Source organism: Patulibacter sp., assembly GCF_030655195.1.
GTDB lineage: Bacteria > Actinomycetota > Thermoleophilia > Solirubrobacterales > Solirubrobacteraceae > Patulibacter.
Map to the genome: position 1 here is coordinate 1 of NZ_JAURWA010000149.1, position 57,671 is coordinate 57,671.

Below are 57,671 nucleotides of genomic sequence, written 5' to 3' on the forward strand. Positions count from 1 at the left end.
CGGCGGCGCGGCCGACAACGGCACGGCCGGCGATGGTGCGGTGCAGAGCGGCGTGGCGCCCGGCCGGTCGGGCGCGCTGCCGAGCCTGCCGACGGTCCCGCCCGGCATCGCCGGCAAGGGCTTCGCGCCGAAGTCCCTCGAGGCCGCGCTGTGGGCCGTGTGGTCGACCCGGACGTTCGAGGACGCCGTCCTCGCCGCGGTCAACCTGGGCGACGACGCCGACACCACCGGCGCGATCGCGGGGCAACTGGCCGGTGCGCTCTACGGCGCAGAGGCGATCCCCGCGCACTGGCGCGAGCGGGTCCTGTGGGGCGACGAGATCGCGGGCCTCGCCGACGGTCTGCGCGACCTGTCGGACGAGCTCGCCGTCGAGCACCGGAAGCTGCCGCAGCCGCACGGCGCCCCCGATGTCGACCCGCAGCTGCCCAACGACGCGTTCTGGTTCCTCGAGGACGCCGTGCTGGCCGGGCCCTATCCCGGCAAGCCGACGAAGGACGCCGCGACGGAGAGCCTCGAGGCGCTGCTCGACCTGGGCGTGACGTGCTTCGTCGACCTGACCGAGGAGGGTGAGGGCCCCGGCCCGCGCGGCCTGCACCCGTACGAGGCGCTGCTCCGTCGGAGGGCCGAGGCCCGTGGGATCGACGCGTGGCACGTGCGCCTGCCGATCCGCGACGTCTCCGTGCCCGAGCCGTGGCGGATGCGCGCAATCCTCGACGTGATCGACGGGGCGCTCGCCGTCGGCACGAAGGTCTACGTCCACTGCTGGGGCGGGGTCGGACGCACCGGCACCGTGCTGGCGTGCCTGCGGGTGGACCACGGCTGGCCGGCGGACGACGCGTTGGAGCGGGTGGCGCACGCCCGCCGCCACACGGCGCGGGCGAAGCAGGGGCGCGTCGCCCCGGAGACCGACCAGCAGGTCGCGTTCGTCCGGGCGTGGCGACCGCCGTACGCGCCGCGGGCGATCCGGGTCGACGACGTCGAGACGAACCAGATCCCGAGCGACGCCCTCCGCATCACGGACGTCCCGGCCCCGTGGGACCCGTACGACGCGGTCGCCCGCTTCGCGTCGACCCTGAACGGCTACGAGGTCCTCGGTGCGCCGGACGCCGGCGAACCGGACGACCCGGAGAACGACCGCACCGTCTCGCGGACGGCGAAGAAGGCCCACCCCGTCGAGGCCGCCTGGACGAAGACGGGCGAGCTGCCCGACGACCTGGACCTGCTGCGGGGCACGCTCTTCTTCGGCTTCCGCGCGGACCGCTTCGGCTGGGGCGACGACGTCGCGATGAGCGCTCCGGACGACGACGGCGTCACCCACGTCGTGAACGCGCGGAACTTCGAGTCGAGCCCGACGGCGAGGTTCCGGCGGGCGCTGGTGGCGAAGATCGCGGAGGTCGTACAGGCGCGGGACGCGGCGGCGGGCGGCTGACGTCGGCGGTGATCGGTCGGCGGGCGGCTGCGCCGGCGAGGGGCGCCGGCGACACGAGGGGCGCCGGCGACACGATGGGCGCCGGCGGGCCGATAGGCGCCCGGCAAGGCTCCGGGCGTCGGCGAGGAGACGTGGGCTGGTAGGGCGCCGCGCGCGGGCGGGCGACGTGCGCCGGCAGGCCGCCGCGCGGGCAGACGCCCGACCGTCCCGACTGGCGTTCGCGGGTCAGTCGAGCAGCTCGGCGACCCGCAGCTCGAAGCCGGGCAGCAGCCCGCTGGTCAGCATCCCGCCGGCGTCGATCCGCCGCTCGCCGTCGGGCCGCACGATCCGGACGCCGAGCGGCTCGGGCGTCACGAGCCAGACCTCCTGCGAGCCGGCGGCCAGGTAGCGCGCGAGCTTCGTCCCGGCGTCGTAGCGCTCGGTCGACGGCGAGGCGACCTCGATCACCAGGTCGCCGGCCGGCCAGGGTCGCCGCTGCAGGTCGGGCAGCTCGCGTCCGGCCGCCAACCACTGCAGGTCCGGCCCGACGATCGCGTCCGGGCCGACCTCGGTGTCGATCGACAGGAGCACGCGCCCGCGACCCTCGACCGCCCGGCACCACCGTCGGAGCTCGGCGTAGACGGTCCCCACCACCACCTGGTGCAGCGGCAGCGGGTCGTTCATCGTGACGAGCTCACCGTCGACCAGCTCGAACCGGAACCCGGGCGAGGACTCCGGCAGCCGCAGGAACTCCTCGCGCGTGAATCGGGCGACAGGCGGGGCGGTCACGGTACGGCGCATCGTAGGAGTGCTCCTCGGCGGTGTCCATCGGCCGGCGCAGCGTCGCGCTGGACGCCGTGCCGGATCAAGGGGCGATCCGTGCCAGATCGGGGCGTCGTCCGCGCCGGATCCGAGCCGTGCGAGGTGCACGGACCGCGGCGACCCGGACGAGCCGGCTTCCCCTACTCCCCGTGCTTCTTCGCGTACGTGGTGATCGTCGTCGACGTGTCCACGCACTCGCCGGCCTTCGGGCTCTGCCGCGTGACGACCCAGTTGCGGTCGAGGAGCTGGGCGCGGTCCTGGCCGGTGGCGTCCTCCTGGTCCATGAAGTAGAAGCCGGCCGCCTGCAGCGTGTCCTGCGAGAGCTGCAGGTCACGCAGTCCGACGACGTTCGGGACCTCCTCGCAGTCCGACCCCGATGCCGACGCCTCGGACCGGTCCTTCGACCCCGACGAGCTCCCCTCGTCGTCGGAGACCTCCGAGGACGCCGACCCGCTGTCGTCCGGGACGCTCTCCGTCGTCACGTCGGCCGCCTCGGTCGTCGTGGCGTCGGCCTGGACGGTCACGCGCTCGACGACGGTCGTGGCCGAGGCGGACTCCCCGTCGGTGCCGCAGCCGGTCGCGGCGACGGACCCGAGGGCCAGGACGAGGAGGGTGAACGGGAGGGCTGGTGTGCGCATGAGGAGGGACCTCGGGTAGGGAAGTACGGTGCTGGATCGGCCACCGGCGGGTGACCGTGCGGTGGGGTCGTGGTCTCGGCCCGGGACCTGACGGACGCGGCTCGCGAGGCCGCTCATCCCGTGCGCTCGAACGTCGAGCAACGGGCCACCTTGATCTGGTAGGTGTCGGGCGTGATCTGCACGACCACCGGCCCGTCGGTGTTGTCGTTGGCGATGATGTTGTCGAGGGTCTCGGCGCCCGACCCGCGGCCCGTCTCCCAGTAGCACCCGGGCGACGCCGCGGCGCGGTAGGTGCCGGGCAGGATGTCCTCGTTCACGACGAACGTGCCGTCGCCCTCGAAGCTGCTCATGGCGACCTGATCGGACGTCGTCGAGATCTGCGCCTTCAGCTCGCGCAGCTCGGACCGCGACCGCCGCTCGCGCCGTGCCGCGGACGAGGCGTCGGCCCGCGCGTCGGTCGCCCTTGACCGCAGATCGCGCAGCTTCGCCCGGGCGTCCTTGCGCTGCTGCAGCGTCGGGTCGGCGGTGACGGTGCGGGTGACCGTCGTCGCGACCGTGGTGGGCTCCGTCGCCCCCTCGTCTGGGTTCGTCTGGCCGATCGCGGTGCCGGCGATCAGCGCCACGAACACGGATCCGCCGATGGCGGCCTTCGTCTTGATGTCCATGGCACCGGAGTCGCGGGGCGGCGGGACGATCTGACGCGCGCCGGTGGCGCTGGACCTACGGTCGAGCCGACCGGTGTCCGCCCGTGGCCGCCCGCCCGTCCGGCTCACGGGACCGCCGGCCGCCCCTCGACCGGAGCCGTCCGGTCGAGTGACCGATGGCCGCCCGACACAGCCCCGTTCGGTCCCCTGGCCCACGGCCAACCGGCTCGCGCGCCCGTTCGGTCCCACGCGGCCGACGGCCACCCACCGCCCCGCGATCGTCAGGACGACGCCCGGCCCGGCGACCTCCTCCGTGCCGACACCACCGAGACCGGAGCCACCCGTGACCGCACAGCCCGCCCGCCCGACCTACTGGGACTACGACGAGACCGCAGCCGTGCGGTGCGGCCGCTGCGGCTGGTCCGGCGTGACGACCGGCGAGAGCACCGACACGTTCCTCGACGTCCGCTGCCCCGAGTGCGACGGCCCGATCGCGAAGATCCCGTGGCCGACCCGCGAGGACACCCACGCCGCCGCAGCGGCCGGCGACGCGCGAGCGCAGAAGGAGCTGGGCCGGGTCGACGAGATCGAGGCACGCCAGGCCGCCGCCGAGCGCATCGCACTCCGCGACGCCGCCCAGCTGCCCACGATCGACGACGACCGGATCGAGATCGCCTGGGACATGGTCGACGACGCCGGCGAGCACTGGACCGTCCTCCGGCACGGCGAGCGCGAGCTGTTCCGCGAGCTCGCCTACTGGGAGGGAATCGACCGGTTCCTCGAGGTCGCCGCGATCCTGCGCGGCGCCTACGGCCCGCGCCTGCGGGCCATCGTCCCGACCCGCGGCAGCGAGATGTACCTGTACGGGGACGTGCTGGGCGCACCGTCGAGCGTCGAGCGCCTGAACGAGGAGCTGGGGCGCGGCGCAGGCTGAGGTCCAGGCCAGCGGCGCCGCCCGCTTCAGCCCCGTCCGACCCCGTGCGGGTCGGGCCACGAGACCATCCAGACCCACAGCACGCCCAGCAGGCACACGCCCTCGAGCACCTCGCCGCCGACCATGGTGGCGACGGCGCTGAGCCCGAGCAGCGTGCGCGGGACGGTGATGCGGTCGCCGAGCGCCACGTCAGACCGAGCTGCAGCCGTTCCCGGCGCTCAGGACCACACGGCGCGCTCGACCAGGGCGTCGTCCCGGCGCATCGTGTACCCGGCTGCCTCCATCGCAGCGACGACCTCGTCCGTGCGGGCCGGCTCGAGCCCGAGGTGCTCGCCGCTGAGGCGCGTGGAGACCTCTTCCCCGAGGGCCTGCGCCTCGGCGGGGACCCAGTCGAGCATCGCCTGGATCGGCGCCTCGGGCCAGTCGCCGTCGTCCCACCCGGGCACCGGCTCGTCGGCGAGCGTCGCGTCGTCGGCGGGCTGCTCGTCCTCGCCGTAGGCCTCCGCGATCTGCGCGCGGCGCTCGTCCGAGAGCCGCGACAGGAGCTCGCCCCACGTCATCGACTCCTGCACCGCCCGGCGCACGGTGGCGAGCTCCTCGGCGCGGTCGCGCGGGACGAGCACGAGCGCGCCGCCCAGGTCGCCGTAGACGATGTCGGTGGAGGTCTGCTGCGGATCGGTCATCGATGGTCCTTCGGGTGGTGGGTCCGTACCCCTGCGGGCGTGGGTGCCGGCGGGTGGAGGTCTGGTCGTCGGTCGGGGCGTGGGTGCCGGATCTGACGACCTAGACGCCTACGACCCGCGACCCGCGGCCGCCCGCGGCCGCGGCCTGGACGGCGGCTCGTACGGCTCCACGACGTCGACGGGCTCGCGCACCGCGGCGCGCAGCTCGCGCTCGACGCGTCGCTCGAAGGCCTCCCAGTCCGTCTCGGTCGGCGGCTCGGACAGCGGCCGCTCGATCCAGTCGGTGAACGAGGTCACGCGCCGGGCGTCGATCGCCTCCACCCGGTCGACGTAGGACCGCCAGGCGCCGATCGCGCCGATGACACCCCAGAAGAGCACGACGCCGAGGTCGCTCATCGGCGGGCGTCCTCGGCGACGCCGATGGTCGTCGGGCGGCCGGCGCCAGGGGCCGTCGGTCGACCGGTGAGGTGGTTGACGTCGCCCATGGGCGAGAGGTCGGACGGACCGAGGCCGCTCTGACACACGGCGCACCGGACGGGCCCTGCTGGGATGGGCTCGCAAACCGGCCGGCCCGCCGGGCCCACAGCCCTCTCGACCACCACCTCCGCACCGCCACGTCAGATCCGGACCCCGCTGTCCGACGTTCCCTGCCGCCCGCCGTCGTCGTCCCGAGGAGTCTCCCCCGTGCCCCACCCCACCGATCTGCCCCGACTGTTCGTGTCCCACGACCGCGCCCTGCACCGGCTGGTCGCCGTGGAGTTCGGGCGGACCTCCGAGGACCAGCCGCCCGAGGACCGGATCGAGCTGCACGACTCCGGGCTTACGTTCCTCCTCGACGGGCCCGGCGGCCGGACGGTCGGCTTCGTGGTCGAGGCGTTCGACACGTTCGACCCCGACGCCCCGGACGTCGCGGCGATCTGGGGCGGTCCGCGCCTCGACGCCCCGTCGCTGGGCCTGACCGCGGCGACCGTCGGCGAGATCGTCGTCGCGGCCCGTCGGCGCCTCGGCGGTCGGCACTCGGTCGACCGCACCCTCGCCGCCATGGCGACGGCCTGCGACGGACCCGAGGCCGTGGCCCGCTGGACCCACTGCCTCGACGCCGGCGACATGACCGCACACCTCGAGGTCGGCCGCATCCTCCTGAACCTCGACCGCCCCGCCGAGGCCTACGCCCACCTGCGCCACTACGCCTCGATCGCCCCGAACGGCGCCTGGTCGTGGAACCTCCTGGGCCGCGCCGCCGAGGCGATCGGCCAGACCGAGGAGGCCCGCCACGCCTACGGCCGGGCGATCGACCTGGCACCGCCGGCGGGGGACGCCGGGCGGCGGGACGCGGCGGAGCGGTTGGCAAGGTTGGAGGAGCAGGCGGGCCGGGGGCGCTGACGCCCGACGTGGGAAGGGGCGCGACCACCCACGGACACACCGACACCCGGTCTCAGCAGCCCCGACCCCGCCGCTGCTCGTCCTCGTCCAAGGGCGGCCGGACGATCGCGCCGTAGATCGCGATGTCCTCCTCGTCGCGGCGCAGCTGCTCGCGGTCCGGGACGTGCGGCGGGTCCGCACGCGCGGTCATCACCACCACGAAGATGGCGAGGATGAGGACGACGGCGGTCACGTTCTCGGCCTACCAGTAGTCGTCCGGGTCCGGAGCCCGCGTGTCGGGGTCGAAACCGGACGCCCGCACCTCGTCCGCCGTGATGCGCAGGCCGGCGGCTTCAGGGAAGACCGCCGACAGCAGCTCGAAGGCCGTGGACCGGAGCTCCGCCCGCAGCGCGTGAACCCGATCCCTGATCGGCTCGCCGAAACGCGCGTTCGCGGCGATGACAGCGAGCGGCGCCTCCAGGTAGCTCGAGAACGGGCTGTAGATCGACCGCCCGCGCTCCTCGACCTGAAGTGCGAGACGATGAAGCCACTCAGGCCAGTCCTCGGCCCGGGACTCGAGATCGCCGCCGCCGAAACGCGTGAACGTCTCGACGGCCCACTCCGGGACCGGCGGGGCGTCGATCGGCACCTCCCCCAGGTCGACCCCGAACGCCTTCGAGAACGCGGCGTACCGACGCGTGTGGTGCTCCGCGAGGTCCGGGTGCTTCGAGCCGTACTCGCGAAATCCGCTCCACGCGTCGAAGAGGTCGGAGAACGCGTAGTCGCGGGCGGTGGCCATGAGGACAGGGTCGCGCCTCAGTGACCACATCTGACAACGCATCGCGGCCGCGAACAGCAACACCGGCAGGAGCCCGCGGGCCGCCCCGCCATCCGTCCGCCCCACCGTCAGATCCACCCCCGCCGGCCCGACTCCTCCGATGCACCTCGCGTCCCGTCCCAGGAGCCCGCCGATGATCGTCCCGACCGACCCACCTCGCCTCTTCGTCTCGCACGACAAGGACTTCCATTGGCTGATCGCGCTCGAGTACGGGCGGGTCGGCGAGGACCAGCCTCAGGGGTGCTGGCACATGGTGTCGGAGGACTGCGCGTACCTGCTCGACGCGCCGGAGGGCCGGGTGGTCGGCTTCCGCATCAACGACTTCCACACGTTCGACCCGGACGATCCCGAGGTCGAGGCGATCTGGGAGGGGCCGCGGTTCGACGCGCCCATCCTCGGCCTGACCAACGCGACCGCCGGCGAGATCGCGATCGCCGCGCGCCACCACTTCGGGGACCGCGACTCGCTCAACCGGGCGATCTTCGGCGTCGCGACCAGCCACGAGGGCGAAGAGGCGCTGACCCACTGGACCCACTGCCTCGAGTCCGGCGACGCGATGGCCCACTTCGCGCTCGGCTACACCCTCTTCGAGCTCGGCCGCCCGACCGAGGCCTACGGGCACCTGCGCCACTACACCGAGATCGCGCCGATGGGCGCCTGGAACTGGCACTGGTACGGCCAGGCGGCCGAGTCGCTGGGCGAGATCACCGAGGCCCGCCGCGCCTACCGCCGGGCGATCGAGCTCGACGAGCCGGACGAGGACGGCGACTCCGAGACCGATGCGGACGAGCGGCTCGTGGCCCTGGAGCGGCGCGTGGCGGAGGAGGCCGCGAAGGCCGCGGCGGAGGCGGCGGCCGTCGTCGCCGCGACGCAGACCGCAGAGCGGGCGGGCGAGTCCGATGATGAGCCCCGCGCGTCCTCCGCCCACGCCCCGAGCATCACCCCGTCCACCTCCGGGACCGACGACGAGGACGACCTCGCGGACCCCGCCGACCACGAGCGGATGATCGCGTTCGACGGCGAGGACCTCCCCCACCTCGGCCGGCGGCAGCTCGAGGCGTTCGACCGCGACCTCGCGGCCGGCATCACCGCCGGCGCACGCAAGAAGTCCTACGCCGCGACGGACCCGAACGAGGACGCGGTCCGCGTGTTCCGCACGAACGGCGCGACGGTGATCCTCGTCGCCGACGGCCACAACGGGGAGTCCAGCGCCCGGGTCGCCTGCGACGTGATCGCCTCGCTCCTCGAGGAGGACCAGCACGCCGTGGACACGGAGGCGGACCTCGTCGAGCTCCTGACGGGCACGAACGGTGCCGTCCGCTCCGCGACGGCGGCCCTCGGTCAGCCCGAGAGCCGGACGACCCTCGTGCTAGCGGTCGTCCGCGGGAGCCGCGTGCGCTGGGCGAGCATGGGCGACTCCCTCGTGCTGCTCGCCGAGCCCGACGGCACCATGCAGCGGCTCGGTACGCCGCGCCACCGCTTTCTCGGCTGGCCGATGGACGCCCACGACGTGCTCGCCGCGGTCGACCACGGCGAGGAGACGCTTCCGGCCGACGGCTGGCTCGTCCTGGCCAGCGACGGGCTGACGGACTTCGTCGACGACCCCGCCGAGGCCGTCCGCGCGGCCACTCGCCTCGAGCTGCTCGCGCACGTCGACGCTGAGGACCTGCGCGAAGCGCTCTGCCCCACCGCGATCCGCGTCGTCGACGAGCTGATCGATGCGGCATGCGACGGCGGCGCCGGCGACAACGTGGCCGTCGTGGCGCTGCGCGGGACGGGGCCGACCGACAAACACTCCAGCTGCGACACGGCCGACGAGCACCTGAGCCGCACTACCGCGGAGGACGAGCCCGCCGCAGGCCCCGACGCCCTGAACCGCTTCCGTGGCTGCCTGCTGGGCGGTGCGGTCGGCGACGCCTTGGGCGCGGGCATCGAGCACGACTCGCTGAGTCGGATCCGCCACCGATTCGGCCCCGACGGCCTGCAGGGACCGGCCCCGGCGTACGGCCGCGAGTCCGCGATCACCGACGACACGCAGATGACGCTCTTCACGGCCGAGGCGCTGCTGCGGACCTACACTCGCGAGGCCGAGCGTGGGATCCCCGACGACCCCGTCCTGCAGCTCGACGAGGCTTACGCCCGCTGGCTGCGCACCCAGGGCGAGCAGAGCCGGCGGTGGAAGGACCAGAGCGCGGTCCCCAGCACCGTGGAGCGCCTGCTCACGGGGCCCGACGCCCGCCGAGGCCCTGGCCGCACGTGCATCGCGGCGATGCGTGGCAGCGTGGCGGGCAGCCCCGAGGAGCCCACGAACTCGAGCAAGGGCTGCGGCGGGGTCGTGCGCGTCGCGCCGATCGGGCTCGTGTACGGGGATCCGGAGGCGGCGGCCGACGTCGCCCGCCGAGCGGCGGCACTGACCCACGGGCACCCGACGGGGTTCCACACGGCCGGTGCGTTCGCAATGTTGATCGCCCAGCTCCGAGCCGGGGAGTGGCTGGGCATCGCACTGCAGACCGTGATCGGCTCTCTCACGACCAGCGACGCTCAGGAGACCCGTGAGGCCCTCGTCCGGGCGAACACCAGCGCCCGCCTCTGCCACGACCCCTTGGCCGAGGACGTGGAGTTCCTCGGCGAGGGCTGGGTCGCCGACGAAGCGCTGGCCATCGCGGTCAACTGCGCGCTTGTCGCGGAGAGCTTCGAGCACGGCCTCCTCCTCGCCGTCAACCACGGCGGCGCCAGCCCCTCCACGGGTGCGATCTGCGGCGCCCTCCTCGGCACCATCTTCGGCTTGAGTGCCATCCCGGATCGGTGGCTCGCCGGACTCGAGCATGGCGACGAGATCACCGAGATCGCAGATGATCTGCACGCGGTGAGCGCCGGCGACGGTGGGGTCGACGTGTTCGGCGAGCGCTGGCAGGGCCGGTGGCCGGCGGAGTAGCGAGCGTTCGAGCCGTTCGGACCGGGGCACCGGCTCGCGGGCGCGGAGGCGCGCATCGCCCCTTCCTCCGTCCCGCACCCGTTCACCGCGCCGTTCAAACTGCCGGCGCCCGCGCACACTGGGCCCCGCCGCGCGTCCTCGTCACCAGGTGACTGTTCGCTCGCGCGGCAGCTCGCGATGTTCTCCTCGTCGCGTCGCAGCTGCTCGTCGGAATCGCAGTGTCGGGCTGTGACTCTTCCCATTCCGCGTCTTCCGTTCACCCGCCTAAGGCCTCCCGCTGGGCGACGGAGATAGCGACGACGAGAGTCACGCAGGCGGGAGATTCCCACGTCGTCGTCGGCTCAGCCTGAAGACCCAGCGTAAGCCTGACACCGTGGCATGGTTCGCTGAATCCCCATTCAAGCTCGCTGCTCAGGGCCCGCGACGACCTGCGCGATCACATCGATGATGCGCTCCGGTTTGCGGCCGAGGCTGGCTGCCGTTTCGATCAGGCGTTCGACGACCTGTGCCTCTTCGGTGGGATTGTCCGCCAACCCGTACTTCTGCATGTGTTTCTTCCACGTAACAGTGGCTGTGGCGCGTCGCTGGCGCAGGTCCGATCCCGATGCCTCCCGCCCCGGATACTTGGGAAGCACCTTGAGAAGGACCTCGTCGTCGAAGAGCTCGATGGCGTCTTCTGCCCCGTGCGAGACGATGATCGCTGCGTCTTGCCCGCTGCCCATCGCCAGCAAGAGAAGTGCCACCGCCGCCTGTTCTGTCGTTCCTGACCTCGACACCTTCAGGAGTGCGTCCTTGTCCATCGCTCTGAGGGCAGAGATTTCGTCGTCCGTCAGGGCGTCGACCATCAGCGCGATGCGCATCGCCGGGAGGAACTCGCTCAGAACCCGAGCGAAGGGGATGGCGCGGACCTTGCTCAAACCGTGGATCGGAGTCACGAGGATTCCCGCAGCTCGGAGTTCGGCTGCGAACAGCCGATTCAGGATCTGTTCATCTGCCTGCCCTTCGACGAAGAGCACGGTCTCGAAGAGCGTCGCGAGTTCCCCCATCCCCCACCCCATGGCGTCGGTGATCTCGTCCGCAGCCCGGAGATCGCCTGTCGCTCTGGCAACCCGTGACGGCACGAGTCTGTCGAACTGGTCTCGTTCATCGCTCAGAAGGAGCTGGATCACGGACGACCTCACGCCCCGGGGCTCCGCAAAGATGGGTGAGTGTGTCGCGACGACGATCTGCAAGCCCGGGGCGGCCTGCTCGGCGAGCCAGGCCGACAACGCGCGGGCGGCCCGCGCGTGAAGATGCTGCTCGGGCTCGTCGATGATCAGGACTGCCGAGGTGTCCGTCTCTGACACCAATGACCGGAGCGCGATCTCGGCTGCAACCGCGATCCAGAGCCGCCAGCCCGTCGCGATCTCCTCAAGGTCGTACGTCGGGGCATGCTTTCCGCCGGCCTCTTGGACCCGTACGACGGGCTCTCTGAACGGCGGAGTCTCGACAGTCACCCGGTACCGGTCCTTGATCGGCGGCGGCAGCGCAGCGTTGAACGATCCAACGATGTCGTTTCGCGACGTGCCCTGCTCGAGAAGTGAAACCACAAGTTCCCGAACGTCAGTAGGTCCGGACAACGGCCGGTAGGCCCCCGGACGCTGACCGGGCGTTGCGCTGCAGGGGACCGGAAAGAAGGCGATGGGCGCATTCGGCCCCAGATTCGAACCCCACTCGTTCGAGAAGACACCGAACGGATCAGCCGGACGCAGGTCGAGCGAAGCCAAAGCCTCCAGGACCAGGGCGTCACGAGCGTCAAGACAGAGCCACGCGTCCTCATGCCATTCGCCGTCATCCTCCGTCCGGTTTATGAGGAGCAGCTGAGGCGCAGAGAGGGCCGCATCCAAAAGGACGAGGGCCGGTGGGGTGCAGAGGGACCGTAGAACCGCTACCCACGCAGCGATCCCGTTCCCGGCGGGCAGAACATCGGGGAGACGATCTGCGGACGAAACGCCGAAGATCGAGTCCCAGAACAAGCGCTGTGCCCAGCCGTTGATCTCGAAGTAGCCGAGATCATCGAGCCCGTCCTCGCCCGACGGAACGCGCTGGCGTCGCCACGCTGGCGCGAGAAGCGCATCAATCTCGTCGAGGGAGTCGGCGCTGAGGAACAAACCGTCGCTGAGACTGCGGGATTCCTCTTCCGTCCCCGGTCCGTTGATAGCGCTTTCGACGGTGCGGAGCCACGTGCTTTTCCCGCTGTCGTTCGGGCCCACGAAGGCCGTGAACTGCGTCAGGGGCACATACCCCGACGGCGCGCGGGTGTCAGGCCCGATTCGGGCGATGCCAGCGACAGTGATCACTGAAGGTGAGCTTTCGCAATGGTCTGAGACCGAGGTTCGACATCACATAGCCGACGACTGGTGGTCTTTCTTCGCGCTGTTCTGTCGCGCATGTCTACGCGCATCATGTCGGGTTGCTTGTCCCGCAGATGACCGCGCAACCATGCTTCGCCCCGCCGGCCTGGAAGAACGGGCTCTGCGCGGGGGTCACTCCGTTCGACGTCCAGACACCGCCACCCGCGATCGCTCCCGCCTTTCACCTCCGGGCAGATGACTCCGTGCTCGCAGACCACCACGAGGTCGAGCTCCCCCCACCGCTTTTGCGGATGCCCGGCAAGGCCGACGCTGTGAAAGATCACCCACGAGGCGGGCGTCTCATCCCGCAGCGCATCGAAGATGCGGCGCTCGGCCCGGGACCCGAGGTCGTCGGCGAGGGCGGAGGGCAGGAGGCGCGCCATTTCAGCGGCCCCGCGTCGCGCCCTTCCGACGCTTCAGCACGGCGGCAGACACCACGGGACGGCGATAGAGGGTGAAGACGTCGAGGTGCTCTGAGTTCTCGTCGTTCAGCGTCGACGCGAACGGGTGAACGATGGTCGTCTCACGGTTGGACCGCTTCGTCACCAGGACGGGGGCAGGACTATCCGGATCCTGGCAGCGCATCCCGAGATCATTGACGGCCACTCCGATAGCCGCTGCACGCAGGTTGGCCCACCTATCGGCCGAGAGCTCAGCATCAGAGAGGAGGTCCCACGTGTCCGCCGCCAGCCGCCAGTCGAGCAGCGGATGGAACCGTTGGTTCCCGAAGTCGCGAAGACACGCATAACAGGCGCTGTCACATACGGCGGCATGCTGATCCCACCGCGCCACCAGTTCGCCCATCCTCGTCCTCAGCTGATCGATCGCCTCGGGCGTCGAGAAGTAGGTCGAATAGCCCGCCCCGTTCTCGAGAGTGTCCGCGAGGTAGAGCTCGGGCTCGAGTCCGCGAACACCGCGTCGGTATCGAACGCCGCATCGCAGCTCGTCGGTGCTGATTGCCAGAACGAGTGCGGCCGCAGACCGCACTGCGAACGCCAGGCTCACCCAAGCAGCGCGACGGGCGGTGATGACGTCGCGTGCAGTTTCGATCAAGTGACCGAACGACTGCCCGTCGAGGTGGTCATCAGGCCCACTGATGAGCAGGACGTCGGTCATCTGCCGCGCCCCGAGCGCGACCGGGACGGTTCCTTCCCCGAACCCGACGTTCCAATCCTGCGAGTAAACGGACGCACGCCGCAGCCGGAACAAGGCGGAGGAGTTGTCGTTGATCGTGAACAACACTGCTCGAGCCGCCCGCACCTCGAGCAGTCCGAAATGCTGCGGATTCGACGCCGTGCCGACGTCTAGCGCCAACCGTGGGCTCATCGCACGCGAGACTCGCCGGACCACGCCCCGGTACGGATCGCCGGCGTCGCCCTCTTTCTTCCACGAATCCTTGCTCCGGAAGCCGCGGGGTGAGAGGACGTCGAAGCGACGGTAGTGCTCGTCGTCGGGCAGACCGCAGACGGCGCACTCCAGCGCGTCCTCCCGCTCGTCAACGTTGAGACACCGCTCGCACAGGCCGATCTCGCGGAGATCACCGGGGGGACCGGAGTCGACGCGTTCCTCGGCGCCCGCTGGTTCGACGTCATCGCGCTGATGCTCCTTGCGAACAGCTCCTGCTGTGATTCCGTCCGACACGAACACGCGCTTGTCGTAGACCACTTCGTTACCGGGAGCGAACTCCGTAACCGCGGAACTTAGATCTCTGTCGAGGGAGTGCGAAGGAGGCCATACTCCGCCGAACTTCGGTGTCGGCTGCGTCACGAGATGGCGTACCTGGCTCGGGAATCCAAACATCGGGAGTGCGCCGAGCTCCGCCATCCTCTGAGATAGCTCGTCCGCGGGAGCGCTCATCGCCACGACTCGATCGATTACATCTGGGAGGCCCTCGAGGACCTCGTCCGCGAGGGCCTCGGCCGACCAGCTCATACGTGTCTGGGCGAGAACGCGGCGTGCACAAAGCACGAGGTCCTCGCGCCCGTCGCGCAGAGCTCCAAGGACTCGTTCTCGCCGACGCGGCCAGGTCTCGACCGCACCGAAGTCACCGTGCACCGCCTGGATCCGGCCCTCCTCGCCGCTCTGCGACCGCAGGCGCCAGAACGCTTCGATCAGCGCGTGGTGGCGCACGAGGCGGGCCGCGATCTCTCGACGGTCGGACGCCAGGAAGGGTGCCGGCGGGCTCCCCGACACGAGCTCCGCTGGCCGGGCGGCGTAGTGCTGGTCGTGGGTCCGCGGCTGCGCGATGGTGAGCGCGAGTGAGACGCGGTCCCCGCGACGGCCGGCGCGGCCCACACGTTGCTGGTAATTGAACCGCCGCGGCGGGACGTTGGTGAGTACCACCCCACGGAGCCCGCCGATGTCGACGCCGGCCTCCATGGTCGTGGTCGCCGCCAGCACGTCGATGGTCCCCGCGAGCTCAGGTTCACCGCGCATGAGGACGCGCTGGAACGCGGCCTGACGCTGCACGGTGTCGGCGCGATCGGTCTGACCGGTTAGTTCCTCGATCCGCAGACGGATCGGCTCGACCTGCGCGGTCTCCTCCGCGCGACGGGCCCGGGCCGAGTCGTCCCACGGGGTGCCTTCCGTCGCCAGGCGACCGTGGCAGGTCGTGCACACGCCCATGCAGTGGTGAGCGTGGCGAGTTCCGCACCGGTCGCACCGCCACATCGAGTCATCGGCGGCGCGGATCGCCAAGTAGTCCGGACGCAACAGCCACTCCGAGCAGGGCGACTGCGCGCTCGCCAGGTATCGGCGCGCCCAGTTCTCCAGGGTCTCTCGGTCGACGTCCCAGCGCTCCGAGAGCGCTTTAAACCACATGCCGATCGGAGCGGGGATCGCATCCTCGACCGGTCGAGGCTCCCGTCGCCCAACGAGGAAGCGCCGCGAGCCAAGAATGCGGATAACACCCGCAGCCAATTGCGTCGTCTGAGCGTCGCTGAAGGCACCGAAGCGTTGCGGCGCACGAGCCGGAATGAGGTACCCCAGCCGCAGTGATTCGACATCGTGACCGGCGCCCCGCAATAGGCCCGACAGACACCGCATAGCGAGCAGCTCGACGGCCTTGGCGTGGACGTCTGCGTTGCGTGGCGTGGCGGGGGTCCGGTCCCACTCGTAGTTCGTCCACCAGTCCGTGAGCCGGTCCTCGCGGGACGCCTCCGAGCCACCGGGAAAGCGGCCGACCTGAAGCAACCGGTTCGCAGAGAAGGCCACGAGGTCCCGGAACGGCAGGTCCCCCTCAACGCGCCCCCGAACCGCCGCGACAAGGGCCGGAAGCGCCTCGTCTCCCGTGGCGTGGGCAACGATGATGGCGTTGACCTCTGGAACTTCGCGTCCGAGCGCACGAATCTCGGCCCGTTCCTCGGAAGTCACCTGTTCGTCGGCCGTCATCCGAAGCAGCGACTCGATGATCCGCCCCTGCCCACCCGCCGCGCCGAGTCGTTCGACGGTGACCTGGCGCACGAGGTCGTCCTCGTGCTGCATGTCGAACTCCGCCGCGAACCGCGCCGCGGTTTGCCGCGTGTCGGCAAACGCCACCAATGGATGGTGTTGGCCTCCGGGGTACAGCACCCGGGCGACCTCAGACGTCAACGCGCTGCCGAGCCCCGCGGCCGAGAGTCGCGGCCTCGAGAGCGGCGAGCCGAACCGCGCAGGGTCGTCGGCGGCGAGGGGCCGTCCGGCGTGGTCTCGCTGACGCTCGAAGTTCGAGTCGCACCGGGGGCAGCGCGTGGGGTTTGCCGGTACCGCCGCAGCACCTTCCCGTTGCTCGACAACGAACCTCCAGCCATCGCCTCCGATGGGTATCGGGCTGAGAAGACCGGATCCGGGCTGCACGTCGACGCGTTCCCAGCGCAGCTTCAATGTCTTGTTGCTGCGATCCCATGTGCTCGTCGCCGGTGCGGTCCCCCCGCTCGGCCAGAAGACGCGGTACGTCTTCGACGACGTCTCGAACGGGCTGCGATCCGGGACGCTCTCGAGGTCTGCGTCCTCGGGGAAGAGGTACTCGTACGCGGGGTCCTGCTCCGACGGCGCACGAAAGCCCCCGAGAAGTACCTCCCCGCACTGTCGGCACTGCAGGAGGTCCAGGCAGCGTGCCCCGCAGTCGCAGCGCAGCCGAGGTCCCGGAAACATCTTTCCGAAGTGTCGGTGCTCCGAGCGGAACTCCGATTCGAGCGCCGGGCACCGCGCGTCGAGGCACACCGACCACGCCCCAAGAGCTCGAGCGATCGTATGTGCACGGATCGGGAGTTCCTGGCCGTCGGGCGCGGTCCCGAGGACGTCGAGCGCGGTCCGTAGCAAGGCGGCGCCGTCGGCGGCATTACCGACGAGTCGGCGCTGGATATCGCTGATGTCGGTGGCCTGAGGAATGCCGTCCGTGGTGCACGCCGCCACCAAATGTTGTGCGAGGTCGTGCCGATCCAAGAGCCGGGCGGTGGAAACCTCGTGATCGGGATCGTCGCTGGCAACGCTCCGGAGATCGTTCAAAGCGTCGGTCGACAGTCCTGCGTCCCGTCCCGCGTCCTTCCCGGGTGCGCCACGGAAGATGGCGAACCGGTCGCCCGATTGCCCAGTCAGCTCGGACAGAAAGCGTCTTCCGTCCTGCACGTCGTCACCAAGCGACGCGGAAGCCCCAAGCACCCGCACCTGCGGGCTGTCGGAATCGACGCCCAGCCGGTGGAAGAGCCGACGAAGCAACAGACCGACTTCGGTTCCGGCGGTGCCCTGGTAGGTGTGTAGCTCGTCGAGGACCAGGTCCACGCGGTGCCCTGCCTCCGCAGCCAACCAGTCCCGCGTCCGATCGAAGATCGGTCGCTCGACGTCTCGACCGAGCATGATCGACAACATCGAGAAGTTCGTGATCAGCACATCGGGTGGGTGCGAGATCATGTCTTCGCGGAACACGAGCTCGGCACCGTCGTAGCGTGCGAGCCGGTCTCGGTAGTCAGGTCCTCCATTGCGCAGAAGGTCCTCCGTGGCCTCCACCCGCTGTTGCATCGCCCGCAGCCATGCCTTGCCCTGGTGCGCCATCCGCGGCGTTTGGCCCGTATAGCGCCCGAAATAGAACCGGTGCCCGCGACGTTCGCGGGTGGCCCAAGCGCGGGCCGCATCGCTGTCCAGCGTCCGTCGAAGGCGCACCAGCTGGTCCTCCACCAGGGCATTCATCGGATAGAGCACGAATGCCCGAACCGCAGCGGGCCGACCCGACTCGCCGGCGCGTTGTGGACGCAGGCCGCTACCCCTCGACGGGATGCCGCGCTCGGGGGCCGGCGTTCCGGTCCAGTCGCGAGAAGTGTCGACTAGATTGGCGAGCAACGGCAGCAGGAAGCTCTCGGTCTTGCCCGATCCGGTGCCAGCGGTCACCGCGACGGACTCACCGGCAGTGGCAGCCCTTAGCGCATCAAACTGATGCGTGTAGAGCTCATGCTCCCCCATGAGGGGCCCGGCCAACCCCGCGACCTCCGCCGGCAAATCGAGCTCACTGACCGCCTGCTGCAGAGTGCGGCCGCTCGACGCGAACCCGGTTTGCGGTTCGAGATGGAGCGGTACGAAAAGTCCAGCTTCGTCTAGCCGTGCACGCCGTTCGCGTTCGAGTTCGTCGAGGGCGAAGGGGAACGCCGATTCGATGCGGTTGACGTAGGTCCGCTCGAGGAGTTCGTGCAACGCGATCGGGTTGATCGTGCGGGCGGTCATTTGTCGCTGTCCTTCGGTTGAACGCTCACGGCGACGAGCTTTGTCTGGCCGATCTTCTCCGCCACCGCCCTAGCAAGCTCGGGAGGAATCGCCGGCCAGGCGATACCAATCTCAGGCGTCGCCTCCCGTGACGCGTTCACGGTCCTGAACCTGCAGAAGCCCGGGAGCTCCGCGCTCGCCATCGCCAGCGCCCGCTGGAGCAACGGTGGCAGCGGCCGATCCTGCTGGGTCACGACGAGCTCGTGTTCGACGTCGTAGTAGACGACCGCCATTCCGGGATAGGCCACGAACATGCCGTACTCGTCGATCGGGACGCGTCGCCAGATCCCGCCGCCCCGAACGTAGGTCAGCTGCCGTCCCCATCGCCTCATCCGCCAGAGCCCCGGCCGATCGTCCACGACCGACTCGACCCAACGGCGATGCTTGAGGTCGTACCGCTCGCCGCGGGTCATGCTCGGAGGGTCACAGGGCTCCGAGACGGTGTCAGGGCGGAACGACGGAAGGGTGGATGCCAGCCCAAGACCGGGCTCGCGACGAAGCGCGACACCAACCACATCGCACAGCTCGCGCATCGCGGCATCGGGACCGTTCAGGTGCCATGCGGTCGGGGCCTCTGGTGACGGCGGAACGTGCTCCAGCGTCAGCGACGACGATGCGACGTAGGTCTTGATCGCGCTCTCAATTCGTGGGGTTCGTGCGCCGAAGAGCGCCCACGTCCCGCCGAGCCCCGTGAGCTGCGCGAGAACGGGAGGCGCAGCGACCACGCGGCGACGGACGCGGTCAAACTCCACGTGCCCCAGGAGGAGGAACTGCCGAAGGGTCTCCTCGCCGTCCAGGCCCAGCACGCCGCAGACCTCGCGCCAACGGTTCAGCGGCACGTCTCCGATGCCGGAGAGCCAGCGCAGGACCCGATCCCCAGCGCTGTCTGTCCTTCCTGGAACGCGCGAGGGGTCGTTCGAACCGAGATCCGGCACGCCGCTGGGCTCCCGCTCGATGCAGCCGTCGGGCTGGCCCGGAAGTCCGCGGACCACCGTTGCCCGAAGCGACGCGAGCACTCGGCCAGCGGACGAGGCGCCGGGCTCGACCGCGCCTCGGGCGTCGACCGCGATGCACTCGCGGCGGCCTCGAAACCACACGCGCACACCCTGCTTCGCAGCGGGGGTCACCGGCACGACTGCGCCGTCGTCGACGAGGACTGCACATGTCGCCGTAAATAGCCAGCGGTCGTTCTGTGAGACCAGCACGCGGACCGCGCCGGCATCTGGACCTCCGGTACTTCCGATGTGCCTGCTCCCGAAGCTCGAGGTGCCGGTCACAGACGCCCACCCGCCGTTCGCGTCGAGACGACCGACGAGCGGCTCGTCGATCGTGATCCAGCGACCTCGAGGCTCAACCTCGGCCCAGAGTGCACCCGCGGGACCGTCGGACGACCTGGTTAGAGCCCAGGGCTTGTCCGGCGCACCGGAGATCTGCCACGACGACGTCGGCCACGACGTCCGGGCGCCGAGGAGCTCGAAACGCCCTAGTCGGACACCGGATCGGTCGAGCAAGTCGTAGATGCCGGGCTCGGCGGCCTCGGGGGCGAAGAGCCGCTCGGCACCGCCGGGTCGTACGGAAACCGTAGAGATGGGGGTAGTTTCGCCACGACGCGTTAGCGCGATCGTGGCCGCCTGGCCATCGTCGCGTTGCAACGCCACTCGTGGTGGGTCGTCAGCCAGCCATTGGTTTCGCCCCGATCGCGGAGCGGCAACGAGGGTGATGCGATCAGTAGGCGCGGCGGTTCCCGGTGCCGCAGCCGCATGACGGAGAGTCCCAGCGGGGATATCCCGCAGCACGACCCACGGTTCCGGAAGCTCCTCCGTCGCGTCTTCATCGACATGGTGTTCCAGCAGCTCGATGATCTCGGTGTCGGCGGTGAGCGCCCAGCACGTCTGGTCCTGCGGCGGGCGCGGAACCTGCATGAGCGCACCGCCGGCAGCTCGCGCGAACACGATGGGATCGCCCAGCAGCACCCGAACCGTCCGGTCTTCCGACATCCACTCGGGGGCTGGCACGGACTGCAGAATGTCTCCGGGGTCGAGATCACGCGGCCGCTCGGCGCCAGAAGTGAACGCCCGGAGTACCAGTCGCGGGAGCACGGCGAGCTGCACAGCTGCCGGAGTGACCCGCACCGTCGGGCTCGGCCGCCGGCGCAGCTGAGGGGCAACCCGAACGTCGCGGGCATCGCGACGGGCGCGCGCGATCGCAGCGAGGACCACCGTCGTGAGCTTCTCGTCAACGATCGCCGCCCGCGCAGCCGCCAGGAACTCGTGGCGAGGCGAGGCCCGTAGATGCTCAAGCAGCTCACGATCACGCGGGTACCGCTCGAAATGACGACGCAGAGCAACGCGGTCGTCCGGCCGAAAGACCACCTGCGAAATCGGAATTCCTGCCCAGCGCGGGTATGGCCGGGTCGGGACCTCAAGCCGACCTCGACGTCCCTCGAGGTCGATCCGGGTCCAGCGCGCTACCGCCTGGAACACCGACTCGATCGCTGCCGGACGCAAGAGCTCCTTCGTAGGAACCGACTGCCATCCCAGAAGGTCACGGAAGAGCCGACCGTAGTAGTTCGAAGCACGGGCTTCCTCGTCGCGGTGCATCGTGCTCGCCGCGAGGACGAGGAGGCAGCAGAACCCGAAGAAGGCCGGCGGTCCGCTCTGCGTGACATCACGTCCGGTGAAACGTGCTGCCTGTGAGCCGAGGTCGGCGAACCCGCGCTGCCTCAGGCGCTCCTCACCGACGATCGCGTCGACGAAGTCTTCAGCAGCACGCGATTCCGGGACGCCGATGAGGGTCCCTGCCGTCCGCACGTCCGCTTCGTCGCAAGACAGCAGCACGGGCTGGTTGGCCGCCCGATCCAGTGGCAACACCACCTCTAGAAGTGCCTCGTTCCACGCCTGGCGCCGCTGCCACCGATCGACGGGCGCTGTCGTTGCCGGGGTGGTCATCGCGCACCCTGGCCGCGACTACAGCGTCGGGTTTGACACCCGCTACGGCGACCACACGGTCGTGCGCACGGGAGCCCTACGGCCGAAGTGGAGACGCTCGGAAGTCTTGAGGATGCGCAGGTTCGCCCGTCAGCAAACGGAGTAGTGCCGCGCCAACCGCTCAAGGGAGCGGGCACGGTGACGGGAAACAGACCTCGCACACGAACGGGACCGATTTCTCGAACTTACCTGGGGGTCGGGGGTTGACGCCAGTCCTAAGTCACGGAATGTCGTGACTCCGTCCCATTCCGGCTCTGACCACATCGCGGGCTGATGCGGACCGCCGGTGTTGGAGCGCGTCCGACGGATTACTTCACCCCGCGAAAGCACCGAGGGGTTCTGGGTGTTGGAGTACTCCGCGGTACACCGCGTCTGCCGCTACGGCCTCGGCAATGCACCGAGCAAGAGGTGGCGGCACCGCGTTTCCGATCTGTCGGCCTACCTGAGACATCGCCATGTGCTCAGGGAAGTCGAAGTCGTCGGGAAATCCCATCAACAACGCGCCCTCCCGGACCGTGATCGGTCGGTCCTGTTCGGGGTGCAGATAGCGGCCCTTCTCCGGCTTGTAGAACTCGGTGCGGATCGTCGGCGCCGGCCGGTTCCAGTCCATCCGGCCGAAGACGTCTGTGGTGCCGGTCGTCTTTCTGCGCCAGCACGAGGGCACGAGGTCTTCCAAACCTTCGGCGTCCAGCGAGCGCTGCATGTCGAACCGATTGCCATTCATCGGGACGTGCCTGTACCTGAGTCGGGACACCGCGGTCGGGTTGCGTGCGCGGTGCCAGTGCGCTCCATCCGGTTCCGGAGCCAGGCCGCCGATCGCGTCCCGAACTGTCAGCCAATGCGGCAGGTCCACGAAGAGACTTCCGGGTTCGGCGTGCGTTGGCGCCGGAAGTGCCACGGCACCGTGAAGGCTCCCGATCACGATTGCTCGGCGACGAGCCTGCGGGACCCCATAATCGGCGGCGAGCAGCACGTCCTCGGTGATCGTCCACCCGGCTTTCGTGGCCTCCGCTTTGAACGTCTCAAACTCCGGTGAGGTGAGGAGCTGTCGAACGTTCTCCATCACGAAATACTGGGCGCCAGTGGCCCGCAGCGCTCGGGCGTACTCTTGCCACAGCCTGCGACGGTGGTCGCCCTCGCGGTTGCGGTTCAGTGACGAGAATCCCTGACACGGAGGGCCACCGATGACTACGTCGGCGCTCTCAAAATCCTCGTCCGGAATCTCGCGGATGTCCCTGACATCTACGTGGTCCCCAAGATTGACGGCGTAAGTCTCGGCGGCATACGGATCGAGCTCGACCGCCATCACGGGGTCGAAAAGGCGGTCGGGGGCCGCGCCGAGGCGTGACTGCCGAAAGCCTTTGGTCATTCCGCCGCAGCCTGCGAATACGTCGACTAGCCGCAGCACGGATCTGACTCTAAGCGGCCGCTCGGCGGAAAGGGGCCGCCGCCCCGGCGTTGCTCCAGACGAGCGGCTGACCCCTCGCAGCGCTCAGAGCCTCTTTGATGCTCCCGCTTGTGGGTTCGCCGCAGACAAGGTCGAGTGACCAACGCCGCCGCCGTACTAAGCCAACAAGTCCAATTGCCCTTCAACCGAGGCCATTCGCGGGTCTGTGGGAGCAGCATAGGCGACAGCCACGATTGCCAGGCCCTTGTGACCCCACGCCTGCTGCAACGCACAATCTCCGGACGAGTTCCTAGTGAAGGCAGTTCGAAGGGCGCAGCTGTCTAGGGTGTGCTTTCACATTGCCCCTGTCCAGGCATTTCACGTTCCAGACCCTCTGAATTGGGGCGGCGACGGCCGCGGCTTCGACGCTGCCGAGGCGTTGTTGGACTGCTACGAGCCGCCGGCGGCCTTCGGCGACGGCTCACCGGCCGTCTGAGGGCTGCGGAGACGCCCGGAACGACGAAGACCGGCCTAGCGGGCCGGTCGCGGGTACTGCGGGGCCGCCCTCGTGGAGGGCGGGGTCGTCAGGGTGGTGGGGGCTAGGCGGCTATGGCAGCCGGGGCGTCGCGGAATGCTGTCCGCTTACGTCGAGGCTGTCGCTCGTGGATTGCCTGGCCGGGCGGCGCGAGGCCACCTTCGACTGCGGCGCCGATCGCGTGGTCGGCGAGGCCCGTCATGAGGATCTCGAAGAGGACCTTGCGGCCGGAGGTGAGATGGCAGCGGTAGTCGGTGATCTTCCAGCGGTTGCGCAGCTGCGACATGACGGCTTCACCGCTGACCCACCGGCGGGTGCCGTACGCGCGGCCAAGGGCGGAATTCAACGTCAGCGGGTTGCCGTAGCGCAGAGCGGGCTCGCGGTCCGGCGTGGTCAGCCAAAGGATTCCGTTGTCGGCGGCCCACCACTGGCCGACGGTCAGGGTGACGGATCCGCAGGGCTGCAGCAGGCCGTTGCCGCGGCAGACACCGGTGACGCCGATGTGCGGGCCGTTGTGGTCGACGCTGATGCGCTGGGTGACGTCTCCGTGGCCGCAGGTGCAGTACAGCTCGCAGCGGCCGTCCATCTTCCAGTTTGGGTAGCCGTGGATGTCCCACTGACGGACGTTGCCCTTGCGGATCTCCTTCGGATTCTTGGGGGAGGTCTCCATGATCGAGGGGACGTAGCCCTTGTCCTGGATGGCCTTGCGCAGGGGATCGGAGGAGAACCCGGAGTCGGCGACTAGGGCGCCAGCAAGGCCGGACCGCCGCGTGACCTCGGTACGGGCGGTGAAGTCGTCGGAGGTGACGAGCGCTCGGGCGAGCGTCTTCTCGTCGTCGTTTCCGTTGCGGCCGACTTGGACGCCGATGATGTCGCCGCGGGCCGTAGAGGCGATGATCGCTCGCCACCCATCGCCGGCCTTGGACTCCTACGGGGTCTTGGTCGGGTCGTCCTCTTTGGCCCCTTTGCCCATGTAGCCAGCGTCGAGCGCGGTCGGGCGCCGGCGGCCCCGCATCCGCCCGGTCACGTGGTCATAGGACTGCGACCGGACTTCGTACATCGTGCGGGGGTTCCCGGGGGCGTCGGGGATCTGCCGTTCGATGACGACGTCGAACTTACCTCGGCGATGCTTCTTGAACGTCTTCTCGCTGAGGAGGATCGGCGCGCGGCGCGCGGTGCGGACCGCGACGCCGTCGACGTACAGGAGCCGCATGGCCTCTCGGAAGGATTCCGACTGCGCGCTGCGGTCTTCGACCATCGCGGTCATCGTGGCCTGGAGCGCGTTGATCGCAGCCTCCTCCATAAAGCGATCCCGGTGCCGGGACAGCGTCGCTTCCAAGGGGACCTTGTCCATAAGCCGCTGCCGGCGGCAGTACCGGTTGATGACGGGGTCTTCGCGGACGTCGGTGAACCGGCGGTGTTCTGAGGCGTCGTGGGCGTTGACGAGGTCGCCGAACCCGAGGAACTCGCGGGCCGTTGCGCCGCGGTCGCTGGTCAGCAGATCGCGGGCGGCAGCGATCGACGGCAGGCACGCCATCACGCGGTAGACGAACACGCCTTCGAGCTGCTCGGCGGAGTACCGCCGCCGTGGTCCGCGCTTGCCGGTGGGCCGGACGTCGAGACCGTCCAGCAGGGGTTTCTTGACCCGTTGCCACGCCGACGAGGTCATGATCGTTTCCACCAGCCAGCCGACATCCGGGGAGCCAGCGAACTGCGCGTTGCCGGAGCCAAACTCATCGTTGGTCGGCACAGCGGGCAGCGCGGTCGGGATCCGCTCGCGTCGATCCTTCGGCGCGCGCCGCCCCGGAGCCGACACCCGCTTGTGCAGCGTCTCATGGAACGGCAGCTCCGCTTCCAGCTCCTGCAGCTCACGCTCTTCGCGTTAGTCCTTGGTCTCCCTGACCTCGACCGGCTCGGCCTTCGCGCGAGACTTCTGGGTCTTCGCCGCCGGCGTCTTCGCGCGGGGCTTATTCGCGGCGGCCTTTGTGGCGGCAGCCGGCGTCTTCGACGCGGCCGCAGGCGTCGTCTTCGGCGCCGCGGGGGCGGCACCAGACGGGGCCGGAGGCGTCTTCGCGGACGCGTCAGCGGCCACGATCTTCGGCGCGTCTCGACGGCACAGGACGGCCGGGCCGCGTGCCTGCCGGTCAGGCACGACGCGGAGACGCTTTACGCGTCGTCGCCGTCCGGTGTTGCCCCGGGGCCGTGTCGGTGTCGTCTTCGGCTGCGATCAGTTGGACGACCTCTCCGGAGCCGGTCGACAGGTAGAGGATTTCGGTCGTGTCGTCGACGTTCGCCGGGGCGATTCGAGCGCGAAGTTCCGCTTGACGGTTGGCGATCGACTTGTCCCGATGGCGCCAGCTGCCTTTCAGCTCGACGGTGCTCAGCTGCTCGGTGAGCGCGAGGGCTGTCGCGTCGGCGCTGTCCAGCAGCTTGCCTTCGGCGCCGAGGAACTTCTGCAGTGCTGTGTACGGATTGTCCGGACCGGAGAGTGCGGATGAAGCGGCGTCCGCGACGAGCGCTTTGCGTTTCAGTGCGCTGGCGGACCGTGCGAGGTGTAGCTCGCGAACGAAATGATCGGTGTCTTTGGTCTTGCCGCCGAGGGCGACTTCGAGCTGCCGGTAGTCGACTTTGCCGTCCTCGTCCTGCAGGTCAGCGATGACATCGCGGTGGTTGTCGAGGAACTGCTTGGACCGGTGGAACTCGTCGTCGACGCTCTTCAGCGCCAGCTCCATGTGGGGCTCGCGGCCGTCGAGCATCAAGCTGATCACCCGTGACAGCTGCGCGTCCGCCGAGCGTTGATCCGCGATCCGGGCGGCGTAGTGGCGCTCTTCCTGACGGCCGAGCGCCGCTTCGAGTCGCCGTTGATGTGCGACCTGCTCGCGTTGCGCCAGGTGATCCATCGCCATGACCGTTCCGGCGACGGCCAACACCGGCCACCCTGCAGCGACGGCGCCGCCGGCCGCGACCGGCTTGAGGACAGCGTGCGTTGTCTTGTTGTTGGTTCGCGAGAAGCCTCGGTACCCGGAAGTCCCTGCGGCTTTCGCGAGCTTCGCGCCTTTCGGCAGCACCACGCGGTACAGCGTCGGACTCTTCGGGTTCAACGCCTTGACGATGTCCGCCGCCGCCTGCTGCGCCGAGGAGTTCACGACGGGAACCTTCCGGTACTTCGCGATCTCCGCGTCGGTCACCGGGAAGTACTGCACCGCGACAGGGACAGCGGCAGCCTCCAGGGCGTCCCAGATTTCCTCGGACGTCGAACCGGCCGCCGGAGCGGCGCCGTCGGGCACGAGAAGCCCCGCCGAGGGGAACTGAGGGCGACGTTCGATCTCGACCGAGCGCGCCGAGGTCTCCTTAGACGGTGGGTCGGTGCGCCGGCGGGCCAGCTGCCAGAGAACAAGCGCGACAGCCGCCACCACGACCACCGCGAACAGGGCGGGGACCATGGCCGGCAGGCTAGTTCACCGGGAGGCGACCAAGCTGATCCGCGCTCGCGGCGAGGAGCACGCACCGCTCAGCCAGACGGTGAAGTTCTTCGGCGGGTGGACGCGTAGTAAGGAGGCGCCGACGCTCAGCGGGAATGTGACGCCGCGTCGCATCCGGGCTCGCTTCAACGAACGGCGCATACGCAAGATCTGGAAGTACACCGAGGAGACGCTCGCGCACTGGATGGAGAAGGCCGTTGCGGAGTACGGCCGGCCGCCGCAGGTCGCGGAGTACGACTGGTGGCGTCAGCGAGAACTGGCGCTCGCGAAGCCAAAAGGTGATGTGACGCTGCATATCCCGTCCCCGCAGCCCTTCCGGAAGCGATGGCGTACCTGGCCGGAGGCGCTGCTTGCACTCGGGTACGACCCCGAGGCGATCGACAGCCGCCTGGAGCGCGGCGTCAACACCACAGCCGGCGAGCGCGACGTCGTACGGCGGGCGCCGCGGGGCCGCTGATGGCCGGCGACGAGGACGAGAACGACAACTTCGGGCGGGAGTTCGAGGTGTCGCGGGACGAGCCGCCGGCCAACGCGTGGGCCGCGGACGCTCGCGACAGCCTGCGGGAGGCCCAACGGCTGCTCGCGCGAGCGCGAGAGGAAATCACCGTCGGTGAACTGTTAGCGCTCCGCGCGGACCTGCCGCGACTGGCCGCAGACGCCAAGATCGTCGCGGACGCGGTGACCGCGGAAGCCCAGGCGCTCGACGCCGCTGTGCGCCGCACGCTCTGACGAACCCGATGGGCGGCTGCAGCGTCAGAAGCGTGACGCCGAGGGCGATCATGGCGAGGCAGACGGCGAGGGCGAGGACCAATGTGCGCTTGCGTTCCGTGGACATGCCTCGACCGTAGGGCGGGGCCACCGGATGCACGCCTCAATCTGTCGAGAGGGACGGCACTACGCTGGGCCGATGACAGCGACCTTCTCTGACGGTGGGCAAGCGAGCTTCGCGGAAGCGGTGGCCCAGATGGAGCCTCTGCTCGTCGATCTCCAGGCCGCTCCGGCGTTCCCGTTCCTGTCGCATCCCGAGGTACCGCGGGCCCGTGGCATCTACCTGTTCAGCGAGCACGGGGCACCGGCCTACGTCGGGCAGACCAGGAACCTCCGCAGCCGGCTACGACAGCAAACAGGCGAGAAGAGCACTCACTTCAGCGCGTCATTCGCGTATCGCATCGCCGAGGCCGACGCTGCTGCGTCGGGGATGGACGTCAAGCGCACCCGGGCGGCCCTGAGCAGTGACCCAGCGTTCGCCGAGCTGTTCACGGCGACGCGATCGAGGGTGCACGACATGGACGTGCAGTTCATCGAAGTCGACGACCCGATCGTCCGGACCATGTTCGAGATGTACGTCGCTCTGACGCTCAACACCGTCGAGTACAACTCGTTCGAGACGCACTGACGCCCTCCGCGGGCGGTCGCAGGGGCTTAGGTCGCGTCCTCCAGCATCGCGCGCACCTTCCGCAGCGTGCCGTCGTCTGCTCGGCTGAGAAGCAGGACGACGCGTCCGATCTCGGCGGCGCGACCTCCGTCGGGGCTCGGCTCGTCAGCATCGGGCGGACCATCGAGTGCTTTGCGTCGGGCTTCGCGGATCCGGCTGGTGAATTTCGCCACGTGCGGGTCGCCGGTGAGCGGATCGCGAACAATGAGATCGCGCCGGTAGCCGTCGTAGGTGATCTGCTCCACCTCGCCGTCCGCGCCGTAGACGTCGAGCACGTTTCGCATCTGCCCGAGCGCAGGCGCGCGCTTCCCCACTTCCAGCAGGCGAAGGTACTCAGTGCTGATCCCGAGTTGAACTGCTGCGTCGGAGCGAGACAGTCCAGCGTTCAACCGAAGATCTTCGAGGAGCTTTCCGAGGTGGACGTTGTCCGGTTGACCAGGACCCACGATCCACTTGTCCGGCCACGGATCTTCGTCCGAGACGTCGTCTCGCAGATGCCGAACGCTGTCGCTCACGCTCCGCACTCTACGTGCACCAACTACTCGCGTCTAGTCGCTTGACCGGGGAGTAGTTGTGTTGCATCATCGCTCTATGAGCTATCGAGATGAGCAGATGGATACAGCCGCGTACCGGAGCGACGGAGGTGACGATCGCAGCGTGCCCGAGCACCCGCACGGCATCGACAACCGGGACGGGATCGAGGCGCTGCCGCACGTCGGGCCCGTCGTCGGAGGTGCGCGTCGGGCGTGCAGCTCGCTGACCGTTCAGGAGACGGATTCGCGAACGCGGCGGGCCGTCAAGAACACGTTCCGCGCGGGCGCGGTGGGTGGGATCGTGGTCACGGGCGCGAGTTTCAGCGCCGGGGTTGCCCTGGCGATCGTCCAGTGAGTCGGCCGAGCGGGGCGGCCGGCAGAGTTCGGCCACCCGATCCCGCCGGGCGTCACTCGGGGTAGTAGTCGTCATCGACGATCTATCCGGGGAACGCGGCGCCACGCGACCCGGTTGCGGGCGCGCGACATGGACGTGCAGTTCATCGAGGTCGACGATCCGATCGTCCGGACGATGTTCGAGATGTTCGCCGCTCTGACGCTCAACACCGTCGAGCACAACTCGTTCGAGACGCACTGACCGCCCCGCCCGCCGAGGGCCGCTGCGGCGCTTCGCTTGTGGCCCTGTCCGAGCGACCGCGGTAGCGTCGGGACGTGCCCGTCCCTATCTGCAGCAAGACCACGCCCGCCGAGACGATCTCCTCGCTGGAGGACTGGCAGAGGCTGGCGTCGACACCCGGCAAGTGGGCGGCCGGCTACAGCGCGATGGAACTCGCGCGCCTGTGGCTGACCGACGCCGGCCCCGCCACCACGGCCGAAGCACTCCGCGGCGCCTTCGACGGCCTGACCATCGAGTGCGGTCAGGCAGAGGCTCAGGTGTCTTTCGACCGGCACCCCGGCGGCGTCCGCAACCACGACGTTCTCGCCCACGGACGAACGGCGGACGGCGCGGTCGTCGTCGGCATCGAGGGGAAGGTCAACGAGACACTCGACGAGACAGTCGACGAGAAGTACGCGAAGGCCAAGGCCACACGCGATGCCGGCAAGAACACGAACCTGGACACCCGCGTTGACGAGCTACTCGCCGGAATCTTCGGGCGCGGCATCGCCGAAGATCCCACCCTTGGCGCGCTCCGGTACCAGCTCCTCAGCGCGGTCGCCGGCACTGTCGCCGCCGCCGATGACAACACCATCGGCGCGGCGGTGGTCGTGCACCTCATCAGCACCCCGCAGGCGAAGCCCGAGAAGTTCGCCGACACACGCGCCGCGGTCGACGCCTTCGCCGCCGCGCTCGGTTGCCCGCAGGAGGGACCGCTTGTCGGTCCGTTCGTCGTCGACACCACCGTCCTCAAAGGACCGGCCAACTTGCCGTGCTGGCTGACGGTGGCGGAGACGGCACCCGTCTGACGCCAACCCGGTCAAGTAGAGGCGGGTAAGGAACCGGCCGAACGCGACGAACGGCAGCACGTGCCGTCCACCCCGTCCAAGCGCGCCCCCGAGGACACCGCGCTGGCGGGTGTCCTCGCGCTCCCGATCGCTGGTCAGCTGACGGTCTTCGCCGCGCTCGCTGAACACCTCAGCGGTCACCTACCGCGGGACCCGCCGCGGGTGTCGCGCGCGCTGCGGCAGAAGGAAGCCGTGGACTGTCTGCGGCAAGCGGCCGCGCACCTCAAGCTGCCGGACGGCGAGGCCCCCACAGCAGCGCAGTACGACACGGTCCAGAAGAAGCTCGGCCTTCCGATGACAGTCGCAGCCATCAAGAAGGCGTTCGACCGATGGAGGTTCGCCACCATCGTCGCTAGCGGCACTGAGACGTCCAACAGCGTTCTGCTCCACCACGTCCGCGGCACCCAGCAGCAGGGCGACAGGCTCAAAGACGAAGCCGTCCTGGACGACGTCCGGGAATGGCTGTCGGAGAAGACGGCCACCCAGAACGAGTCCACGAACCGGTACCGAATCTGGGCCAAGGAGACGAAGGCCGAACGCGACGACCTGATCGGGAAGGCGAGGACGCATCAGGCATCCCGGCGGCGCCCCACTCGTTCTCGTCGCTTCGGAGCCATCTACGAGCCGACTGGGACTTCACGCTCACGGCGGCGAAGGGCGACATGACCGCAGCCGAAGCTCACGAGCGGACGCTGCAGCGCATCGAGAAGACCGAAGAGTTCGTGACGATCACCAGAATGGCGTGGCTCTTCTCCCGGACGATCAACGACACGCAGAAGCTGACGGCCCGGCCAGACTTCCCGCCATACACCTGCACTATCGGCGGCACCCGCCAGTGGGCCGTTGAAGACGTCGTCGCCTATCGCGACGGGAAGAAGCTGCCGCACCCGAAGGCGAAGGCTGGCTATCTCGAAAAGCAGGTTCTTGGCGCGAAGGAGATGTGCGCCTTCGCGGGCGTCACGTACCAGCACCTCCGGAACTTGATCAACACCGACCGCGTGTATCCGGATGGCATGAGCGGCGGCGACTCGTACTGGTGGAAACGCAACGCCAAGACCGCCCTGACGCGGCCGTACAAGATTGCGAACCAAAGACCGCAGTAGTTAAGGGCCGACAGCAGCCCGCGCACGGCGAGCAGAAAATAGTGAGGCCGATCCAAGGCTCGACGGCCTCGACGAAAAGCCCGGTTCTCGCGGGTGATCCGGGGCCGTCGGAAAAGTGAAAGCGCACCCTGTCTAACCCGCGCCCACGGCGGAAGCGACGCGGTCGGCAGCGATCAGCCCTTCGTGCTCCCACACGCGGATGACGGTCCAGCCAGCGTCGACGAGGCGCTTGTCGGTGTCGCGGTCGCGGGCCTGATTGCCCTCGATCTTGGCGCGCCACCACTCCGCGTTGTTCTTCGGCCATGTGCCGTGGATCGGGCAACCGTGCCAGAAGCACCCGTCGACATAGACAGCGACCTTCTTGCGTGGAAAGACGAGGTCGGCGCGTCGGCGCATCTTCGGAAGCGGGGCACGGTCGACAAAAAACCGAAGGCCGCGGCGGTGCAGCTCCGACCGCAGGAGGAGCTCGGGTTTCGTGTCTCGCCGCTTCACCGCCTGCATCCGGCGACGAGTCCCAGCGTCTTTCGGGGTCGGCACGTGGTTCAGGTACCCAGTGCGTGCTCGATCAGGATCGGAACGTCGTACGGGCGCACGATGCCGATGCGTGTGGACGGGTCGGGGTTGCCGTATCCGGGCTCGACGACGACTCCCTCGGGGCCGACGACGACCGACGTGACGGCGGGCGCGAGGTCCAGGGCCTCAACGGCGTAGGCGAGCGCCTGCAGATAGCCGCCGCGGGCAACCACCGCAGGCCGGAACGAGTGCTTGCACTCAAGGAGCAGTGCGCTCTCGCCGGGGCGGATCAGCATCAGGTCGGTGCCGAGCGCACCGCCGGCACCGGGGACGCCGTGGGCGACCTTGGGGTAGAGCTCCTCGACGTCGTAGTACCCCCAGGCGCCAGCGGCCTCGAACCAGAGGTCCCACTCCCGGTCCTCGTGATCGGTGACCAGGTACGCGGGTCCACGGGAGGAGTCGCCGAGCGGGTGCCGGGAGACGACGTGCGCCCCTGCGGTCCTGAGGCCGTGGAGGACCTCGCCGAGGACCGCGAGATGAAACAGTCGGCCGGTGAGCTCCGGCGACGGTCCGACGACCTCGCGGGCCAGACGCGCGAGCTCTTCGGGGTCACCGGCGGCCTGAAGCGCCCTGGCGACCGGGACGAGCAGTCTCCACGGGTGTCCCTCGGCGGCGACGGCGGCGAGGTCGGGCGGTGTCGGCGAGGCGGGCGTGACGTCGGAGAGCGGCTCGACGTCCAGGAGCGTCAGCGCGGCCTTGGCGCGACGGACGGCCTGACGGTGGTGGGGGTCGCCAAGCTTCTCGGCGTCCCTGACCAGCGGCACGAGCTGGTCCAGGGTCCAACGCGTCACGGTGCTGAGAAGGGTCTCGGGTACGCGCCGGCGGTCGCGGCCGACGAACGTGCGCGGTGGCCAGCCGGCGATGCGGGTCCGTGTCCACGACGTCCCCGGACGTGGGCTGCTGGAGCGGTAGTCGCGCGTCTCGGTGCTGGCGGGAAGCGCGTCGAGCCAATCGCGTGGGTCCTCGGGCCACTCGGCCAGCGTGGTTTGCAGGCGTTCGAAGAGAACACGGCGGGCGCGCCTGCGGACCATCGAGGGTTTCCAGTGGCGTTCGGCGACGTCGTCGGCGGCGCCGAGCGCTTCCCAGAGCTGCCCTTGGCCGCTCCAGGACCGCAGGACCTCGACCAGGCCGCGCTGCGGAATCGGCGGCGGTTCGGGGGTCGACCCGAGGTCAATCAGGTCAGGGTCGAGAGCAGGCTCTCCAGGAACTCCCATTGACCCTCCCCGATCAGCTGCTCGGCGGTCACCACGCGGGCCTTGAACGTGTCGAGCGTCTTCGGCTCAAGCTGGGCCAGCAACGGGCCGGCGCCGAGGAGGTACCCCTCGAGGAGGAGCTGCTCGAGGTCGACGTCGCCGCCGAGCGCCAGCCCGCTGGAAACGTAGCCGGGGACCGCAAGGAACAGCGCGGGCCCGACCACGGGCTGCAGCAGCCCGAGGTGCGCGGCGTAGAGCCCCTCGACGACCTCCTGGACGCGGTCGACGTTCACGTTGGGCTGCCCCTCGGTCAGCTGGTCGAGGCGCGGGGCCAGCGCCTCGTGGAACTGGCCGGTGTCGATGGCGGGGACGGGGACGCGTGCGAAGCGACGGCCGAGTGCCTGTCCGAAGCGGAAGACGCGGTGGGCATCCAGCGCGTTGTAGGTGCCCAGAAGCTTCCAGTCACGGCCGGCTCGGTAGACGATCTCACCGCCGGCGCCGTCGACGAGCCCCTCCGGGTTGACGACTTCGTTGTCGGCCTCATCGCTGGGTTCGAGGCGGATCGTGGCAGCGTCGCTGGTGCCGGCGGCCCGCCCGAGGGTGACGGCCCTACCAGAGAGGAAGGTCAGGAGTCCGCCGAAGATGCGGTCCATGTCCGCGCGGTTGGCCTCGTCGAGGATCAGCCAAGTCTTGTCGCGCACGGCGTCGAGGACGTAGCCGGGCTTGAACCGAAGGTGCCCTTGGTCGTCGACGGTCTCGCCACCGACGAGCTCGCGACTGGTCCACCCCTCCTCCGGGGTCACCACGAGCGGCGTTCCCTTCGGCGCGGCCGCGAGCCCGTAGGCCCCCGGGTCCTCCTGCGCATCCTGGAACGCCTCGAGCAGCAGCGTCGTCTTGCCCGTGCCGGGAGGGCCGATGAGCATCACGGCGCGCGACGACGCGATCGCCAGGCGAAGCATGCGACGGATCCGCTCGTCGACCACCAGTCGCTCGTGATCGGCGGGCAGCACCACGACGGGTGGTGGATCGAACTCAAGCTCAACTTCGGTGTCCGCATCGGTGTCGGCCGTGGGGACGACCTCGACGCGTTCGACCTGGTCGTGGTTCTCGCGGAGGCGATCGGCGATCGTGCCGCCAGCAGGCTCGTAGACGGTCCACGCGTCGACGTCCCTGGCTTCGTGAGGCACGATTGCTGCGACGACGGCCTTTCGTCCCGACTTGGCGCCGATGATGTTGGGCGCCTCAGCGGCGACTTGGTGCTGCAGCGTCGTGTCGGCGAGAACGACGACGAAGATCGAAGCGTTCTTGTTGCCCTTCTGGACCGCGCGGGACGCTACGGTCGACGATTTGCCCACCCGAGTGGTGTAGACGATCTCTTCCGGGTCTCCGAGGGCTTCGGTCAGGTACTGACTGAACGGCACCATGGCTGGGACGCTCGTTGCCGCTTTGTCTCGGCCAGCCAGAGCCTCGGCGATCTCCATGTTCTTGCAGACTAGAGAGCGCTCATCTTCTTGTGGTGGGCGTGGAGGGCGTCGATGAATCCGTCGACGAAGCGGAGACGGCCCTGGTCCGCCCGCTTGAGGAATCCCGCGGTGGCGCGCAGCGACAGCGGCTTGGGGTCGTGGTCGAGGAACGTCTCGAGTGCCGGGCGCTCCCATTGGACGGGGAACGACGAGCGGTCGACCTTCCACGCCTGGCCGTTTTCGCCCCATGCGGCGTCGGGCCACCGCATTCCGGCGACGATCTCGGTCTCGGTGAGCTCGGGAACCTCACGGGGCTCCGCTAGCGCCTGGCCGAGCCACTTGGCCATCGGCACGGTGACGGCGTTGCCTACGAGCTTCCAGCGGGCGCCGAGGCGGTGGGGCTGTTCGGGCTGCGCCGCAACGGTCCAGTCGGTCTCGAAGCCCTGCATGCGTTCGGCGTCGCGGATGTCGGGCGTGACGATCCGTCCGTCGGTCATCCAGATGGCCGGCGGCGACGGGATCCCGATCGTCGAGCCGCCCTTGAGTGTCGGGACCGCATCGACGGCCCAGCCGAGTCCCCGGACACCCTCGGTCCAGTAGAAGCCGCACGCGCGGCCGTTTCGCTCGCGCTCCTCGATGACGGGACCGGCCTCGTCGGGAAATAGGATCGTCCGCGGGTCCTCCGTGCGAGACGCGAGGAGAACGACCCGTCGGCGACGTTGAGGCACACCGAACGCGCGGGAGTCGACCACGCGGTAGGCCCAGCGGAACCCCATGTCGCTGAGCGAGTCGGTCAGGAATCTCATCGCCTGGCCGCGCTCGAGCTGCAGCATGAACGGCACGTTCTCGAGCAGCAGCCACTTCGGGGTGGTGGCGGGGTCGGAGACGAGCCGGAAGACCTCCCCCACCAGCCCGGACCGGTCGCCGGTGATGCCGGCGGTTCGTCCGGCTTGCGAGAGGTCCTGGCACGGGAACCCGGCGGCGACCAGGTCGACGTCCCCGAGCGACGGAAGATCACGCACGTCCTCCACGATGCTCACGTCGGGGAAGCGGTCTTCGAGGACGCGCTTGGCGCCGGGTTCGATCTCGCACAGCAGCTGGCTGTGGTGGCCGGCCTGCCGGAACCCCTCCTCGATGCCGCCAATGCCCGCGAACAGGCCAGCCACACGCAGCGACTGCCGCGGCTCCGGGAGCGTCTCGGGGAAGGGCAGGGTGGCGGCGAGCGGCTTCATGGGAGAGGCCCCGGACGCGGTGCCGAGCACCGGATCCAGGGCTGACTGAATCTACGTTCCCTCCCGGACGGCACCCAGAGCTCTTACCTACTGAGTATTTACTGAGCTCACCTACGCTTGCACGACCGGCCTCTATCGGCCTCTTGCCGTTTACTGGATCGACACTGACCAACGGAGCGGCTATGAGGAACTACTGGGTGTTCAACATCGGGACGGGGACGGAGGCGCCGCCGGAGGACTGGATCGGCGTCTGGCGTCATCACACGCAGGAGATGTGGTTCCCCGGCAACCGACGGCCGTCGGGGGTGCGGCCCGGAGACCGCGCAGTGATTAACGGATCGCTGCGCCGCGGGTTCATCGCGGTCGTCGAGGTGGCCTCCGAAGCGCCGGAGGTCAACGAGGGCGGCTCCGAGGCGGACCGGCAGCGGTGGCCGTGGAAGTTGCGCTACCGGGTCCTGGTGGCAATCCGCGCGGATCTTCACGCCCCGTCGCTAGAGGACGTCGAGTGGGAGAACCCGCTGAGGTTGCGCCGGCAGTCGCACGTGCAAACCGACGAGGCAACCTACACCCGGGTGGCGACCGCCATCGTCGGGGCCGCCGCTCGAGCCGTCCTGACCTAGGAGGCCTTCTCGATCGTCCAGTGCGCCGACCTACGCGCCGCGATATCCGTCGAGAAGTTCGCCGGAGCCAGGAGGCCGACGCTCTCCCCGAGCTGCTTGGCGGTGAGCTCCTCGTTCGCGCCAGCGGGGTCGAACGCGACTACCTCATCCTCGATGCGCGCTGGCGCAAGGACCCGCAGCTGCTCGTTCCTGAACGCACCGGCGGCTTCGGCTGCCCGGAATCGCTCCTGCCACTCCGCACGGCTCATACGGATCTCCGCCGCCCGGTTCGCGATCTCGACGTCCGTGGAAGAAGCGATGAACGCGACCTGCCGCTCGGGGTCTGGCTCGTCAGCCGTCCCGCGGCGCTGCTCCTCCCGAGCCGCAGAAAAGCGCTTCAGCTTTACCCTCACAGGCGAGACGGCCTTCTCGTTCAGCCACCGCATGACATGAGGCGACGCCTTCATGAACGCCAGTGCAGCCAGAGCCACGACCACGTCCGCGACCTGTTCGTCGTGGTCCTGGTCATCGGCGGCATCCTGTACGCCGGCAACGCGTTACTGATAGAGGCGGGCGCCAAGACCGACCCGGCAGACCGCCGAGGCCAGGCAGACGCACGCTTCAGCGCGAGCTGCGGACGACATCGCGGGCCGGGGAGCGACACACCGTCGCGCGCCTCGGGGTCCGGGACGCTGAACCGAGCGCAAGAACACCACCCTGCGTACCGTGCTGAGGAGGTCAGCGAAACGACGCCGATGACTAAGAGGCTCTCGTCGCTCACAGCGGAACGGACGACAAAAGCAGGTGCTACCAGCGGGCGTGATCGCCGGGACGGGCATCGCAGGTGGCGCATCGGGCGCGCCGACGACCGACGGTGCGGCATCATCCGCCCGAGCCTGCGCTCCAAACCGCGCTTGGCCCAGACGTCCCAGACCAAAAAGCGGCCCCGGGGTAGGCCCGGGTCATGGGGAACGAAAAGCGGCGGGTCTCCCCGCCGCTCAACAGTCCTTGCTGCGTACATCCGGCCACGGAAGAGCGCCTCGCCACCATAGCGACAAAGACCGCCCTGCCGACGTGGCACCGCGACCACCGGTCGCCACAGGCCAGTCCCTGCGCCGCTAAGTCACGCCTCCGGCCGCGAGAAACTCAAACCCGCGCCGGCCGCGCCCTGGAAGGGGCGCCATTGCCGGATTCAAGCCTTCGCAGGCCGCGCGCGCTCCCGCGGGACCCCTTCCGACCGATGATCCGTCCTCGCTGACCGGGCGCCCGTATCGCGCCAGCTCGGCGACGTCTCAATTACTCCTACCGCAGCAGGTCCTGAGCCATGTTCCGGACCGACCGCTGCATCACGTCCCGTGAGCAGGTCGGCGCGAGACGACGAAGACAGTTCGACTGCGCTAGCGGGCTGCGCGGCGGGCCAGTTCCGACAACGTAGCCCCGTCAGCCGTGTGTCCATCCGCGAGCACGGCGGAGAAGCCGGTGTCCGGGTTCGCGCGCAAGAACCGGACGCCACTTTCCACGAGACGTTCGACTCCGTCACGAAACCCGAGGCGGTTCCGGGGGAAATTCGTCGAAGTCCGAATTTGCACGGCGGATGCTGGCCGAGATGCGTCCGGGCGGATCATTTCGAGCGCCGAGAGAAGGTCGGGCGCACTCTGACCTTCGTATGCCCAACCCCCGGAGCCGAGCTCGACGGTCCAATCTGAACCCGTTAGAGCAGCGAGTCGGGCTTGGTGCTCACCGGCGACCCAACGGGTCCAAAGTTGTCGAGCTGCCGACGGGACGAGGCCGACTGGTGGATCCGTCAGAAGGCTCTTGACGGCCTCAACTGCCGATTCATCGCCCCAGCTCGCCTCTAGCCACAGGGTCCCCCCGTCGCCTTCGATCAATCCAGGGGGCAGCGATCCAGTTCCGTCCATCACTCCAACGAGGGCTCGAACTCGGTCATCCACGCCTCTGATGCAGAAATAGCGTTCGCAGTCAGCAGCCGGCAGCACGTACTGCCAACCCGGGGGCCACTGCACGTTGTTGCGTTCGAGCGTGACGCACTCCTCTGCAGGAGCGACCAGGGGCATCAGACGCTTGTCGCCTCGCTTCTTGAGCCGCTCAGTCAGCGCCTCGGCGGTACTCCCTGTACCGCCGAGCGTCCGAACCAAACGTCTCCACGCGTCTCCGCGGACGACCGAGTCAGAGGGGTCTAGACCTGAGCTCCAGAGCAAGGTTCCCAACGCATCGCCGTGGTCGACTTCGGACGTCCGGCGGACGACTATCGAGTAGCGATCCTCCCGAAGAACGAGGAAGGCCAGGTCGTCGACCTTCATCTCGAGCCAACTCATCGGCTCGTCGATTGATCCGCCAACGAACCCAGTGGGAGCCCACTCCAGAACGAGTCGATGGGGTGGCCCGTTCCCGGACCAGCGCAGCAGGCGCCGTTCCCCCGGCTCCACTGCGAGGGCCTCTGCGATCGACCGCGGCAGTTGCCATCCGGGCTTGCCTTTGAGGATGAACTCATTGACCTTCAACCGAAAAGCCCACCCTTCTTCGAGAAGGAAGCAAGTGCTGAGATCACCGATCCAGCGAAGTGCCATCAGCCCTCGCCCACAGCCCGGATCGTCCCGCCACCGTGCCGAGTGAGCCGTGGCCGCATGACGACTCGCTGCGGGCGCCGGAACATTGCGTCACCGCCACTCGAATAGACGAACGCCTCGCCCGGTGCCAGTTTCGCGAGCTGAGGGGAAGTTACGTCGCTCGCGAACCCGGAGTTGACCTTCTTAACGTGGTCCAGCCATTGCGGGCTCATGAAGCGATGTGCCACCACTACGGACGAGAGCTCGATGACCTCTCTCGGTACCGACGGCGGGTTCTGCGAGGCGATTACAACGCTCGTCCCCTTGTGGCGCATCTCCCGAATCGACTCGACGATTGCGCCCGTGAGACGTGGGTTGTCCATGTACTTGTGGGCCTCGTCGAAAACGACCAGGCGGTTGAATCGCTTCCCGGACGAGTCGCGACCTTGCGTGAACGCCCGGAGCAGGACCATGAACAGCGCGAGCGCCTCGTCTTTCTCCATGAACGGGTCGCGGACGTCGACGATGACGAGACGGCCCGGCTGCACCAGGTCCGTGACGCCCCCCGAGTCGGAAACGAACTTCGCGACGAAATCGAGGCGTGTCTCGGCGATGTTCTTTTGAGAGGCCGTTAGGCGACTATTAGCGATCGCATCCCTGAGACCCTTGAGGGACAAGTCGTTCCTCAGCCCCTTCAACAGTGTAGTGATGGTCTTCACGTACATCTGGTCACCCCCTTCAACACCCATGAGGAGCTTCCAGTCGTTCACCACCAACTCATCGGGGCGCAGAAGCAGAGGATGCACCGGCAGTCGACCTCCGAACTCGGCGTGGCGCTCTGTCGTGAGGTCGCTTGGGACGACAAGATGGATGTCTTCGATCGGTCGCGGCGCGGCACCCATCCCTCCGAGCTCCGCGACCTGTGCCTCCGTTGCGTTCGCATCCACCATCGATGCGAACTCGGGGAGATACGTCTGGTCCGTGGAGAAGTGAAAGACAACGACTCCGAGGGGGTTCGACAGCCGATGGAGAGCCGGCTCGCGCATGAGCGCCGCTTCGATCACATTCCCGACCGTGTAACTCTTTCCCGCGCCTTGTACACCGAAGATCGAGATGACGTTCGTCCCATCGACGTCGATTGCCACAGGCCGACCGGTCGCAGCGTGGCGACCTACGACGCCGTACTGCTCGCTTTCAAGGGCCTGGCCAATCAGAGCGACGTCTGCTGGCTCGGGACCTTCGGCCGGCGGTACCGGAGGCAGCGTCTCCGACTCATCGACCTCGGGGTCGTCCTCGGCAACGGGCACGAGGATAGGGTGCGGCGTAGGGCGCTCAATCCTCCTGACCTCGCGCACCTCCGCGAGCGCCGTCGACTCAAGAATGCTCGGCTCATCAACCTCCAGACGGGCCGAAGGGATGGTCTGCAGGCGTGTGGGGGCCGAGTCCAGCATCCGCAGAACGCGCGCGCGAGAGACTCGGTGCACCGCCACCCTGTCAAAGGTCGTCTCTTCGTCCTCGCTCGTGTCCCCCAAGTCGAACACAACGGCATGCATGACGAACTGGACGTCGAAGCCCTTATCGAGCGACATGATCAAACTTCGAGCGCGCGCCGCGTCTGCAGCCGCCATGTGCTCATGCCTCGTCGCCCGATCCAGGTACCGGGACAGCAACCTGCTCAACCTGCGCGTTCTCATCGCCGACACCAACTCAATCTGCGGTCGGTCGGACATACCGAAAAGCGTCGATCCGAGAACCATCAGCGAGTTGTTCAGCTGCGCTGCGATCCCGTCGAGGAACGCAGCCGGGAGAGTCCCGGGCAAGTCCTTCCGAGCCTTTACCTCGACCAGGTGAACTTCGAGACAGCGCGCATCTGCACGCGGGCGGACAAGAGCGAGGTCCGTACGGCTGAGCGCCTCGACGCCTGCGGACCCGAGCTCAAGTTCTTCCCTGAAGAGGTCCTGATGCAGATCGAGAGGAACGACCAACGCCTTACGCAGGATCCCTTGGGCTTCGAGGTGAATGCCCGCCAGGCCCAGGGAGACAGCCTCCAACGCATGGGTTGGGGCACTGAGAAGGCGCAGCGCAAGTCCGGGATTCAACGCGTGCATCGAATCGAGGAGCGATTCGACGCGCTCCGACGACGCAGATAGACCGTAGGCCTCTAGGGCAGGCCGGACGAGCTCAGTGAGTTCGAGTCTAGATCGGGTCGAGACAACGATGTTCCGCGTCGAATGGAGCGGTTCCCGCTCTTCTGCGTCGATCAAGTAGCGGGGGTTGTCCTTCCCATCCTTCTCCGAGTCGAGAAACTCCTCGGTAAAGACAGGGTCCAGGACTAGCACCCAGTCCGAGGTCCGATGTACTGCGTCGAGCACAGCTCGTTTGACGCGTCCCAAGCGCAACCGAACAGCTGGCACGGTGCCGCCCGCGTCTGCGCCGAGGAGCTCCGCCGTGGCAAGCGCACCACCGCGGTACGCCGCCGCAAACGGATCGTCCGAGTCCGGTGTGACGACGTGCTCGTCCCACTGCGGGTCAATCCCATTCCCGCCAGGGCGGAAGACCACGACTGGATCAATCAGAACACCGCCGGCGAAGAAGGATCGACGCTCGCTCAGCGGAGGGACCGGTACTGCGTCGAGCTCGAACCAGTCGACGAAGACGCTGAGGTGCGCGGGAAAACGCTCCGGGGCTTCCGCAAGCGTCGAGAGTTCGTGTTTACTGTAAGTCAGTTTCGGGGCGAGCACATCGCCCGAAGACGACACGAGCGCGTCAGCTGCGTCCTTGTTCTTTGCGCGGGCCGACTCCGGCTCGGCCATGAACGCGTCGAGTGCAGCGCCCGTCGCGGAACGCTGAAGATCGGCTGCGAACAACCGGACGACGAACCGCACGTCCGCGGTCCTCACATCCGCTTGGAGAGCCAGCAGGACCTCAAGAATGAGCGCTCCGTCTCCGGGTTGGACGACGTTGAGCTGCAGCGTCGAGACGTAGGGGTGAGTGCTGAGGTACCGGCGGACCCTACGCACGATCTCCTCGGGGGCGATACCGCCGAGTCGCCTCTGGTTACCGACCAGACGACGTCGTATCTCGGCCACCCGCGGGGCGATGTTCGAACTAGACGGCGGAGCCCACAAGCCCCATTGCAGCGAGAGGGACTCGAAGAAGCGCAGCTCGCGCCCACCGACGACGATGACGTGAGGAACGTTCTCGGGGCCAAGGCTCGAAGCCAACCGTACGAGCCGTTCACAATCGCTGTCGTCGACATCCTCTACCTCGGCCGCCTCAAGAAGCTGCTGATGATGGCGGACGAGCCACAGGAACCGAAGTGGATGGAACGGTCCGACGAGAACGAGTTCCGAGGCCGCGTCGAGGCGTACCTGATCAAGTCTCAGCAGGGCGCGCCGCGTAACCTCATCCGACTTCTCGAGTTCTGAGCGCCACGCTTCCGCGTAGGCAACCGCTGCCTCCTGCACTTCGCGGAGGTCTGCGGTCGCCAAGCAGATAGGGACGTCGTCGCCGACAAGCAGCTGGTTGCTTGACACCGCTCGGGCGACGGCCTCTCTAGCGTCGAGGAAAGCTGACGGGAGACCGTCGATGGTCTCATCAGCCACGATGGTTCCGTCGGGGTCCAGACGCCAGTTGATCGGGTCCCGCGGATCAGAGAGCACCATCTCTTCGACGCGGGCGAGGGGCTTCGGTACGAGCATCCGAAACGATCCTGGCGCTCCGTCAAATCTCATAACAAAATCGTGAGCCAGAGATCCGGCCGCCCCCTCCGCTGGCCGGCTGTAGGCGACGTGCGGCATTCCAACGGCCCCCCCTGCGGCGCGGCGGGCTCGAACGGAGGCCTCCGCCATTCCGCCGACATCTGCCTCAATTGGCGCGTCGCCCGGATCAGCTTCCTTTACTACGAACGCCTCGCTCTCAGCCTCCTTCTGGACGAAGTTGTCTTCGTCAACGGCCTCCACGCGCAAGACATACGTGCCGGGGTCGAGGTCGTCGACGTCGAGCTTCACACTCCAGGTCAGATCCCCGCCGCGGCCGAGGGAGGTGACCGCCTTACGCTTTTGGATGCCAACGTCGATCAAGGCATTCGATCGCTCCGGCCGATGCATCACATACAGCCGCAGGTGGCTCAGGCCCGAGATGGACTTCGGCGGCGGAGTGCAACGGATCGACGCGGTGATCTTCGGCTGTCCGCCTCGAGTTGTGGGGGGATCCAGATCGTGGTCCAGATCCCCCTTCAGCCCAAGGAACATCAGCTGGCTTATGGACGCGGCCGCAGCCTGCTTCTCGATCAACCGTGTGGCGGGAGCGTCTGCAAGCTCGTCCGCGAGCCCGCGCGCGACATCCCACCGGTCCGGCGAGGCCTGCTCAAGTACACCTAGGAGGCTCCTCCGATCCTGCTCGCTCTCGTCGTCGTCACTCTCGGGGAAGACGTTGCGGACTCGATCCGCGGCCGCCTCAGGGGTCGCGAGTCGCTCCATCTGCTGAAGGTTCCGTCGCAGTCGCGACGGAATCTCCTCTTCGGGCTCATCGACCAGGCCGCTGTCAGGGATCAAACCCAGGGCCGACATTGCCTTGCCGAGACCTTGTGCATTCGGCCTGCTCAGGGCGTCGCTGGTGAAGCGGGCGACAGCTTTTTCGGAGACGCCGAAGTCATTTCTCCGGAGGACCTCCCGCGCGACGACTTCGACCGTCTTAGCGAAGACTGGGTCGACCTCCGTGAGCTTGAGGCTCGCCTGAGCACGGGCGTCCTGGTAGAGGGTCGACGTGTCGATCACCTCGAAAGTCGTAACCCCGAAACTGTCCTCGACTGGCAGCTGACTTCCCGCCGGAATCAGCACGACAAGCTTCAAGCCCGAAGTTTCGGATTCATTCCGGTGCTCGACAACCTTGGCCGGCGCCGCGTGCCATGGCTTCTTGGGGTTGGCGGTGACGAGGCAAAATCGCTCGTCGCTTCGCGCATCGTCGTGCAACCGCTTGGCTACCTCTTCGGCCAGCTTCGCTGGGATGTGCGGGACCTGGGCGCAATGCCCCGGACCGCGCCGAGCGACGACGTCGCGAATGCGCGACGCCAGCACGTCGATGAGTGTGTCCTCGAAACGACTCATGCGACGGTGAACCTAGGGCGGACGAGCTGCGCCACGAATGCATCGGACAAATCTTTGAACAACCCGGTCTCACGCAACCGTGCCTTGAACCGATCGACGTTGCTGGCTAGCACCCTTGCCACCTCGAAATCGTTCTGAAGCGCGACGGGGGAAGTGGCGATACACAGGCCGTACCGGCGCTCAAGGTGGGTGATGAGCTCGTCGACTCGAAGCGGCTGAGTATGGAACTTTCCATTACTCCGTTGGACCAGCGCCACGAGAGTCAAAGTCTCGAGGAGCCCCGCTCCCATGGCGGCGCGGCGGCGACTCCTGCCTCCCAGCGGCTGACGCAGCATTCCGTTCGCGGTGTTCTTTGCCATGAGCGAGTCGAGCAACTGCCGGTGGTAGCCAACCCAGTTGTTTGCTTTCAAGGCGACGAGCAAACCGTGGTACGTCCTGAACGGGCTCATTCCGAGGGATCGATACTCGTCAACGAGCCGCTCGAGTTCGGTGAGATTGTCTTTGTCCTTCGCATTGTCCTGCAGCAGACTGTCCATCTGGGCTTCGAAGTACGCGTCGAATCTCGGTCGGTCGCCCTCCCGCTCACTCGAAGCGAGTTCATCGATCGACTCCGGCATGGCCACGCCTCGCTTATGTGCGGCTTCTGCATACTGGTGAAGCTTCTTAAGGGCCATATGGGCCTGAACGTAGCGCTGGAGGGTTTCATCTCGGACCTGCCACGACCGCTCCGCCAGCTTGGCCATTTCCGTTCCCCGGTCTTCGCCGAAGTCCACCACGAGATCGAGAATCGGATCCTCCGCCGGCGCGGTGCCGTGGTCGTCGACATGGGTGACTATCTCGGAGATCGTCAAGAGATCGAGACCGAGGTGAAAACCGGTGAGACGTTGAAGGTGCGCGATCAAGGACATCCGCGGCATCTCGTCTCGGTAAGCGATCAGACGACGGACGTCATCTGCGTAGAGCCTGGCCCGCTTTGACGACAGGGGCCGAGGCGGCACGGGCACTTCGTCGTTTGGTTTTGCCGCGAGGTCCGGTGCGTACCTGTCGCCCAGAAGGGATAGAGCAAGGGTCACGATGTCCGAGTCGCCTCCATCAGAGCTGGCGATCAGCTTGCGGAGATCTTTGAGCACTCCTTTGTCCTCGTGCCACAGCCAGCCGTAAACGGCGAGCGAGGCGTTCGAGTCATCGGAATGTTTCGTTGTGCTCCGAAGACGGATTGCCTCTGCGTGCAGCGGGCGGGCGACAGAGTACTGAGTGGGATCTCGCTTTAGGGGGCGTACGAGGTCGGCACGTAGCCACGCCTCCGCTGCCCCAAGATCGAAATCCGAGAATACGGCCGCATCGGAATTGTTCATCTCCTGTGCCAGATCCGCGATCGTCTTGAGAGGCACGGTCCTCCGCACGGGCACACGGTTGTCAAGGAGAATCCGCAGCCAGAGCTGCGTGAGCAGTGGGTCCCAGCCCACCGCGCGGACGTCTACGGGGGTGATGAACTCAAGCCGGAACTCGTTGTGGGGCTTACGAAGGACCGTCATGCCTCTGCTTCCATTCTCAAGGTCGCCTGACCGGGCTCCCGGACCACTCGGAAGAACTCACGGTCGTCGCGAGAGAGCAGCAGCGCATTCGTTGGTAGCGCTGCAAGCTGATCCTTAAAAACCCTCAAGTTCAGCCACGCCCCCTGCATCTCGGCGCGAGACGGCACGAACCCGTCGTTGATGCGGCCGAGTGTTTCGAACAGGTCTAGGTCTATCTCAAGCACGGCCGAGGGATGTTCCGTGTAGTGCAGCAACAGAGTGTCAGGCGCGTACTCCACGAAACCAGCACTCTCCCGCTCCTGTTTGATTGTCAACGCAAAGGACGTCGCCTGGTGCAGCACGTAACTACGGTCCGAGCCTCCCACCTCGGGGGCAAGGCTGATTCCGAGCGAGCCGGCGAAACGTTCGTTGTAGAGACCTTCGCTGTGCGAGATCGCTCGCACGACTCGGTCTCGAGCGGCATCGTCGACTCCTTCGAGCAATGCCTCGAACTCGGTGAGGCGACGGTGCGGAAACATCGACGCCCAGGCGGACCCCTCAAGCGTCAGGAAGCGCAACCGCCGCAGACCGCCGTGGACGAACTGGACGAACGCGATGTCCGTTATCTCGCCTGACCTGACCGACTGCCGGAGCTCGTCGAGCATGAGTGCGTGCCCGTCGGGTCCGTCCGCTCCGGAGGAGCATCCGGCGTCAGAGCCCAGGGCCCAAGCGCGCGCATCCTCGGGTGGGTCAGTCGTCGTCGTTCCGACATCGAGAGCGCTCAAAGCAAACATCAACCTGTCGCGGGGTGCGGCCGGGTCGCCGAGATGCGTCACGGTCGGTGAGGCTCCGAACAACGCATTCGAGAGATGTCCCGCCACGAGTTGCGCAGTAGCCTGACTGTCGCTCTCGTCACTCCTTCTCACCAAGTCAACGATCTCGTGACACGGTCGGTTTCCGACAGTCATAAAGGACAGTCCGGACCGGAGATCACGCATCGTGATGTGCAACCGCCTCCGGAGCCGCACCACGTCCAGCGTCTGGCGAATTCGTTCGGCTGCACGTGGTCCGGACACGGGGTCACTGAGAAGTGAGGCGTTCGCACGGGCGTAGCAACGGTCCTTCGCAACGCACGTCACGCACGCGGACCAAAGCCGAGGGTCACTGAACCGCGCGATCGTGGCGCTCACGATGTCGTTGCTGAACTCATCTGTCGCCAGGGTCAGCGCCCTTAGGTTGAGGTTCACGACTAGCAACCACTCTTCGGCGCCCGAATCTTTTCCCTGGAGGACATTGTTGATCGCGGCGCTCAGTGCCGGGAACTTCGCGCGGCGTTGCGCATCAGAGATGAAGTCGAGCAGCCGGCCCTCGTTGATCGCGATGAGCTTCACCAGATCGCCTGTTGGCGCAACCTTTTCGCCCGCGAATGGACGGAAAAAGTGCTCAAGCACTTCATCGTTGGCCTCGCCACCCTCGTCCTGGGATCCGTCCCAGTTCGTCTCGAAGATGCGGCCGTCGAGATCTGACGTGGTGCCGTTCCCCGCATCCCTCACCGACTGGTCGGCACCTCGTTCCCTGAGGCGCCGCTCCAGCGTCTGGATGAATGCCGTTTTGCCATCACCGGCGTTGCCGGTGATCAGCACAAGTCGGTGCTCACCAGCCTCGACGGCTTGAGTGAGCTGGTCGTCGATGGCCGTCGGAACATAAGTCCAGTGCCCGAAGTCGTCTAGTCCGCGGGTCCCCGCGTTCGACGTCCGACTCTGGCTGAACAGCGCGTTGATCTCATCTCGGTAGGGATTGTGGTTCGGGCTGTCGGACGTGCGGCTGGGCGGGTCCGCCCTGATCAGCTCACCAGCCTTGACTGAGCCCACGGCGTCCACGAAGGCGGCCGCGAACGCCCCCGCGCTTCGGAAGCGCTCCTCAACGGCTCCCGTCGCCCGTTTCAGCACTCCGACGAGTTGCCCATCGAGCGGTACACGATCAAGCCAATCGGGCAAAGCGGTCACGCCAACCCGACGCCCAGCCATCATCTCGCAGGCAGTGACCGCCAGCATGAAGACGTCCGTTCCTTCCGACCACCCTGTCTCGCCAATGTCGGGCGGGGTGTAGTCCTTGGTTCCGATAACCGTGGTCCCGGCCTCGGCAGTCTTGGCCGAGATGTTGAAGTCAACAAGCACCGGCCGTCTATCGAGACGCATGATCACATTGGCCGGCTTCACGTCACGGTGAAGAAGCGCGTGATTGTGAAGGTGATCGAGTGCAGATGCCAGCCGTTCGACGACTTCGGCCGTCCGCTGAGGAGAGAAGCGCTGTGCGTTCAGGGTGTCCAGTAGCGATTCGCCGACAACCCACTTCGTCAGGAGGAACTTCGTTCGCACGTGAAATTCAGCGGTACCTCGTCTGTACGAGTCGAGCGTGTCAATGAACCTGGGCAATGCCAGGTTCGGGTGGTCTGGAACATCCCGGGCTCGCTGATATTCGGTCTGGATGTCGACCCCTTCGACGCCTTCATGCCGCTCCTGCAGGAACTTGGCCGCAAAGTCCTCCGCCGTCTCAGGGTCTGAAACCCGGTAGACGTGGGCGATTCCACCGGATGCAACGGAAGAGCGCACGACGTAGCGGCCTTTCAGCACGTCGTTCGGCAGCAAGTTGTCGATCACGCCAACAGAGGCAGCCCGCCGGCCGAGCCCGCGCAGTTCCTGGAGGAACGCGCTCGCACTAGGCAGCCGGTCATCAGGGTCGTCCGCAAGGGCCTTCTGAAGCACCTCCCGCAGACCCTTCGGAACTTTGCTCCAGATTGGGTCCCCTCCATCGGGGCGGGCCCCGAAAAGTTGCAGTCCGATCTCGGCGGCCGACCAGACGTCTGAGGCGGCGGTAGCGCGGTGAGCCGCCCCGCGAACCTCCGGGGCAACAAAAGGACCAGTGAGATCCGCCGAAAGGAACCTGCTTACCGATGGGTTCTCGGGTAGCCGAGCAAAATCGAAGTCTGTCAGCACGACCCGACCGTCCGCCAAGACGTGACAGCTCGCGGGCGTCAACCGTCGGTGCACGATCCCTAGCCCATGCACCGACGCGACCGCCGTGAGTATCGCTTCGAGCAGATCCTCGGCGTCGTCGTCGTCAAGATCTGTGGAGTCAAGCCGCGACTCGACTGTAGGCCCGGAGGGCCATTCGGTTACGACAATCAACGAGTCCGACGTCTCGTCCACGTTGTTGACGATCGGGACGACGCCGTCTGCGCCGGCGAGGGTGATCAGAGCGTCCAGGTCCCTCCGCGCCTTCCGAAGCTGTCCTTCGCGCTCGTCACCGGTCGCTAGGGCATCGAAACGAAACCGCTTCAGCCGAGCGATAGGTGCGTTCGGCCCGATGATCGTGTTCCGTGCCGACCAGATCTCCCACGATTCCGCCTCCTCGATCAGCTCCAAGAGCTGCCACGCCCCTACGCGGTCACTCGGCGCAATCGGGCGCGCGTCTCTGGTCAAGGCATCAACGGCCTGATCTATGGCGTGAGACTCCGCGCGCGGAAAGCCGGGAGCGCGCGGGTCGGTCTTCACCGCTTGCAGTAGGTCAGCGGTAACGGTCACGTCGGCGGACGTCCTGCCCTTGATCTGAGGGCGAGTGTCCGAGACCACCACAACCAACGGCTGAATCTGAATGTTCCCGCAGGCTGCAGAGACGGACCTCATCCATGTCGCGAGCTTCTTCGCGTTGCGCCGAACCATGTGGACGGGGTTCGGGACGTAGTAGAGGCCGGCGCCCTTGCCGAAGACCGAAGGCATCTCCCATTGCGAGTCGTTCCCGCGGATTGCGCCCACGAGAGCCTTGACTTCAAGCAGATACGCCCAGCCCTCCGGGCTAACCACAAGGGCGTCGCACTCGGGCGGCTTTCGGCCGTGTGGAATCTCGAAGTTCGACACCACCACCCATCCATCCGGGAGGTCGCGGAGAACGGCCAGGACGGTTCGCTCACCGTCATTGACCGGCTCGCCCAGCTCAATCAGCTTTGCCACGTGACAGTCCTCACGAATTAGGGACGGTGTTCCGACCATCACGGCCGGAGTCTCTTTGGCCCCGGAAGGGCGGGCGTTTCATCGTGCAAACTCCTGGGCATTTCGAGTGCCAGTGTCGGCACCCGCGAAGGGACGGTCGTGCGAGCATCGTCTGATCTGACAACGAACTCAAGGGCAATCGGCGTATCAGCTGCAGCTGGGGCTCCGCCAGTTCGCCTGCGGGGGTTCGGGACTAATTGGTCCACCAATTCAATGGGCCCTTCGGAAAGGGGTGATCGCAAGGGGAGCCCGCCAGTTGACGAGCCAGCGAGCTATCTGCTTACGGCGGTTCGATAGTCCAGGGTTCCGGTGGACGGGAGGCCGGGCCCGAGACGACGTGCTCCAGTCGAGGCGAAAGGCCCGGGCTGTTGTCAGATCTCCAAGACGTCCTCCCGACCACCCCATCCGGTACGACTACGCCATCCCGGCGTTGCGTCGTCGCCGGTCCGTCCCGTGCTGCACCTCCATCGCTCCCACCAGGCCGACGCGCTCGTCGGTGACCTCGCCCGTCTGCTGTCGCAGGTGCCCGGCGATCCGTTCGCGCGGGAGGTCGTCGGGGTGCCGACCCGCGGGGTCGAGCGGTGGTTGGCGCAGTCGCTGGCCGGGACGCTCGGTGCGCGGGACGGTCGTGCCGACGGGGTCGTCGCCAACGTCGACTTCACCACGCTGCGGGCCGTGGTCGACCGAGCGGTCGCCGGGGCGCTCGGACTGCGCGACGACGAGGACCCGTGGGCGGCCGAGCGGCTGCTGTGGCCGCTGCTCGAGGTCGTCGACGCGCACCTGGACGAGCCGTGGCTCGGCGTTCTCGCCGGGCATCTCTCGCGAACGGGCGCCGGGTCCGCCCCGCGTCGCCTGGCCGCCGTCCGGCACGTCGCCCGGCTGTTCGACCGCTACGCCCTGCACCGGCCGGGGATGCTCCGGTCCTGGCGCGACGGGGCCGATGTCGACGGCTCCGGTCGGGCGCTCGCGGCCGACGTCGCGTGGCAGGCCGAGCTGTGGCGCCGGACGGCGGAGCGGATCGACGCCCCCGACCCGGTGACCCGCCTGACCGACGCCGTGCGACGGCTGGGCGCCGGCCAGGGCACCCTCGACCTGCCCGACCGCCTGTCGCTCTTCGGCCTGACCCGACTGCCGCCCACCCACCTCGAGGTGCTCGAGGCGCTCGCCGCCCACCGCGACGTCCACCTGTTCCTGCTGCACCCCTCCCCCGCGCTCTGGGACCGCCTCACCGCCCTCGCCCCGTCCTCGACACCCCTGCGGGCGGACGACCCGACGGCGCGCTCGCCGCGCAACCGGCTGCTGACCTCCTGGGGGCGGGACGTCCGCGAGCTGCAGGTGCTGCTCGCCGCGACGGGCACGCACGGGCACGGCACGGACGACCGGCAGGCCGGTGGAGCGACGCCGGATGTCGGCCCGCCGACCCTCCTCCGTCGCCTGCAGTCCGACGTGGTGCACGACCGAGACGCGCCGGGTACGCCCGCCGGCGGGCGCCCCGACGACCGCGCGCCGCTCGCCGCCGACGACCGGTCCGTGCAGGTCCACGCGTGCCACGGACGGGGCCGTCAGGTCGAGGTGCTGCGCGACGCGATCCTGCACACGCTCTCCGAGGACGCGACGCTCGAGCCGCGCGACGTGCTCGTGCTCTGCCCGGACATCGAGGCGTTCGCGCCGCTCGTCCGCGCGACGTTCGGGACGGACGCGGCGCACGTCGGTGCGGGATGGCCGCCCGACCTGCGGGTGCGGCTGGCCGACCGGGCGCTGCGGCAGACCAACCCGGTCCTCGGGACGATCGACCGGCTGCTCGAGCTCGCCGGCGGACGGCTCGGGGCCCCCGACGTCCTGGACCTCGCCGGCCGGGCACCGGTCCGGCGGCGTTTCGGGTTCTCCGACGACGACCTCGCGCGTGCGACGAGGTGGCTCGCCGACGCCGAGGTCCGCTGGGGGCTCGACGCGGAGCACCGCGGGCCGTTCCGGTTGGCGTCGGTCGACGCGAACACGTGGCGTGCGGGGCTCGACCGGCTGCTCGTCGGGGTCGCGACGACGGAGGACGCGGAGCAGCTCGTCGGTGGGACCCTGCCGCTCGACGACGTGGGCAGCACCGAGATCGACCTGGCCGGGCGGCTCACCGAGCTGCTCGACCGCCTCGACGACTTGGTCGCCCGCTTCGCCGAGCGGCGGCCGTTCGCCGAGTGGGCCGACGAGCTCGCGCGCGCGGCGGACCTGCTCTGCCACACCTCCGAGGCCGACACCTGGCAGCGCCTCGAGCTCGACGGGCTGCTCCGCGACCTGGTGCTCGAGGGGCGCGACGCGCCGTCGTCGCCGCTCTCCCTCGACGAGGTCCGCGACCTGCTCGGCGACCACCTGCGCGGCCGGCCGAGCCGGGCGAACTTCCGCACCGGCCACCTGACCGTCTGCACCCTGCAGCCCATGCGGTCGGTCCCGCATCGGGTGGTCTGCCTCCTGGGCCTCGACGAAGGGACGTTCCCGCGGGGCGCTCCCCGGGACGGTGACGACCTCGTCCTCGCCGACCCGCACGTGGGGGACCAGGACGGCCGGTCCGAGGACCGTCAGACGCTGCTGGACGCGCTGATGGCTGCCGGGGACCGGCTCATCGTCACCTACACCGGCGCGGACGAGCGGACGAACGCGCGGCGCCCGCCCGCGGTCCCCGTCGGCGAGCTCCTCGACGTGATCGACCAGACCGTGCGGGTGCCGTCGGACGCCCCCATGGTTGACGCGCCCACCGGCGGCGTCCCCGCGAGCTCCCGGGTCGTCACGGAGCACCCGCTGCAGCCGTTCGACCCGCGGAACTTCGCTGCGGGCGAGCCGTTCGGGTTCGACGAGGTCGCCCTGGGCGCGGCCGTCGCCCTCGATGCGCAGCGCGCGAACGGTGGTCCGGGAACGGGTGACGGTCGGCCGTTCCTCGCGGCGCGCCTCGAGCGCCGGGTCGAGACCACCGTCGACCTGGGGCAGCTCATCTCGTTCCTCCAGCACCCGGCCCGGGCGTTCCTGCGCCAGCGGCTCGGGGTCTCGCTCCCCCGCGACGCGGAGGAGCTGCCGGCCGAGCTGCCCGTTGACCTAGACCCGCTGGAGCAGTGGGCGGTCGGTGACCGGCTCGTCCGCGCGTTCCGCGGCCGGGGCGACGACGACCGGGCCGCCGCGGCCGAACGGGCGCGGGGCTGCCTCCCCCCGGGCGAGCTCGGGGCCGCGCTGCTCGCGACGCTCGGTCGGGACGCCCGGCTCGTCGCCGACGCCGCGCGGGACCTCGTCGGGCCGTCCGTCGACCTCGGCTCGCTCGACGTCCGGGTCCGCGTGCCGGTCGGCGACGGCCTCGTGCACCTGAGCGGCACGGTCGCCGGAGTGCGGCCCGGCGAGGCGGGTGTCGACGCACCGACCGTCGTCGAGGTCGTCCAGTACTCGCGCCTGGGCCCGAAGCACCGGCTCGCCGCGTGGGTCCGCCTGCTCGCCCTGACGGCGACCCGGCCCGAGGAGCGCTACGAGGTCGTCACCGTCGGTCGACTCCGGTCCGGGGGTAAGAAGGACAAGGCGAGCATCAGCGTCTCCCGCATCTCGTCGCCCGGGGACGACGCCGCGTCCCGGCGGACCGCCGCCGTCGAGGCGCTCGCCCTGCTCCTGGACCTCCGTGACCGCGGGATGCGCGAGCCGCCGCCGCTGTGGTGCGCGACGTCGAACGCCTACGTCGAGCACGGGCCGCGGACCAAGCCGCACAAGTCGGCCTCGAAGGTTTGGGAGACCACCTGGAAGTTCGACCACGAGGACAAGGACGCCGAGCACCAGCTGCTGCTCGGCGGGGTCGTCCCCTATGACGTGCTCGAGGCGTTGGAGCCGCACGACGACGAGGTCGGACCCGGTTGGGACGAGACCGATCCCAGCCGCGCCGGACGGTGGGCGACCCGTCTGTGGACCCCGCTCCTCGCGGCCGAGACGCGGAGCGACGTATGACCGACCACGGGACCACCGCCGCGTCGTTCGACGTCCTCGGGCCGCTGCCCAGGGGCGTCGCGGTCCTCGAGGCGAGCGCCGGCACCGGCAAGACCTTCACCATCGCCGCGCTCACCGCCCGCTTCGTCGCCGAGGAGGGCGTACCGCTCGACCGGCTCCTCGTCGTGACCTTCACCCGGGCGGCGACGAGCGAGCTGCGCGAACGCGTCCGCGAGCGCCTGACGAGCGCGGAGCGGCTCCTCACCGACGTGCTCGACGGCACGCCCGTCCCCGCGAGCGACGAGCTGGCCCATCACCTCGCGGACGTCGCCCCGGACGAGATCCGGATCCGCCGCGACCGGCTGTCCGTCGCGGTCGCCGACTTCGACGCCGCGACGATCACGACGACCCACGGGTTCTGCCTCGCCGCGCTCGACGGGCTCGGCTTCGTCGGCGACGTCGAGCGGGGCTCCCGCTTCACCGACGACGTCCGCGACCTCGTCGACCAGGTCGTCGGCGACCTCTACGTCCGACGGTTCCACGAGCGTCGCGACGACGACCCGGACGGCGACTGGCCGCCCGTCGACCACGCCCAGGCGCACGCGATCGCCACCGCCGCGATCCGCAACCCCGGGGCGGACGTCGTGCCCGACCCCGCCGTCGCCGAGCCGGTCGCCGCGATGCGCGCCCGGCTCGCTGCACGGGCCCGCGACGAGCTCGACCGCCGAAAGCGCGACGCGGCCGTCATGACCTACGACGACCTGCTCGTCCGCCTCGACGACGCGCTGCAGGGCCCCGCCGGCAAGGGTGTCGCGGCGCGTCTGCGAGAGCGGTACGAGGTGGTCCTCGTCGACGAGTTCCAGGACACCGACCCCGTGCAGTGGCAGATCATGGACCGCGCGTTCGCGGAGGCACCGGGCGGCACGCTCGTCCTGATCGGCGACCCGAAGCAGGCGATCTACGCGTTCCGGGGAGCCGACGTCCACGCCTACCTGCGTGCGGCGGAGACGGCCACGACGCACGCCACGCTCTCGACGAACTGGCGCAGCGACGGGCCGCTCCTGGGGGCGCTCGAGGACCTGTTCCGGACGGCGCAGCTCGGGCACGAGCGCATCGTCTTCCGGTCCGTCGATCCGGCCGACGACCATCGCGAGCCCCGCCTGCGCGGGGCGCCGGTCGAGGCGCCCCTGCGGATCCGGCTCGTCGACCGCCAGGCGGTGGGTCTCCACAAGGGGTGTGCGACGGCCGAGCCCTCCCGGCAGGCGATCGCCGAGGACCTCGCCCGGGAGGTCGTGGGCCTCCTGGAGTCCGGGGCCGAGATCACCGCGCCGGGCGGCGCGGCGGAGGGCGTCCGACCGCGGGACGTCGCGGTGCTGGTCCGCCGCAACGCGGACGCCGCGACCGTGCAGCGCGCGCTGCAGGCCGCCGGCGTCCCGGCCGTCATCGGCGGCGCGGGCAGCGTGTTCGCCACCCCCGCGGCGCGGCACTGGCTGGCGCTGCTGGAGGCGCTGGAGCAGCCGAGCTCGCCCGTCCGCGCCCGCGCCCTGGCGCTGACCCCGTTCCTGGACCGGACGGTCGAGCAGGTCGCCGGCGACCCCGACGAGACCTGGGAGGCGATCCACGACCGTCTTCACGAGTGGTCGGAGATCCTCCGCGACCACGGCGTCGCGGCGCTCGAGCAGCGCGTGACCGTGGGTGAGCACGTGGCCGAGCGGCTGCTCGGCGGCCCCGCCGGCGAGCGCGAGCTGACCGACCTGCAGCACGTCGGGCAGGAGCTGCACGTCGCCACGACGACGGAGCACCTCGGCACCAGCGCCCTGCTGGGCTGGCTGCGCCGCCGGGTCGCCGAGGCCGACGACGACCCCGACGCCGAGCGCAGCCGGCGCCTGGAGTCCGACGCCGAGGCGGTGCAGGTCCTGACGATCCACCGCAGCAAGGGCCTCGAGTTCCCGATCGTCCTCTGCCCCTACCTGTGGCACCCGTCCTACATCGACCGGGCCCCGCACCCGATCGCGTTCCACGACCCGGAGGACGGGTTCGTGCGCAAGCTCGACGTCGGCTGCGACCCGGTCGAGTCGGCCGTCGCGATCGAGCGCGAGGAGCATGAGGTCCGCGGCGAGGACCTGCGGCTCGCGTACGTCGCGCTCACCCGCGCCCGGCACCAGGCGGTCGTCTGGTGGGCGGGCACGTCCGACTCGAAGCACTCGCCGCTCTCCCGCCTCGCCTTCGACCAGGCCGAGGACGGGCCCGTTCCGGCGGCGGGCACCGGCGTGCCGGCCGACGACGAGGCCGCCGAGCGGTTCGGCCGGCTCTTCGCCGACCGGCCCGAGGTCGTCGCCGTCGAACGCATCGACCACGACGCGACACCGGCGCGGTGGTCGGGCGGCGGACACGACCGGACGACGCTCCGGGCGGCGCGGTTCACGCGCTCCATCGACCGCACGTGGGGCCGCAGCTCGTTCAGCGGCATCGTCGCCGGCTCCCACGACGCGCACCCCGTCAGTGGAGGGCTCGTCGGGAGCGAGGTTCCCGAGGGCGCGGAGGGCACGGTCGACGATGAGCCGACGGACGACGTGGGTCCGGGCGGCACGCCGGGCGCGGGCCCGGGCGACGGCGTCGCAGCCGCGACCGGGGGCACCAGGTCGGACGGCGAGGGTTCCCCGGCGGCGGCCGGGACCGCATCGAAGGGGGCCGTGCCCGCGACGGCGGTCGACCGAGCCGGACCGGACGGCGATCCCGGACCGCCGGCGGCCGCGAGCGCCCTCGACGCACCCTCCCCCATGGCCGACCTGCCGGCCGGGCGGCACTTCGGCACCCTCGTCCACGACGTCTTCGAGGCCGCCGACTTCGTCGCGGAGGACGCTGACGCCGAGCTGCGCCACCACGTGCACGACGCGATCGCCCGCCGACGGCTCGACCTGCCCGATCCCGAGCGTCTCGTGTCGTCGCTCCGCGGGGTGCTCGACACGCCGCTCGGCCCGCTCGTCGGCGACCTGCCGCTGCGCCGCCTGACGCAGCGCGACCGCCTGAACGAGCTGACGTTCGAGCTGCCCCTCGCCGGCGGGAGCCGTCCGGCCGGGCACGTCCGGCCCGCGGCGATCGGCGCGCTGCTGCGGGAGCACCTGGACGAGGGGGACCCGCTGCTCCCGTACGCGGCGCGGCTCGAGGATCCGTCGCTCGCCACGTCGCTGCGGGGATATCTGACCGGCAGCATCGACCTGGCGCTCCGGACCCGCGGGGAGGACGGTCGCGACCGGTACGCCGTCGTCGACTTCAAGACCAACCGGCTCGGTCCCCGCGACCGCCCGGCGACCCTGCGCGACCACGGACCGGAGCAGCTCGGCGAGGCGATGCGCGACGCCGACTACGCGCTGCAGGGCCTCCTCTACCTCGTCGCCCTGCACCGTTACCTCCGCTGGCGGCTCCCCGACCACGACCCCGAGCGCGACATCGCCGGGCTGCTCTACCTCTTCGTGCGCGGCATGCGGGGAGCCGACACGCCGCGGGTGGACGGCACGCCCACGGGCGTCTTCGCCTGGCACGCGCCCGGCGCGCTGCTCGAGGCCGTGAGCGACCTCTTCGACCGGGGCGGGGCATGAGCACGACCGACGCGGACCCGTTCGACGCCCGGCTCGCGCTGCGGGCCGAGGGGGCGCTCCGGACCTTCAACGAGGCCGGGGTGCTGAGCGCGGCCGACGTGCACGTCGCCCGGCGCCTCGGCGCGCTGGTCGACGAGACCGACGACGCCGTCCTCCTGGCCGTCGCGCTCGCCGTGCGTGCCCCTCGGGTCGGGCACGTGCACACCGACCTCGCCTCCGTCGCGACGTCGACGGTGGTCGACGCGGAGGACGCCGTCGACCTGGGCTCCCTGCCGTGGCCGGCACCCGACAGCTGGGTCGACACCGTCGCCGCGAGCGCGCTGGTCGTTCAGGGCGACGATGACGGGACCCGCGCACCGCTGCGGCTCCTCGGCACGCGGCTCGCACTCGACCGGTACTGGCACGAGGAGCGGCGGGTCGCCGCCGACCTCCGGACGCTCGACGCCCCCGCCGGCGCCGTCGACGAGGTCGTCCTCGAGGCCGGGATCTCCCGGCTGTTTCTGCCCGACGTCGACGCGGAGC

Annotated in this window: 41 protein-coding genes (1 of these 41 running past the window's edge); 15 read left to right on the forward strand and 26 right to left on the reverse strand. The window is 68.9% G+C overall.

Features of this window, described 5'->3' with window-relative positions; genetic code table 11:
• Positions 1-1,429, forward strand: a 1,429-nt coding sequence (locus Q7T67_RS16715) for an ADP-ribosylglycohydrolase family protein (protein ID WP_304792252.1), incomplete at its 5' end; no start/stop codon positions are given.
• Positions 1,430-1,654: 225 nt separating this feature from the next.
• On the opposite strand, the gene Q7T67_RS16720 is transcribed toward Q7T67_RS16715, so the two are convergent.
• The 3 genes from Q7T67_RS16720 to Q7T67_RS16730 form a co-directional block, all read right to left on the reverse strand.
• The gene (locus tag Q7T67_RS16720) at positions 1,655-2,197 is read right to left on the reverse strand and encodes a Uma2 family endonuclease (protein WP_304792255.1); all 543 of its coding nucleotides are present in this window, start codon (positions 2,195-2,197) and stop codon (positions 1,655-1,657) included.
• A gap of 173 nt (positions 2,198-2,370) precedes the next feature.
• Positions 2,371-2,868, reverse strand: a complete 498-nt coding sequence (locus tag Q7T67_RS16725) for a PASTA domain-containing protein (protein ID WP_304792258.1) — start codon at positions 2,866-2,868, stop codon at positions 2,371-2,373.
• A 113-nt stretch (positions 2,869-2,981) separates the two neighbouring features.
• Positions 2,982-3,533 carry a hypothetical protein gene (locus tag Q7T67_RS16730; RefSeq protein ID WP_304792260.1) on the reverse strand — a complete coding sequence of 184 codons (552 nt, stop codon included), beginning with the start codon at positions 3,531-3,533 and terminating at the stop codon, positions 2,982-2,984.
• A gap of 322 nt (positions 3,534-3,855) precedes the next feature.
• On the opposite strand from Q7T67_RS16730, the gene Q7T67_RS16735 reads away from it, so the two are divergent.
• Entirely contained in the window at positions 3,856-4,446 is a 591-nt protein-coding gene (locus Q7T67_RS16735) for a hypothetical protein (RefSeq protein ID WP_304792263.1), read from the forward strand.
• 26 nt (positions 4,447-4,472) lie between these two features.
• Here the strand turns inward: Q7T67_RS16735 and Q7T67_RS16740 are convergent, their stop codons facing one another.
• From Q7T67_RS16740 to Q7T67_RS16750, 3 genes are all read right to left on the reverse strand, one after another.
• Complete coding sequence (locus tag Q7T67_RS16740; RefSeq protein WP_304792265.1) at positions 4,473-4,634, reverse strand: hypothetical protein; 162 nt, start codon at positions 4,632-4,634, stop codon at positions 4,473-4,475.
• A gap of 30 nt (positions 4,635-4,664) precedes the next feature.
• On the reverse strand, positions 4,665-5,129 hold the full coding sequence (locus Q7T67_RS16745; RefSeq protein ID WP_304792268.1) for a hypothetical protein: 465 nt from the start codon (positions 5,127-5,129) through the stop codon (positions 4,665-4,667).
• Between the two features lie 108 nt (positions 5,130-5,237).
• On the reverse strand, positions 5,238-5,525 hold the full coding sequence (locus tag Q7T67_RS16750; RefSeq protein WP_304792270.1) for a hypothetical protein: 288 nt from the start codon (positions 5,523-5,525) through the stop codon (positions 5,238-5,240).
• A gap of 288 nt (positions 5,526-5,813) precedes the next feature.
• Between Q7T67_RS16750 and Q7T67_RS16755 the strand changes: the two genes are divergently transcribed.
• Positions 5,814-6,512 (forward strand): tetratricopeptide repeat protein, encoded by a 699-nt coding sequence (locus tag Q7T67_RS16755; protein WP_304792273.1) that lies wholly within the window; start codon positions 5,814-5,816, stop codon positions 6,510-6,512.
• A 52-nt stretch (positions 6,513-6,564) separates the two neighbouring features.
• On the opposite strand, the gene Q7T67_RS16760 is transcribed toward Q7T67_RS16755, so the two are convergent.
• Together Q7T67_RS16760 and Q7T67_RS16765 are read right to left on the reverse strand one after the other, a co-directional pair.
• Positions 6,565-6,744 carry a hypothetical protein gene (locus tag Q7T67_RS16760; protein ID WP_304792276.1) on the reverse strand — a complete coding sequence of 60 codons (180 nt, stop codon included), beginning with the start codon at positions 6,742-6,744 and terminating at the stop codon, positions 6,565-6,567.
• A gap of 9 nt (positions 6,745-6,753) precedes the next feature.
• Complete coding sequence (locus Q7T67_RS16765) at positions 6,754-7,290, reverse strand: hypothetical protein (RefSeq protein ID WP_304792278.1); 537 nt, start codon at positions 7,288-7,290, stop codon at positions 6,754-6,756.
• 172 nt (positions 7,291-7,462) lie between these two features.
• Between Q7T67_RS16765 and Q7T67_RS16770 the strand changes: the two genes are divergently transcribed.
• The gene (locus Q7T67_RS16770) at positions 7,463-10,264 is read left to right on the forward strand and encodes an ADP-ribosylglycohydrolase family protein (protein ID WP_304792282.1); all 2,802 of its coding nucleotides are present in this window, start codon (positions 7,463-7,465) and stop codon (positions 10,262-10,264) included.
• Between the two features lie 398 nt (positions 10,265-10,662).
• Here the strand turns inward: Q7T67_RS16770 and Q7T67_RS16775 are convergent, their stop codons facing one another.
• The 8 genes from Q7T67_RS16775 to Q7T67_RS16805 all read right to left on the reverse strand — a co-directional run bounded on the left by Q7T67_RS16775 (position 10,663) and on the right by Q7T67_RS16805 (position 26,739).
• Entirely contained in the window at positions 10,663-12,603 is a 1,941-nt protein-coding gene (locus Q7T67_RS16775) for an AAA family ATPase (protein WP_304792285.1), read from the reverse strand.
• Positions 12,600-13,040 (reverse strand): nuclease-related domain-containing protein, encoded by a 441-nt coding sequence (locus tag Q7T67_RS21270; protein WP_370695416.1) that lies wholly within the window; start codon positions 13,038-13,040, stop codon positions 12,600-12,602. Before Q7T67_RS21270 ends, Q7T67_RS16775 begins: the two co-directional genes overlap by 4 nt.
• Before the next feature lies 1 nt (position 13,041).
• A complete protein-coding gene (locus Q7T67_RS16780) occupies positions 13,042-18,348 on the reverse strand; it encodes a DEAD/DEAH box helicase (RefSeq protein WP_304792288.1) in 5,307 nt (1,768 codons plus the stop codon).
• On the reverse strand, positions 18,345-21,335 hold the full coding sequence (locus tag Q7T67_RS16785) for a hypothetical protein (RefSeq protein WP_304792292.1): 2,991 nt from the start codon (positions 21,333-21,335) through the stop codon (positions 18,345-18,347). Before Q7T67_RS16785 ends, Q7T67_RS16780 begins: the two co-directional genes overlap by 4 nt.
• A gap of 352 nt (positions 21,336-21,687) precedes the next feature.
• Positions 21,688-22,782 (reverse strand): DNA cytosine methyltransferase, encoded by a 1,095-nt coding sequence (locus tag Q7T67_RS16790; RefSeq protein WP_304792295.1) that lies wholly within the window; start codon positions 22,780-22,782, stop codon positions 21,688-21,690.
• 578 nt (positions 22,783-23,360) lie between these two features.
• Positions 23,361-23,966: a hypothetical protein gene (locus Q7T67_RS16795; protein ID WP_304792298.1), complete on the reverse strand. Its 606-nt coding sequence runs from the start codon at positions 23,964-23,966 to the stop codon at positions 23,361-23,363.
• A gap of 258 nt (positions 23,967-24,224) precedes the next feature.
• Complete coding sequence (locus Q7T67_RS16800) at positions 24,225-25,112, reverse strand: hypothetical protein (protein WP_304792300.1); 888 nt, start codon at positions 25,110-25,112, stop codon at positions 24,225-24,227.
• Positions 25,113-25,440: 328 nt separating this feature from the next.
• Positions 25,441-26,739, reverse strand: a complete 1,299-nt coding sequence (locus Q7T67_RS16805) for a hypothetical protein (protein WP_304792303.1) — start codon at positions 26,737-26,739, stop codon at positions 25,441-25,443.
• Here Q7T67_RS16805 and Q7T67_RS16810 point away from each other — a divergent pair.
• The 3 genes from Q7T67_RS16810 to Q7T67_RS16820 all read left to right on the forward strand — a co-directional run bounded on the left by Q7T67_RS16810 (position 26,738) and on the right by Q7T67_RS16820 (position 28,174).
• Positions 26,738-27,235: a hypothetical protein gene (locus Q7T67_RS16810; protein ID WP_304792306.1), complete on the forward strand. Its 498-nt coding sequence runs from the start codon at positions 26,738-26,740 to the stop codon at positions 27,233-27,235. The two genes, Q7T67_RS16805 and Q7T67_RS16810, sit on opposite strands and share 2 nt — an antisense overlap.
• Positions 27,235-27,507, forward strand: a complete 273-nt coding sequence (locus Q7T67_RS16815; RefSeq protein WP_304792310.1) for a hypothetical protein — start codon at positions 27,235-27,237, stop codon at positions 27,505-27,507. Before Q7T67_RS16810 ends, Q7T67_RS16815 begins: the two co-directional genes overlap by 1 nt.
• A gap of 178 nt (positions 27,508-27,685) precedes the next feature.
• A complete protein-coding gene (locus tag Q7T67_RS16820) occupies positions 27,686-28,174 on the forward strand; it encodes a hypothetical protein (protein WP_304792313.1) in 489 nt (162 codons plus the stop codon).
• A gap of 26 nt (positions 28,175-28,200) precedes the next feature.
• Here Q7T67_RS16820 and Q7T67_RS16825 read toward each other — a convergent pair whose 3' ends face one another.
• A complete protein-coding gene (locus Q7T67_RS16825; RefSeq protein WP_304792316.1) occupies positions 28,201-28,728 on the reverse strand; it encodes a helix-turn-helix transcriptional regulator in 528 nt (175 codons plus the stop codon).
• Between the two features lie 76 nt (positions 28,729-28,804).
• On the opposite strand from Q7T67_RS16825, the gene Q7T67_RS16830 reads away from it, so the two are divergent.
• The 4 genes from Q7T67_RS16830 to Q7T67_RS16845 all read left to right on the forward strand — a co-directional run bounded on the left by Q7T67_RS16830 (position 28,805) and on the right by Q7T67_RS16845 (position 31,310).
• A complete protein-coding gene (locus tag Q7T67_RS16830) occupies positions 28,805-29,101 on the forward strand; it encodes a hypothetical protein (protein ID WP_304792319.1) in 297 nt (98 codons plus the stop codon).
• Positions 29,102-29,415: 314 nt separating this feature from the next.
• Positions 29,416-30,168, forward strand: a complete 753-nt coding sequence (locus Q7T67_RS16835) for a hypothetical protein (protein ID WP_304792322.1) — start codon at positions 29,416-29,418, stop codon at positions 30,166-30,168.
• Between the two features lie 60 nt (positions 30,169-30,228).
• A complete protein-coding gene (locus Q7T67_RS16840; protein ID WP_304792325.1) occupies positions 30,229-30,873 on the forward strand; it encodes a hypothetical protein in 645 nt (214 codons plus the stop codon).
• Positions 30,870-31,310: a hypothetical protein gene (locus tag Q7T67_RS16845; protein WP_304792328.1), complete on the forward strand. Its 441-nt coding sequence runs from the start codon at positions 30,870-30,872 to the stop codon at positions 31,308-31,310. The genes Q7T67_RS16840 and Q7T67_RS16845 overlap by 4 nt, the downstream gene beginning before the upstream one ends.
• A gap of 132 nt (positions 31,311-31,442) precedes the next feature.
• Here Q7T67_RS16845 and Q7T67_RS16850 read toward each other — a convergent pair whose 3' ends face one another.
• The 4 genes from Q7T67_RS16850 to Q7T67_RS16865 all read right to left on the reverse strand — a co-directional run bounded on the left by Q7T67_RS16850 (position 31,443) and on the right by Q7T67_RS16865 (position 35,771).
• Positions 31,443-31,847 carry a very short patch repair endonuclease gene (locus Q7T67_RS16850; protein ID WP_304792331.1) on the reverse strand — a complete coding sequence of 135 codons (405 nt, stop codon included), beginning with the start codon at positions 31,845-31,847 and terminating at the stop codon, positions 31,443-31,445.
• A 5-nt stretch (positions 31,848-31,852) separates the two neighbouring features.
• Entirely contained in the window at positions 31,853-32,674 is an 822-nt protein-coding gene (locus tag Q7T67_RS16855; protein ID WP_304792333.1) for a hypothetical protein, read from the reverse strand.
• A gap of 383 nt (positions 32,675-33,057) precedes the next feature.
• Positions 33,058-34,557 carry an AAA family ATPase gene (locus Q7T67_RS16860; RefSeq protein WP_304792337.1) on the reverse strand — a complete coding sequence of 500 codons (1,500 nt, stop codon included), beginning with the start codon at positions 34,555-34,557 and terminating at the stop codon, positions 33,058-33,060.
• Between the two features lie 11 nt (positions 34,558-34,568).
• Positions 34,569-35,771 (reverse strand): DNA cytosine methyltransferase, encoded by a 1,203-nt coding sequence (locus Q7T67_RS16865; RefSeq protein ID WP_304792339.1) that lies wholly within the window; start codon positions 35,769-35,771, stop codon positions 34,569-34,571.
• A 182-nt stretch (positions 35,772-35,953) separates the two neighbouring features.
• Between Q7T67_RS16865 and Q7T67_RS16870 the strand changes: the two genes are divergently transcribed.
• Entirely contained in the window at positions 35,954-36,391 is a 438-nt protein-coding gene (locus Q7T67_RS16870) for a hypothetical protein (protein ID WP_304792342.1), read from the forward strand.
• Here Q7T67_RS16870 and Q7T67_RS16875 read toward each other — a convergent pair.
• The 5 genes from Q7T67_RS16875 to Q7T67_RS16895 all read right to left on the reverse strand — a co-directional run bounded on the left by Q7T67_RS16875 (position 36,388) and on the right by Q7T67_RS16895 (position 49,569).
• Positions 36,388-36,867 (reverse strand): hypothetical protein, encoded by a 480-nt coding sequence (locus Q7T67_RS16875; RefSeq protein ID WP_304792345.1) that lies wholly within the window; start codon positions 36,865-36,867, stop codon positions 36,388-36,390. The genes Q7T67_RS16870 and Q7T67_RS16875 overlap by 4 nt on opposite strands.
• Positions 36,868-37,767: 900 nt before the next feature.
• Positions 37,768-38,706, reverse strand: coding sequence for a hypothetical protein (locus tag Q7T67_RS16880; protein WP_304792347.1), 939 nt, complete (start codon positions 38,704-38,706; stop codon positions 37,768-37,770).
• 251 nt (positions 38,707-38,957) lie between these two features.
• A complete protein-coding gene (locus Q7T67_RS16885) occupies positions 38,958-44,045 on the reverse strand; it encodes an ATP-binding protein (RefSeq protein WP_304792350.1) in 5,088 nt (1,695 codons plus the stop codon).
• Positions 44,042-45,580, reverse strand: coding sequence for a hypothetical protein (locus Q7T67_RS16890; RefSeq protein ID WP_304792353.1), 1,539 nt, complete (start codon positions 45,578-45,580; stop codon positions 44,042-44,044). The genes Q7T67_RS16885 and Q7T67_RS16890 overlap by 4 nt, the downstream gene beginning before the upstream one ends.
• Positions 45,577-49,569, reverse strand: a complete 3,993-nt coding sequence (locus tag Q7T67_RS16895) for an NERD domain-containing protein kinase family protein (RefSeq protein WP_304792355.1) — start codon at positions 49,567-49,569, stop codon at positions 45,577-45,579. The genes Q7T67_RS16890 and Q7T67_RS16895 overlap by 4 nt, the downstream gene beginning before the upstream one ends.
• Positions 49,570-50,061: 492 nt before the next feature.
• Here Q7T67_RS16895 and recC point away from each other — a divergent pair, with 492 nt between their 5' ends.
• The 3 genes in view from recC to recD are tightly spaced (each overlapping or abutting the next) and all read left to right on the forward strand, a layout consistent with a single transcriptional unit that may run on beyond the window.
• Positions 50,062-53,571, forward strand: coding sequence for an exodeoxyribonuclease V subunit gamma (recC, locus tag Q7T67_RS16900; RefSeq protein ID WP_304792358.1), 3,510 nt, complete (start codon positions 50,062-50,064; stop codon positions 53,569-53,571).
• Entirely contained in the window at positions 53,568-57,149 is a 3,582-nt protein-coding gene (locus tag Q7T67_RS16905) for a UvrD-helicase domain-containing protein (protein ID WP_304792361.1), read from the forward strand. The genes recC and Q7T67_RS16905 overlap by 4 nt, the downstream gene beginning before the upstream one ends.
• A protein-coding gene (recD, locus tag Q7T67_RS16910) for an exodeoxyribonuclease V subunit alpha (protein ID WP_304792364.1) crosses the window boundary here: on the forward strand, positions 57,146-57,671 show its start. Its footprint extends 1,388 nt past the window's final position; 526 of the gene's 1,914 nt are visible here — the first part of the coding sequence; it begins with the start codon at positions 57,146-57,148; its stop codon lies beyond the right edge, outside the window. The genes Q7T67_RS16905 and recD overlap by 4 nt, the downstream gene beginning before the upstream one ends.

Bases quoted from the DNA above. Each gene is read 5' to 3' on its own strand.
- Q7T67_RS16805 (WP_304792303.1), bottom strand. From the start codon at position 26,739: ATGGTCCCCGCCCTGTTCGCGGTGGTCGTGGTGGCGGCTGTCGCGCTT.
- Q7T67_RS16810 (WP_304792306.1), top strand. From the start codon at position 26,738: ATGGCCGGCAGGCTAGTTCACCGGGAGGCGACCAAGCTGATCCGCGCT.
- Q7T67_RS16830 (WP_304792319.1), top strand. From the start codon at position 28,805: ATGAGCTATCGAGATGAGCAGATGGATACAGCCGCGTACCGGAGCGAC.
- Q7T67_RS16820 (WP_304792313.1), top strand. From the start codon at position 27,686: ATGACAGCGACCTTCTCTGACGGTGGGCAAGCGAGCTTCGCGGAAGCG.
- Q7T67_RS16880 (WP_304792347.1), bottom strand. From the start codon at position 38,706: ATGAGTTGGCTCGAGATGAAGGTCGACGACCTGGCCTTCCTCGTTCTT.
- Q7T67_RS16795 (WP_304792298.1), bottom strand. From the start codon at position 23,966: ATGGAGACCTCCCCCAAGAATCCGAAGGAGATCCGCAAGGGCAACGTC.
- Q7T67_RS16815 (WP_304792310.1), top strand. From the start codon at position 27,235: ATGGCCGGCGACGAGGACGAGAACGACAACTTCGGGCGGGAGTTCGAG.
- Q7T67_RS16770 (WP_304792282.1), top strand. From the start codon at position 7,463: ATGATCGTCCCGACCGACCCACCTCGCCTCTTCGTCTCGCACGACAAG.
- Q7T67_RS16745 (WP_304792268.1), bottom strand. From the start codon at position 5,129: ATGACCGATCCGCAGCAGACCTCCACCGACATCGTCTACGGCGACCTG.
- Q7T67_RS16845 (WP_304792328.1), top strand. From the start codon at position 30,870: ATGACCGCAGCCGAAGCTCACGAGCGGACGCTGCAGCGCATCGAGAAG.
- Q7T67_RS16905 (WP_304792361.1), top strand. From the start codon at position 53,568: ATGACCGACCACGGGACCACCGCCGCGTCGTTCGACGTCCTCGGGCCG.
- Q7T67_RS16725 (WP_304792258.1), bottom strand. From the start codon at position 2,868: ATGCGCACACCAGCCCTCCCGTTCACCCTCCTCGTCCTGGCCCTCGGG.
- Q7T67_RS16785 (WP_304792292.1), bottom strand. From the start codon at position 21,335: ATGACCACCCCGGCAACGACAGCGCCCGTCGATCGGTGGCAGCGGCGC.
- Q7T67_RS16885 (WP_304792350.1), bottom strand. From the start codon at position 44,045: ATGAGTCGTTTCGAGGACACACTCATCGACGTGCTGGCGTCGCGCATT.
- Q7T67_RS16750 (WP_304792270.1), bottom strand. From the start codon at position 5,525: ATGAGCGACCTCGGCGTCGTGCTCTTCTGGGGTGTCATCGGCGCGATC.
- Q7T67_RS21270 (WP_370695416.1), bottom strand. From the start codon at position 13,040: ATGGCGCGCCTCCTGCCCTCCGCCCTCGCCGACGACCTCGGGTCCCGG.
- Q7T67_RS16765 (WP_304792278.1), bottom strand. From the start codon at position 7,290: ATGGCCACCGCCCGCGACTACGCGTTCTCCGACCTCTTCGACGCGTGG.
- Q7T67_RS16730 (WP_304792260.1), bottom strand. From the start codon at position 3,533: ATGGACATCAAGACGAAGGCCGCCATCGGCGGATCCGTGTTCGTGGCG.
- Q7T67_RS16780 (WP_304792288.1), bottom strand. From the start codon at position 18,348: ATGACCGCCCGCACGATCAACCCGATCGCGTTGCACGAACTCCTCGAG.
- Q7T67_RS16870 (WP_304792342.1), top strand. From the start codon at position 35,954: ATGAGGAACTACTGGGTGTTCAACATCGGGACGGGGACGGAGGCGCCG.
- Q7T67_RS16860 (WP_304792337.1), bottom strand. From the start codon at position 34,557: ATGGAGATCGCCGAGGCTCTGGCTGGCCGAGACAAAGCGGCAACGAGC.
- Q7T67_RS16865 (WP_304792339.1), bottom strand. From the start codon at position 35,771: ATGAAGCCGCTCGCCGCCACCCTGCCCTTCCCCGAGACGCTCCCGGAG.
- Q7T67_RS16890 (WP_304792353.1), bottom strand. From the start codon at position 45,580: ATGACGGTCCTTCGTAAGCCCCACAACGAGTTCCGGCTTGAGTTCATC.